The 56,920-nt window shown below is 55.2% G+C and carries 57 protein-coding genes and 2 pseudogenes (2 of these 59 only partly in view); 29 read left to right on the forward strand and 30 right to left on the reverse strand.

Going from position 1 to position 56,920, the window contains the following annotated elements; translation table 11 throughout:
* Window positions 1-122 carry the end of a protein-serine/threonine phosphatase gene (gene pphA / locus CWM52_RS00590; protein ID WP_100682322.1) on the forward strand. 532 nt of this gene lie to the left of the window's left edge, so 122 of the gene's 654 nt are visible here — the last part of the coding sequence; the start codon falls outside the window, past its left edge; the stop codon is at window positions 120-122.
* Here the strand turns inward: pphA and CWM52_RS00595 are convergent.
* From CWM52_RS00595 to yebS, 5 genes are all read right to left on the reverse strand, one after another.
* Window positions 119-310: a YebW family protein gene (locus CWM52_RS00595; RefSeq protein ID WP_100682323.1), complete on the reverse strand. Its 192-nt coding sequence runs from the start codon at window positions 308-310 to the stop codon at window positions 119-121. The genes pphA and CWM52_RS00595 overlap by 4 nt on opposite strands.
* A gap of 92 nt (window positions 311-402) precedes the next feature.
* Window positions 403-642, reverse strand: coding sequence for a YebV family protein (locus tag CWM52_RS00600; RefSeq protein ID WP_100682324.1), 240 nt, complete (start codon window positions 640-642; stop codon window positions 403-405).
* Window positions 643-756: 114 nt separating this feature from the next.
* Window positions 757-2,190, reverse strand: a complete 1,434-nt coding sequence (gene rsmF / locus CWM52_RS00605) for a 16S rRNA (cytosine(1407)-C(5))-methyltransferase RsmF (RefSeq protein WP_100682325.1) — start codon at window positions 2,188-2,190, stop codon at window positions 757-759.
* Window positions 2,191-2,264: 74 nt separating this feature from the next.
* Window positions 2,265-4,898 (reverse strand): PqiB family protein, encoded by a 2,634-nt coding sequence (locus CWM52_RS00610; protein ID WP_100682326.1) that lies wholly within the window; start codon window positions 4,896-4,898, stop codon window positions 2,265-2,267.
* Window positions 4,867-6,150 carry a membrane integrity lipid transport subunit YebS gene (gene yebS / locus CWM52_RS00615; RefSeq protein WP_100682327.1) on the reverse strand — a complete coding sequence of 428 codons (1,284 nt, stop codon included), beginning with the start codon at window positions 6,148-6,150 and terminating at the stop codon, window positions 4,867-4,869. The genes CWM52_RS00610 and yebS overlap by 32 nt, the downstream gene beginning before the upstream one ends.
* Before the next feature lie 132 nt (window positions 6,151-6,282).
* On the opposite strand from yebS, the pseudogene CWM52_RS00620 reads away from it, so the two are divergent.
* From CWM52_RS00620 to htpX, 4 genes and pseudogenes are all read left to right on the forward strand, one after another.
* A pseudogene (locus CWM52_RS00620) lies at window positions 6,283-6,796 on the forward strand (GAF domain-containing protein).
* An 81-nt stretch (window positions 6,797-6,877) separates the two neighbouring features.
* Window positions 6,878-7,552 carry an RNA chaperone ProQ gene (proQ, locus tag CWM52_RS00625; protein WP_004863942.1) on the forward strand — a complete coding sequence of 225 codons (675 nt, stop codon included), beginning with the start codon at window positions 6,878-6,880 and terminating at the stop codon, window positions 7,550-7,552.
* Between the two features lie 19 nt (window positions 7,553-7,571).
* Entirely contained in the window at window positions 7,572-9,620 is a 2,049-nt protein-coding gene (prc, locus tag CWM52_RS00630) for a carboxy terminal-processing peptidase (protein WP_100682329.1), read from the forward strand.
* A 236-nt stretch (window positions 9,621-9,856) separates the two neighbouring features.
* Window positions 9,857-10,738, forward strand: coding sequence for a protease HtpX (gene htpX / locus CWM52_RS00635; RefSeq protein ID WP_004863936.1), 882 nt, complete (start codon window positions 9,857-9,859; stop codon window positions 10,736-10,738).
* A gap of 76 nt (window positions 10,739-10,814) precedes the next feature.
* Here the strand turns inward: htpX and CWM52_RS00640 are convergent, their stop codons facing one another.
* Window positions 10,815-12,188 carry an MFS transporter gene (locus CWM52_RS00640; RefSeq protein WP_100682330.1) on the reverse strand — a complete coding sequence of 458 codons (1,374 nt, stop codon included), beginning with the start codon at window positions 12,186-12,188 and terminating at the stop codon, window positions 10,815-10,817.
* A 177-nt stretch (window positions 12,189-12,365) separates the two neighbouring features.
* Between CWM52_RS00640 and kdgR the strand changes: the two genes are divergently transcribed.
* Window positions 12,366-13,157, forward strand: coding sequence for a DNA-binding transcriptional regulator KdgR (kdgR, locus tag CWM52_RS00645; RefSeq protein WP_100682331.1), 792 nt, complete (start codon window positions 12,366-12,368; stop codon window positions 13,155-13,157).
* A gap of 64 nt (window positions 13,158-13,221) precedes the next feature.
* On the opposite strand, the gene CWM52_RS00650 is transcribed toward kdgR, so the two are convergent.
* A complete protein-coding gene (locus CWM52_RS00650; protein WP_004863927.1) occupies window positions 13,222-13,461 on the reverse strand; it encodes a YobH family protein in 240 nt (79 codons plus the stop codon).
* A gap of 159 nt (window positions 13,462-13,620) precedes the next feature.
* Between CWM52_RS00650 and mgrB the strand changes: the two genes are divergently transcribed.
* From mgrB to rlmA, 6 genes are all read left to right on the forward strand, one after another.
* On the forward strand, window positions 13,621-13,764 hold the full coding sequence (gene mgrB, locus CWM52_RS00655; protein WP_002911375.1) for a PhoP/PhoQ regulator MgrB: 144 nt from the start codon (window positions 13,621-13,623) through the stop codon (window positions 13,762-13,764).
* Between the two features lie 74 nt (window positions 13,765-13,838).
* A complete protein-coding gene (locus tag CWM52_RS00660) occupies window positions 13,839-14,123 on the forward strand; it encodes a YebO family protein (protein ID WP_100682332.1) in 285 nt (94 codons plus the stop codon).
* A gap of 636 nt (window positions 14,124-14,759) precedes the next feature.
* Complete coding sequence (locus tag CWM52_RS00665; RefSeq protein WP_049267871.1) at window positions 14,760-14,876, forward strand: DUF2627 domain-containing protein; 117 nt, start codon at window positions 14,760-14,762, stop codon at window positions 14,874-14,876.
* A 40-nt stretch (window positions 14,877-14,916) separates the two neighbouring features.
* Window positions 14,917-15,126: a transcription antiterminator/RNA stability regulator CspE gene (cspE, locus tag CWM52_RS00670; RefSeq protein ID WP_001062678.1), complete on the forward strand. Its 210-nt coding sequence runs from the start codon at window positions 14,917-14,919 to the stop codon at window positions 15,124-15,126.
* A 191-nt stretch (window positions 15,127-15,317) separates the two neighbouring features.
* On the forward strand, window positions 15,318-17,063 hold the full coding sequence (gene ftsI, locus CWM52_RS00675) for a peptidoglycan glycosyltransferase FtsI (protein ID WP_100682333.1): 1,746 nt from the start codon (window positions 15,318-15,320) through the stop codon (window positions 17,061-17,063).
* Window positions 17,064-17,124: 61 nt separating this feature from the next.
* Window positions 17,125-17,916, forward strand: a complete 792-nt coding sequence (gene rlmA / locus CWM52_RS00680; RefSeq protein ID WP_100682334.1) for a 23S rRNA (guanine(745)-N(1))-methyltransferase — start codon at window positions 17,125-17,127, stop codon at window positions 17,914-17,916.
* Window positions 17,917-17,919: 3 nt separating this feature from the next.
* On the opposite strand, the gene mntP is transcribed toward rlmA, so the two are convergent.
* The 5 genes from mntP to manX all read right to left on the reverse strand — a co-directional run bounded on the left by mntP (window position 17,920) and on the right by manX (window position 22,107).
* Window positions 17,920-18,486, reverse strand: coding sequence for a manganese efflux pump MntP (gene mntP / locus CWM52_RS00685; RefSeq protein WP_100682335.1), 567 nt, complete (start codon window positions 18,484-18,486; stop codon window positions 17,920-17,922).
* 417 nt (window positions 18,487-18,903) lie between these two features.
* Entirely contained in the window at window positions 18,904-19,362 is a 459-nt protein-coding gene (locus CWM52_RS00690) for a DUF986 family protein (RefSeq protein ID WP_100682336.1), read from the reverse strand.
* Between the two features lie 55 nt (window positions 19,363-19,417).
* Entirely contained in the window at window positions 19,418-20,269 is an 852-nt protein-coding gene (locus CWM52_RS00695) for a PTS mannose transporter subunit IID (RefSeq protein WP_004863911.1), read from the reverse strand.
* 12 nt (window positions 20,270-20,281) lie between these two features.
* Window positions 20,282-21,082, reverse strand: a complete 801-nt coding sequence (gene manY, locus CWM52_RS00700) for a PTS mannose transporter subunit IIC (protein WP_100682337.1) — start codon at window positions 21,080-21,082, stop codon at window positions 20,282-20,284.
* A gap of 56 nt (window positions 21,083-21,138) precedes the next feature.
* Entirely contained in the window at window positions 21,139-22,107 is a 969-nt protein-coding gene (manX, locus tag CWM52_RS00705; protein ID WP_100682338.1) for a PTS mannose transporter subunit IIAB, read from the reverse strand.
* Between the two features lie 446 nt (window positions 22,108-22,553).
* Between manX and yoaE the strand changes: the two genes are divergently transcribed.
* Window positions 22,554-24,113, forward strand: a complete 1,560-nt coding sequence (gene yoaE, locus CWM52_RS00710) for a CNNM family cation transport protein YoaE (RefSeq protein ID WP_100682339.1) — start codon at window positions 22,554-22,556, stop codon at window positions 24,111-24,113.
* Between the two features lie 13 nt (window positions 24,114-24,126).
* On the opposite strand, the gene CWM52_RS00715 is transcribed toward yoaE, so the two are convergent.
* From CWM52_RS00715 to pabB, 4 genes are all read right to left on the reverse strand, one after another.
* Window positions 24,127-25,737: an EAL domain-containing protein gene (locus CWM52_RS00715; RefSeq protein ID WP_100682340.1), complete on the reverse strand. Its 1,611-nt coding sequence runs from the start codon at window positions 25,735-25,737 to the stop codon at window positions 24,127-24,129.
* Between the two features lie 122 nt (window positions 25,738-25,859).
* A complete protein-coding gene (gene sdaA / locus CWM52_RS00720; protein WP_100682341.1) occupies window positions 25,860-27,224 on the reverse strand; it encodes an L-serine ammonia-lyase in 1,365 nt (454 codons plus the stop codon).
* Between the two features lie 255 nt (window positions 27,225-27,479).
* Entirely contained in the window at window positions 27,480-28,058 is a 579-nt protein-coding gene (locus CWM52_RS00725) for a CoA pyrophosphatase (protein WP_100682342.1), read from the reverse strand.
* A gap of 3 nt (window positions 28,059-28,061) precedes the next feature.
* Entirely contained in the window at window positions 28,062-29,417 is a 1,356-nt protein-coding gene (gene pabB, locus CWM52_RS00730) for an aminodeoxychorismate synthase component 1 (RefSeq protein ID WP_100682343.1), read from the reverse strand.
* An 88-nt stretch (window positions 29,418-29,505) separates the two neighbouring features.
* On the opposite strand from pabB, the gene CWM52_RS00735 reads away from it, so the two are divergent.
* Complete coding sequence (locus CWM52_RS00735) at window positions 29,506-29,691, forward strand: YoaH family protein (protein ID WP_004863886.1); 186 nt, start codon at window positions 29,506-29,508, stop codon at window positions 29,689-29,691.
* Here CWM52_RS00735 and CWM52_RS00740 read toward each other — a convergent pair whose 3' ends face one another.
* Window positions 29,692-30,036: a RidA family protein gene (locus CWM52_RS00740; protein ID WP_100682344.1), complete on the reverse strand. Its 345-nt coding sequence runs from the start codon at window positions 30,034-30,036 to the stop codon at window positions 29,692-29,694.
* Window positions 30,037-30,167: 131 nt separating this feature from the next.
* On the opposite strand from CWM52_RS00740, the gene CWM52_RS00745 reads away from it, so the two are divergent.
* The 5 genes from CWM52_RS00745 to rnd all read left to right on the forward strand — a co-directional run bounded on the left by CWM52_RS00745 (window position 30,168) and on the right by rnd (window position 36,551).
* Complete coding sequence (locus tag CWM52_RS00745) at window positions 30,168-32,078, forward strand: ATP-dependent DNA helicase (RefSeq protein ID WP_100682345.1); 1,911 nt, start codon at window positions 30,168-30,170, stop codon at window positions 32,076-32,078.
* Between the two features lie 67 nt (window positions 32,079-32,145).
* On the forward strand, window positions 32,146-32,841 hold the full coding sequence (gene tsaB / locus CWM52_RS00750) for a tRNA (adenosine(37)-N6)-threonylcarbamoyltransferase complex dimerization subunit type 1 TsaB (protein ID WP_100682346.1): 696 nt from the start codon (window positions 32,146-32,148) through the stop codon (window positions 32,839-32,841).
* Between the two features lie 38 nt (window positions 32,842-32,879).
* Window positions 32,880-33,461 carry a Slp family lipoprotein gene (locus CWM52_RS00755; RefSeq protein WP_100682347.1) on the forward strand — a complete coding sequence of 194 codons (582 nt, stop codon included), beginning with the start codon at window positions 32,880-32,882 and terminating at the stop codon, window positions 33,459-33,461.
* Window positions 33,462-33,668: 207 nt separating this feature from the next.
* Window positions 33,669-35,354, forward strand: coding sequence for a long-chain-fatty-acid--CoA ligase FadD (gene fadD / locus CWM52_RS00760; RefSeq protein ID WP_100682466.1), 1,686 nt, complete (start codon window positions 33,669-33,671; stop codon window positions 35,352-35,354).
* Between the two features lie 81 nt (window positions 35,355-35,435).
* Entirely contained in the window at window positions 35,436-36,551 is a 1,116-nt protein-coding gene (gene rnd, locus CWM52_RS00765) for a ribonuclease D (RefSeq protein ID WP_165785328.1), read from the forward strand.
* Window positions 36,552-36,633: 82 nt separating this feature from the next.
* On the opposite strand, the gene minE is transcribed toward rnd, so the two are convergent.
* The 3 genes from minE to minC are packed head-to-tail and all read right to left on the reverse strand — an operon-like array spanning window position 36,634 to window position 38,441.
* The gene (minE, locus tag CWM52_RS00770) at window positions 36,634-36,903 is read right to left on the reverse strand and encodes a cell division topological specificity factor MinE (RefSeq protein WP_004103270.1); all 270 of its coding nucleotides are present in this window, start codon (window positions 36,901-36,903) and stop codon (window positions 36,634-36,636) included.
* A 3-nt stretch (window positions 36,904-36,906) separates the two neighbouring features.
* A complete protein-coding gene (minD, locus tag CWM52_RS00775) occupies window positions 36,907-37,719 on the reverse strand; it encodes a septum site-determining protein MinD (protein WP_100682349.1) in 813 nt (270 codons plus the stop codon).
* A 23-nt stretch (window positions 37,720-37,742) separates the two neighbouring features.
* Window positions 37,743-38,441, reverse strand: coding sequence for a septum site-determining protein MinC (gene minC, locus CWM52_RS00780; RefSeq protein WP_100682350.1), 699 nt, complete (start codon window positions 38,439-38,441; stop codon window positions 37,743-37,745).
* Between the two features lie 126 nt (window positions 38,442-38,567).
* Between minC and CWM52_RS00785 the strand changes: the two genes are divergently transcribed.
* From CWM52_RS00785 to CWM52_RS00795, 3 genes are all read left to right on the forward strand, one after another.
* Window positions 38,568-38,849: a YcgL domain-containing protein gene (locus CWM52_RS00785; protein WP_100682351.1), complete on the forward strand. Its 282-nt coding sequence runs from the start codon at window positions 38,568-38,570 to the stop codon at window positions 38,847-38,849.
* A gap of 17 nt (window positions 38,850-38,866) precedes the next feature.
* Window positions 38,867-39,526, forward strand: coding sequence for a fumarylacetoacetate hydrolase family protein (locus CWM52_RS00790; protein ID WP_100682352.1), 660 nt, complete (start codon window positions 38,867-38,869; stop codon window positions 39,524-39,526).
* 94 nt (window positions 39,527-39,620) lie between these two features.
* Complete coding sequence (locus tag CWM52_RS00795; protein WP_100682353.1) at window positions 39,621-40,067, forward strand: YcgN family cysteine cluster protein; 447 nt, start codon at window positions 39,621-39,623, stop codon at window positions 40,065-40,067.
* 866 nt (window positions 40,068-40,933) lie between these two features.
* Here CWM52_RS00795 and CWM52_RS00800 read toward each other — a convergent pair.
* From CWM52_RS00800 to CWM52_RS00820, 5 genes are all read right to left on the reverse strand, one after another.
* Window positions 40,934-41,161 (reverse strand): helix-turn-helix domain-containing protein, encoded by a 228-nt coding sequence (locus tag CWM52_RS00800; protein ID WP_100682354.1) that lies wholly within the window; start codon window positions 41,159-41,161, stop codon window positions 40,934-40,936.
* A 2-nt stretch (window positions 41,162-41,163) separates the two neighbouring features.
* Window positions 41,164-41,532, reverse strand: coding sequence for a hypothetical protein (locus CWM52_RS00805; RefSeq protein ID WP_227521247.1), 369 nt, complete (start codon window positions 41,530-41,532; stop codon window positions 41,164-41,166).
* A gap of 190 nt (window positions 41,533-41,722) precedes the next feature.
* Entirely contained in the window at window positions 41,723-42,070 is a 348-nt protein-coding gene (locus CWM52_RS00810; protein WP_100682356.1) for a hypothetical protein, read from the reverse strand.
* On the reverse strand, window positions 42,057-43,172 hold the full coding sequence (locus tag CWM52_RS00815) for a serine hydrolase domain-containing protein (RefSeq protein WP_100682357.1): 1,116 nt from the start codon (window positions 43,170-43,172) through the stop codon (window positions 42,057-42,059). Before CWM52_RS00815 ends, CWM52_RS00810 begins: the two co-directional genes overlap by 14 nt.
* A gap of 9 nt (window positions 43,173-43,181) precedes the next feature.
* A complete protein-coding gene (locus CWM52_RS00820) occupies window positions 43,182-43,988 on the reverse strand; it encodes a MipA/OmpV family protein (RefSeq protein ID WP_100682358.1) in 807 nt (268 codons plus the stop codon).
* 135 nt (window positions 43,989-44,123) lie between these two features.
* Between CWM52_RS00820 and CWM52_RS00825 the strand changes: the two are divergent.
* The 3 genes and pseudogenes from CWM52_RS00825 to CWM52_RS00830 all read left to right on the forward strand — a co-directional run.
* Window positions 44,124-44,222 (forward strand): annotated as a pseudogene (locus CWM52_RS00825) (SDR family oxidoreductase); the annotation flags it as partial.
* Between the two features lie 51 nt (window positions 44,223-44,273).
* A complete protein-coding gene (locus tag CWM52_RS26235; RefSeq protein WP_165785327.1) occupies window positions 44,274-44,411 on the forward strand; it encodes a hypothetical protein in 138 nt (45 codons plus the stop codon).
* A gap of 577 nt (window positions 44,412-44,988) precedes the next feature.
* Window positions 44,989-46,677 carry a thiamine pyrophosphate-binding protein gene (locus CWM52_RS00830; RefSeq protein ID WP_100682359.1) on the forward strand — a complete coding sequence of 563 codons (1,689 nt, stop codon included), beginning with the start codon at window positions 44,989-44,991 and terminating at the stop codon, window positions 46,675-46,677.
* Between the two features lie 516 nt (window positions 46,678-47,193).
* Here CWM52_RS00830 and CWM52_RS00835 read toward each other — a convergent pair.
* The 4 genes from CWM52_RS00835 to dsbB all read right to left on the reverse strand — a co-directional run bounded on the left by CWM52_RS00835 (window position 47,194) and on the right by dsbB (window position 49,867).
* The gene (locus CWM52_RS00835; RefSeq protein WP_100682360.1) at window positions 47,194-47,697 is read right to left on the reverse strand and encodes a DUF1003 domain-containing protein; all 504 of its coding nucleotides are present in this window, start codon (window positions 47,695-47,697) and stop codon (window positions 47,194-47,196) included.
* A gap of 388 nt (window positions 47,698-48,085) precedes the next feature.
* The gene (locus CWM52_RS00840) at window positions 48,086-48,634 is read right to left on the reverse strand and encodes a hypothetical protein (RefSeq protein ID WP_224742540.1); all 549 of its coding nucleotides are present in this window, start codon (window positions 48,632-48,634) and stop codon (window positions 48,086-48,088) included.
* 243 nt (window positions 48,635-48,877) lie between these two features.
* Window positions 48,878-49,222, reverse strand: a complete 345-nt coding sequence (locus CWM52_RS00845) for a DUF1971 domain-containing protein (protein WP_100682361.1) — start codon at window positions 49,220-49,222, stop codon at window positions 48,878-48,880.
* A gap of 114 nt (window positions 49,223-49,336) precedes the next feature.
* Complete coding sequence (gene dsbB / locus CWM52_RS00850) at window positions 49,337-49,867, reverse strand: disulfide bond formation protein DsbB (RefSeq protein WP_100682362.1); 531 nt, start codon at window positions 49,865-49,867, stop codon at window positions 49,337-49,339.
* 316 nt (window positions 49,868-50,183) lie between these two features.
* Between dsbB and fadR the strand changes: the two genes are divergently transcribed.
* Entirely contained in the window at window positions 50,184-50,903 is a 720-nt protein-coding gene (fadR, locus tag CWM52_RS00855; protein WP_100682363.1) for a fatty acid metabolism transcriptional regulator FadR, read from the forward strand.
* A gap of 55 nt (window positions 50,904-50,958) precedes the next feature.
* Here fadR and CWM52_RS00860 read toward each other — a convergent pair whose 3' ends face one another.
* Window positions 50,959-52,491: a SpoVR family protein gene (locus CWM52_RS00860; RefSeq protein ID WP_100682364.1), complete on the reverse strand. Its 1,533-nt coding sequence runs from the start codon at window positions 52,489-52,491 to the stop codon at window positions 50,959-50,961.
* A gap of 321 nt (window positions 52,492-52,812) precedes the next feature.
* On the opposite strand from CWM52_RS00860, the gene CWM52_RS00865 reads away from it, so the two are divergent.
* The 3 genes from CWM52_RS00865 to CWM52_RS00875 all read left to right on the forward strand — a co-directional run.
* The gene (locus CWM52_RS00865) at window positions 52,813-54,111 is read left to right on the forward strand and encodes a D-amino acid dehydrogenase (protein ID WP_100682365.1); all 1,299 of its coding nucleotides are present in this window, start codon (window positions 52,813-52,815) and stop codon (window positions 54,109-54,111) included.
* Between the two features lie 9 nt (window positions 54,112-54,120).
* Complete coding sequence (dadX, locus tag CWM52_RS00870; protein WP_100682366.1) at window positions 54,121-55,191, forward strand: catabolic alanine racemase DadX; 1,071 nt, start codon at window positions 54,121-54,123, stop codon at window positions 55,189-55,191.
* Between the two features lie 348 nt (window positions 55,192-55,539).
* Window positions 55,540-56,920, forward strand: the 5' portion of a protein-coding gene (locus CWM52_RS00875; protein WP_165785329.1) for an alpha/beta fold hydrolase. 131 nt of this gene lie beyond the right edge of the window; 1,381 of the gene's 1,512 nt are visible here — the first part of the coding sequence; its start codon is at window positions 55,540-55,542; its stop codon lies off the right edge, out of view.

The raw sequence follows: 56,920 nt of genomic DNA on the forward strand, positions 1-56,920 counted from the left end.
ACTTCTGGTTTGGCCACACGCCGTTGAAGCAACGCTATGATAGCGATAATCAACATTATATTGATACGGGGGCGGTATTCGGCGGTACGCTGACTCTGGTACAGCTGCAATCAACGGTTTAAAAATCGCTGTATTCGCGGGCAGGCTGCCAGAAACTATCAATAAAATCCTCAACCGGAAAACAGCCGCCATGGCGTATCCGCTGATCGTCCATCGCGACAAGGCACCGTTGTTCATTATCGTAAACGTCGACGACAATATCTTCGCAACCACCGTCCAGATAACAAATAAACAAAACTAAGGCGAACATCGTGGCCCCATCTTTGGGTTTGTTATCAGTATAGGGTAGCCCATAAACGGCGGGAATAAATAACCCGTCTCAGGCGACGGGTTCTTTTTGAATCAGGCTACGCGCATGACCCAGGCATCGGATTGTTGATCGTAGTGCTTACGGTAGAGGACGGAATGTTGGCCATCAAGAATGGCAGGGACGCTGGTTTCCGCATCCCAGCCATCCAGCTGCATGCAGAGGTCCGGATCGGATTTGCAAGGAATACTTAACGTTCGCTCTCCCTGCTGTTCGCCGTGCAGCTCGGCATCATCTATCTCAAATGCGCCGATTCGAATGTTGGTTTTACGCATAAATTCACCCCGTTGTTGCGCTGATTTGTGGTACGACCAGTCGGGCCGACATTTTTCAGCGTAGACAACGGGGGACAAACCGCCAGTAAAAAAATGCGGTTTTTTTGCACTCTATCACGCCTTACCGGCAAAAAGTTTACCGTCGCGAACCAGCTCTCGCGGATAGCTGTTTTTCAAACGGGAGCCGACTTTTTTCGCCAGCCCCAGGGGCGCCCCCTGGAACGTGACGATGACTTCATCCTGCTGCGGCGGCGTTTGCGGGTAGATGTCGCGGCCGCGATACCACTCTTGCGCTTCATCCGGCGTCAGTTCAAAAGGGGCGTCCGGCGCGGCGAGCGCAATGACCGCTTCGTGCTGCCAGCGATAGCCTTTGTTATGGGTTTCCGCCAGGCGAATGCCAATCCGCGAAAAACGGACCTGGCCTATCAATGATTCCAGCGCTTTCGGGAACAGCCAAATCTCTTTATCACGCTGCCACAGCGTATGACCGTCATCCCAGCGCAGTCCGATGGCGGCGGCAGCGGCGGAAATCGCTGCTGCCTCACGGCTTTTAAGCGCTGAGAAAGGAAATTTTCCGACTTTGTAACCCGGTGCCGGTAGCGCTTCGATCGCCGCGGTTTTCTTGAGGCGGGCAACAAAAAAGCCTTCGCAGTCAAAAATCTGCGGAAAGACGTGGAGAAATCCCTCTGCGGTTAAGGCATCCGTCGCCTGCGGGAACAGCGCGCCGAGCCTTAGCACCTCGACCGCCTGCGGATAGCGTGCCAACAGCCACTGCACGACCTCTTCGTTCTCTTCCCGGTTGAGGGTACAGGTTGAGTACACCAGCGTGCCGCCGGGGCGCAGCGCGTGAAATGCGCTATCGATCAGCTCCCGCTGGGTTTCGGCGATCTGCTGATTACTCTCCGGCGACCAGTTTTTCAACGCATCGGGGTCTTTGCGCACCACCCCTTCGCCGGAGCAGGGCGCATCCAGCAGGATGGCATCAAAGCACTCCGGCAGCGCGGCGCCAAACACCCGGCCATCGAAGTGGGTCAAGGCAACGTTGCTGATGCCGCAGCGGCTGATATTGGCATGCAGCACTTTAACCCGGCTGGCGGAAAACTCATTGGCGAGGATCCCGCCTTCATTTCCCATGCGCGCGGCGATCTGCGTGGTTTTTGAGCCCGGCGCGGCGGCCACATCCATGACCCGCTGCGGCATGTCGCCATCGGCAAACAGCGCGGCAACCGGCAGCATCGAACTGGCTTCCTGAATATAAAACAGGCCGCTGAGATGTTCGGCGGTGCTGCCCAGCGGCAGGGCGTCCTCATCATCGCGTTCGATCCAAAAGCCCTCTTCGCACCACGGGATCGGCGTCAGCTGCCAGCCATAGGGCGCTACCCGCTGCACAAAGTCGGTGACGGAAATTTTCAGCGTATTCACGCGCAGGCTGCGGCGCAACGGGCGCTGACAAGCGGCGATAAACGCCTCGAACGAGAGATGCGTAGGCATCGCGTCACGCATTTGAGCAAGGAATTGGTCAGGAAAATAGACTGCGTTTTGAGCCACGGGTGCGCACCACAAGAAAAAAGGGTGCGCAGTTTATCATAAACGCTCCGGCGGGGGACACCGGAGCGTTTTGCTTACTGTGGCAGGGCTGTGCCCCATTCACGCCACTCTTTTGGTTCGTTTTCCAGCAGCAGGAAGTGTTTGCCATCCTGCGCCTTCGGTGCCAGCGGCGTGCCCGGCGGGGTGGCGAAGGAGATGCCGCCGCGAATGAACTGGTTAAAGGTCCCGGTTTTCACGACGCCGCCAATCAGGCCAAAGTCGAGGTTATAGCCGGAAGAGAGCCAGAAGACCGAATTGTTACGCACCAGATACTGATAGCGTTTGCTGATCCGCAATTTGACCATCACGCGATCCGACATCGAGCCCAGCGTCAGCCCGGTGACCGTACCGACTTCCAGTCCGCGGAACAGTACCGGCGTCCCGATATCCAGCGACCCGGCTTCCGGCACTTCAACCACGATGCTCAGACCGTCAATATAGCGGGAGTCGCTAATGGTCGTTTCCTGAATTTCGAAATCACGGCGTGGCGTGCCGCGACCGGGTTCAACATTGATATAGGGCTGGAAAATGGTATCCAGGTGTTCGACGCCCGCCGCAGAAATCTGTGGGGTGATCACCGAGAAGCGGGTCCCGCCGCGGGTGAAGGTGTCGACGTACTCCGGATAGAGAACCGCTTTCGCCTGAACTTCGTTTTTCGCGGTAATCAAATTCAGGGACTGGATCTGGCCGATATTAATGCCCAGATAGCGAATCGGCATTCCTGCGGAAATTTTACCTGCATCAAAGGCATGCAGCGTAATCTGGCCACCGACCGCCCGCGCGGCGGTTTCGGAAGCGTAGAGAATGCGTTTGTTGCCCATTCGCGCGCCGGCGCTGCTACCGCTGAGATCGTCGAAGCTAATCGCGCCTTTCAGGGCCCGCGACAGCGGTGATGCCTGCACCGTCAGACCATTGCCATCGAGCTGGACTTTGGCGCCCCCCTCGGCCCAGAAGACGCTATTGTTGGTCAACAGATGGCGATATTCCGGCTTGATATGCAGATCGATATCAAAGGCATTGCGGCGGGGTTTAACCGAAATGATCTCGCCGACGGCAAACTTACGGTACAGCACCACCGAGCCTTCCTGCACATCCGGCAGGGTTTCAGCCGTCAGGCTGAGGGTGGTGGTGGGCACTTCGCTGAGGCTGTTTTCTTCCGCCTTCTCCATATTGGCATACAGCGGATAGCTGGCCTGGATGGCCCCTTTCTCGCCAGGGATAATGCGAATACCGCCTTCGACCCACTCGCTGGCGCTGGCGCCCAGCACTTTAATGCCATCAAAACCCACCTTCACATCAAAGCGGCTGTTAACGACAAATTTACTGTCGCCGCGCACCAGGTCGCGATACTCAGGGGTAATGGCCACCTGGAACGTGACGCCTTTAGCGGTCAGCTTGCGCTCCAGAACCTGGCCTACTTTCACACCGTGCAGCACCAGCGGCTGCCCGGCATCAATACCGTAACTCTCCGCCGCCGTGAGCGTGAGGGTAGCCACATCCGGTTCTTCGAGCAGGGATTTATCGGCCGGAAGCACCACAAAGTGATTCCGCGTCTCTCCCTCTCCGGGCACCAGTTCGAAGGTATTCCCGGTCAGCAGGGCGCTGAGACTGGGGTTATCCAGCGAGATTTTCGGCTTTTTCATCTGGATAAGCGTCTTCTCCCTGAGCAGGGTGACAACGCTTGGATCAACCGTCATCTCACCGGTCACTTTACTGCCGGGATTAAGGTTGAGTTTGGTCAGTTGCCCGACTTCCAGCCCCTGATACATGAGCGGAGTGGAGCCAGCTTTCAGGCCTTCGCCGTCAGGCAACTCGAGAGTGACCAGGACCCCGCGCTGGCTGTGAGCCAAATCTTCGTACAGACCAAACTCATCGTTTTGTTGCGCGGCCTGGGAATCGGCAGGAGAGTCAAAGGCAATGGCGCCGTTAACCAGCGCGGACAGGCTTTCGAGCTGGACCTTCGCGCCGCTGAGGCCGACATCGGCCTTAACGCCTGACACATTCCAGAAGCGGCTGCCTTTTTTCACCAGGTTCGTAAAGCGGCGTTCGATCAGCACATCGATAGTGACGCCCTGGTTGTTATCATTGAGCGCAAAATCGTAAACCCGGCCCACCGGAATCTTGCGGAAGTAGACCAGCGAACCGCTGGTGAGCGAACCGAGGTCCGGCGCCTGCAGATGAATCATCAGCTCGCCGTTGTTGATATGGTATTTCGGCTGGGTATCGAGGGCGACGAAATGGTCCTCCGGGTCGCCCTGGCCGGGCATCATACCGATATAGTTGCCGCCAACCAGCGCATCAAGTCCGGATACCCCGGCCAGCGAGGCTTTCGGCGTAACCAGCCAGAACTGGGTATCCTTGCGCAGAGCCTCTTTCATATCGCCTTTCACGCTGGCAGAGACTTCAATTTTGCTCAGATCTTTGCTCAGCGAGATATTCTCGACGGTGCCCACCTCGACCCCCTGGTAGCGGATAGGCGTGCGCCCCGGGACAATCCCGTTGGCCGACTGGAAGTCGATGGTGATGGTCGTTCCGCGATCGTTATAGCTGGTCCAGATCAGCCAGATGGCGATCAACAGGGCTATTACCGGCAGCAGCCAGAATGGCGAGATGCGACGTTTGGTTTTAATTCTGGCTTCAGTCTGTGAAGCGGGCGTTTCCTGACTCATGTGCGTCCCAAAGTAAGCGGCTGTCCAGCCATTCAACAGCAAGGATAGTTAATATTACCGCGGCGCCGAAATATACCGCAGCAGGCCCCATCGTGAAAGCGAGGAGTTGGTCGCGATTAATCAGTGACATGGTTAATGAGATAACAAAAAGATCCAACATGGACCAACGGCCGATCCAGGTAATCAGCCGCAGCAGGATGATGCGGGTACGCAACCCCTGTTCGCACTTGAATTGTATGCTGACTAACAGCGTAAACAACACAATAACTTTGGTAAATGGCACCAGGATACTGGCGATAAACACCACGCCGGCAATCGCCACATTGCTATTGGCCAACGACATGATCCCCGACAGAATCGTGTCATCCTGGCGCGCGCCGTTGACGTAAATAATTGAGATCGGCAGCAGGTTAGCGGGCAGCAGGAAGACCATCGAAGCAATCAGCCCGGCCCAGCTCCGCTGCAGGCTTTGCGGCCGTCGATGGTGGAGCGGCGTATGGCAGCGTCGGCAGCGTCCGCGGGGATCGCGAAAGCCGGTGTAATGGCAGCCGGTGCAAACCTGTAGCGCCGGGTCGGCCCGAAACGCGGGTCGCTGGGGATAAAATCGCTCCCACAACTCTTCGACGTTCATATGAATGATAGTCAGAATGCTCAGCAGGGTGAGCGAGATAAAGGCCACAAGCCCGACGCCCGGTTGCAGGAAGGCGTAATCCTGCACTTTGATAGAGGCCACGCCAATACCGACCAGATAGATATCCAGCATCACCCACTCTTTGAGCTTCTCCAGCATCAGCAGCACCGGGCGTAAATTCATGCCCAGAACGTTTCCCAGCCAGAGATAGGAGATAGAGATGACCAGCAGCGCCGGCGCGCCAATCGCGCAAAACAGCACCATCGCGGCAGTGAGCGGATCGCCCTGACCGGTCATTTGCCAGATCCCCTGAATCACGTTGGCATCGATACGTACGCCGAGCAGATGCAGACGCAACAGCGGCTCGGTCCAGGCGAAGGGCATCAGGAGTATCATGGTAATGGCCATACAGCCCAGCCGCGTCAGAGACCAGTCACGGCCATCGCGCACTTTCGCATTGCAGCGGGGGCACCAGGCGCTTTGATGACGCTTCAGCACCGGCAAACGAAAAAGAACGTCACACTGCGGACAGCGGTGATAATGCGCCTGCGGCAGCGAACTGCTTATCGCATGCACGACCATCTTTTTTGCCGGTGTTATCGGTTGTGTTTTTAGTGGCATTTATTACGTACAGGTATGAATGTATCTCACTATATTAACCCAGGAATGAATTCATCTTGAGCCTGAACGCATTTAATGCTTATTTTATTAGGCAATGCGTATTTTGCAGTAAGACAACTAAGTGACTGGATAATGAACAAAACAGAATTTTACGCGGACTTGAACCGTGATTTTCAGGCATTAATGGCAGGCGAAACCAGTTTTCTGGCCATGATCTCTAATACCAGCGCGCTGTTGTTTGAGCGTCTGAGCGAGGTCAACTGGGCAGGTTTCTATCTGCTTGAAGGGGAGACGCTGGTTTTAGGACCATTCCAGGGCAAACTGGCCTGCGTACGGATTCCGGTCGGGCGGGGCGTTTGCGGCACGGCCGTGGCGCAAAATCGCGTCCAGCGGGTAGATGATGTCCATGCCTTCGCGGGACATATCGCATGTGATGCCGCCAGCAATTCGGAAATCGTCTTTCCGCTGCAGGTTAACAATCAGATTATTGGCGTTCTGGATATCGACAGCACCGCCGCGTCCCGCTTCACCGCTGAGGATGAACAGGGGCTGGCTGAACTGGTCGCGCATCTGGAAAAACTCATTTCTGCGACTGACTATCAAAAAATATTCGCCCACGTCGCAGGATAATCAACGGATAACGTAGCATTTAGCGATGGCGTCATTATAATGACGCCTGTTCATGCCTGCGGCTTGTTGGCTACGTCCGTTGTAATCAGGAAATTTCATGGAAAATCAACCTAAGTTGAATAGCAGTAAAGAAGTTATCGCGTTTCTGGCCGAACGTTTCCCTCAGTGCTTCAGCGCTGAAGGCGAAGCTCGCCCCCTGAAAGTCGGTATTTTTCAGGATCTCGTGGAGCGTGTTGGGGGGGAGATGAATCTCAGCAAAACCCAACTTCGTGCCGCTTTACGTCTTTATACTTCGAGCTGGCGCTATCTGTACGGCGTTAAGCCAGGCGCAGTCCGCGTTGACCTTGACGGCAACCCGTGCGGCGAACTGGAAGAGCAGCATGTTGCTCACGCTCGTCAGCAGCTCGAAGAAGCAAAAGCTCGCGTTCAGGCGCAGCGCGCAAGCCAGCAGGCGAAAAAGCGCGAAGCCGCCGCGGCTGCGGGGCAGCAGGAAGACGGTGCTCGTCGTGAGCGCAAGCCGCGTCCTCAGGTTCGTCGCAAAGAAGGCACCGAACAGCGTAAGCCGCGTCCAGCCGTTGCGAAAGCACCGCGTGAAGAGCGTCATACCCCTGTATCAGATCTGACCGCGTTAAGCGTTGGCCAGGCTCTGAAGGTGAAAGCAGGCAACAACGCCATGGACGCCACCGTTCTGGAAATCACCAAAGATGGCGTTCGTGTACAGCTGACTTCTGGTATGTCAATGATTGTACGCGCAGAACACCTGGTGTTCTGAAACGGAGGCCGGGCCAGGCATGAACAAATTCTTTAAGCTCACCGCGTTTGCGGGCCTGCTGGCAATAGCAGGCCATGCGTTCGCCGTGGACGATATCACTCGAGTTGACCAAATCCCCGTGCTGAAAGAAGAGCCGCAGCACGCGACGGTGAGCGAGCGCGTAACCTCGCGCTTTACCCGTTCTCACTATCGGCAATTTGATCTCGACGACGCCTTCTCGGCAAAAATTTTCGACCGCTATCTGAATCTGCTGGACTACAGCCACAACGTGCTGTTGGCCAGTGATGTTGCTCAGTTCTCGGCGAAGAAGAATCAAATCGGCGATGAGCTGCGTACGGGAAAACTGGACGTTTTTTACGACCTGTATAACCTGGCGCAGAAGCGTCGTTTTGAGCGCTATCAGTATGCATTAAAGGTGCTGGAACGTCCGATGGACTTTACCGGCAACGACAACTTCAACCTTGACCGCAGCAAAGCCCCCTGGCCGAAAGACGAAGCCGAGCTCAACGCGCTGTGGGACGCCAAGGTTAAGTTTGACCAGCTGAGCCTGAAGCTCACTGGCAAAGATGATAAAGAAATTCGCGATACCTTAACGCGTCGCTACAAATTCGCCATTCGTCGTCTGGCGCAGTCCAACAGCGAAGACGTGTTCTCGCTGGCGATGACCGCTTTCGCTCGCGAGATCGACCCGCACACCAACTATCTCTCCCCGCGCAATACCGAACAGTTCAATACCGAAATGAGCCTGTCGCTTGAAGGTATCGGCGCGGTACTGCAAATGGATGACGACTATACGGTCATCAATTCGCTGGTTGCCGGCGGTCCGGCGGCGAAGAGTAAATCGATCGCCGTCGGCGATCGTATTGTCGGCGTCGGCCAGACGGGTAAAGGTATGGTTGACGTCATCGGCTGGCGTCTGGATGACGTTGTCGCGCTGATTAAAGGGCCGAAGGGCAGCAAAGTGCGTCTCGAAATTCTGCCTGCCGGTAAGGGCGCCAAAACCCGTATCGTCACGCTGACCCGAGAGCGCATTCGTCTTGAAGACCGCGCGGTGAAAATGTCGGTGAAAACCGTCGGCAAACAGAAAGTCGGCGTGCTGGATATCCCGGGCTTCTACGTTGGCCTGACGGATGACGTCAAGGTGCAGCTGCAGAAGCTGGAGAAACAAAACGTCAGCAGCATTGTTATCGATCTGCGCGGTAACGGCGGTGGGGCGCTGACCGAAGCCGTTTCGCTTTCTGGCCTGTTTATTCCATCCGGCCCGGTTGTCCAGGTTCGCGACAACAACGGCAAGGTGCGTGAAGACAGCGATACCGATGGCGTGGTGTACTACAAAGGCCCGCTGGTGGTGCTGGTCGATCGTTTCAGCGCCTCGGCGTCTGAAATTTTCGCCGCTGCGATGCAGGATTATGGCCGCGCGCTGATCGTCGGGGAGCCGACCTTCGGTAAAGGGACCGTCCAGCAGTACCGTTCGCTGAACCGTATCTACGATCAGATGCTGCGCCCTGACTGGCCGGCGCTGGGTTCCGTACAGTACACCATCCAGAAATTCTATCGCATCAACGGCGGAAGTACTCAGCGCAAGGGCGTCACGCCGGACATCATGATGCCGACCGGTAGCGAAGAGCGTGAGACCGGCGAGCAGTATGAAGATAACGCGCTGCCGTGGGATAGCGTCAATGCGGCGACCTACGTGAAATCTGGTGATTTACAGCCGTTTAATCCGCAGTTGCTGAAGCTGCACGAGGCGCGGATCGCCAAAGATCCCGAGTTCCAGTACATCATGAAGGACATCGCTCGCTATAACGCAATGAAAGATAAGCGTTATATCGTTTCTCTCAACTACGCTCAGCGTGAAAAAGAGAACGAAGAAGACGATGCGACGCGCCTGGCACGGATTAACGATCGTCTGAAGCGCGAAGGTAAACCGCCGCTGAAGAAACTGGACGATCTGCCGAAGGACTACCAGGAGCCGGATCCGTATCTTGATGAGACGGTCCACATTGCGGTCGACCTCGCGCATCTTGAGAAAGAGATGCCCGCGGTAGAACCGCCGGTCAGCAAATAAGCACCCAACGGGCACAATCATTGTGCCCGTTTTTCTTTCCGTCACCCGCCAGAACGACCTCTCTGATACATACAAAATGTCAACAACTTACGCAGATGTCAGTTCGCTGTGACAAAATGTAAAGTTGTGTTTTTCTCGTGACTTAGCGGGGCCTGATCGTTGAAAATTGGCGTTCTACCCATACGATATGGGTAATCGCATAGTGCGTTTTGTTAAATCGAGGTTAAAAGAAAATTATGATGCGAATCGCGCTTTTCCTGTTGACCAACCTGGCGGTGATGGTGGTATTCGGGCTGGTGTTAAGCCTGACGGGAATTCAGTCAAGCAGCATGACCGGGTTACTGATCATGGCGCTGCTTTTTGGTTTTGGTGGATCGATCGTTTCGCTGATGATGTCGAAATGGATGGCACTGAAATCCGTGGGTGGGGAAGTGATTGAGCAGCCGCGCAATGAAACAGAACGCTGGCTGATGAACACCGTCGCACAGCAGGCGCAGCAGGCGGGTATTGGCATGCCGCAGGTCGCCATCTACCATGCGCCGGATATCAACGCGTTTGCCACCGGCGCCCGCCGCGATGCTTCTCTGGTCGCCGTGAGCACCGGGCTGCTGCAAAACATGAGTCGTGACGAAGCCGAAGCGGTCATCGCCCACGAAATCAGCCACATCGCCAACGGTGACATGGTCACGATGACGCTGATTCAGGGGGTAGTGAACACCTTCGTTATCTTTATCTCGCGTGTTATCGCGCAGATTGCCGCCGGCTTTTTGGGCGGAAACCGGGATGACAGTGAAAGCAGCAATGGCAACCCGCTGATTTACTTTGCCGTAGCGACCGTGCTGGAACTGGTGTTCGGTATTCTGGCCAGCATTATTACCATGTGGTTCTCGCGCTACCGTGAATTTCACGCCGATGCCGGGTCTGCCAGACTGGTTGGGCGTGAGAAAATGATTGCCGCGCTGCAGCGCCTGAAAACCAGCTATGAACCGCAGGAAGCCAGCAGCATGATGGCGTTCTGCATTAACGGTAAGGCGAAGTCAATGAGCGAACTGTTCATGACTCACCCGCCGCTGGATAAGCGTATTGAAGCGCTGCGCAGCGGTGAATACCTGAAGTAACGTGTGGCAGAGTAGATAAAAAATCCGCGACCTTCGGGCAGCGGATTTTTTTATGGCCGCAGCCTGGCGAGAGCGGCTACTGTCCCGGTCGCGGCTGAGTCACGCGAAGCCCACTGACGGCGGCGGCAATCACCGCCAGTCCACCGGCCAGCAGCAGCGCGCTGTGGGTGCCGCTGTTGCCCTGCAGGTTAAGCAGCAGGGCAACCAGCGCCGCGCCGGTACTTTGACCGAGCAGACGCGCGGTCCCCAGCATTCCGCTGGCGCCGCCGCTGCGATGGCCCGGGGCGGAAGAGATGATGGTATGGTTGTTCGGCGACTGGAACAGGCCAAAACCCGCGCCGCACAGCGCCATGCGCCAGATAATATCCAGATCGGAGGGCGACGCGGGCAACAGCGCGAGGCCAAACAGACCGCAGGCCATCACCAGCAGGCCGATGGCCCCCAGTAATCCCGCGTGTACTTTCTCAATCATATAACCCGCCAGCGGCGCCATCACCATAGTAGCCAGAGGCCATGGCGTCAGCAGCAAGCCGGTTTCGACTTCGCTGCGGCCCATCATCGATTGCAGGAAGAAGGGCAGAGAAACCAGCGCCAGCATTTGCGCGCAGAACGAGCAAATGGAGGTGCAGATAGAAAGGGAAAACAGCGGGATGCGCAGCAGGTCAATCGGCAACAGCGGGACCGGCATCTGCAGCTGGCGGCGCACAAAGAAAAAACCGATGACCAGCATCGCGACCACTTCCGCAAGCACGACCCGTCCCGACTGGCCCTGGGCAAAACCGCCGAGAGCGGTGATCAACAGGCCAAACGTCAGCGCATTCATGATGGCGCTGGGGAGATCGAAGCGAGTGATTTTACTCCGGCCAACGTTCGCCGGCAGGTAACGCAGGGCGAGGATAAGCGACACAATCCCGAGTGGGATATTAATAAAAAACAGCCATTGCCAGGAGGCGACCGAGAGAATCGCCGCCGCAATGGTGGGACCGGCGGCTGATGAAACTGCCACCACAAAGGAGTTAATCCCCATGCCGCGCCCCAGAAAACGCTGTGGGAAAATCAGCCGGATCAGCGCCGTATTGACGCTCATCAGCGCGGCGCCGCCAAGGCCCTGCGCGACGCGGGCCAGCGTCAGCATCTGCAGACTATGGGAAAGCGCGCAGGCGAGTGAAGTGAGAGTAAACAGCGCAAGGCCGATTTTATAAATACGTCGATAGCCGAACATATCACCGAGAAAAGAGAGCGGCAGAAGGGCAATGACGATGGCTATCTGGTAGGCGTTGACAATCCAGATTGACGCCGCCGGTGAAGCGTTTAAATCGGTGGCGATAGTCGGCAGGGCCACGTTGGCTATTGCGCCGTCGAGCACCGCCATGGCCAGCCCTAAAACGATGGTCAGCATTGCGCCGTAGCGCTGCGGCAAAGGCAGGCCATCGGAAATATTTTTATCCATGTTGAATATGCTTCTTGATGGTAATTATTCTCTGAGTAATGATTTTAGCATTGATTATTCAGCTGTATGTCGCAGATTTGTAACGAATGAGCAGAAGAACGATTGCGAGGGGCGCGATGCGAATTTATAATAAAAACCGGTTCTGATTTTTATAAAACAGTTACGATGAGGTGATAAATGGCAGTTGCAGATTTGGATAAACAGCCAGATTCTGTCTCTTCGGTATTGAAGGTTTTTGGCATTCTGCAGGCGCTTGGCGAAGAGCGTGAAATTGGCATTACCGAACTGTCCCAGCGCGTCATGATGTCAAAAAGCACCGTTTATCGCTTTTTGCAAACCATGAAATCGCTGGGCTATGTGGCGCAGGAAGGCGAATCTGAGAAATACTCGCTGACGCTCAAGCTGTTCGAACTGGGCGCGCGTGCGCTACAGAATGTCGATCTGGTCCGCAGCGCAGACATCCAGATGCGCGAGCTTTCGCGGCTGACCAAAGAGACGATCCACCTGGGTGCGCTGGATGAAGACAGCATCGTCTATATCCACAAAATCGACTCCATGTACAACCTGCGGATGTACTCACGCATTGGCCGCCGCAACCCGCTGTACAGCACCGCTATTGGTAAGGTGCTGCTGGCGTGGCGCGATCGCGCTGAAGTTGAGCAGATTCTTGAAGGCGTGGAATACAAACGTAGCACCGAGCGGACCATTACCAGTACGCAAGCGCTGCTGGGCGTTCTGGATCAGGTTCGTCAGCAGGGCTACGGCGAAGATAATGAAGAGCAGGAAGAAGGGCTGCGCTGCATCGGCGTACCGGTTTTCGACCGCTTTGGCGTAGTGATTGCGGGCCTGAGCATCTCCTTCCCGACGCTGCGTTTCTCCGAAGAGCGTCTGAGTGAATACGTGGCAATGTTGCACACGGCGGCGCGTAAGATTTCTGAGCAGATGGGGTATAACGACTATCCATTCTGACCGAATGGCGGTCTGGTTGGTTGAGCGACAGCGGAGATGCGTTTCCCGCTGTCGCGTTTATGCATCAACCTTTATCGATAACGGTTTCGCTTTTACGTAAAATCGGGCAGTCGGTAACACCGATAATACCGCTATCAGAATGAACATATTGTGCGGTACTGGTGCCGCGAGCCGTCAGATATTTACACTGAAGCCCCAGCCCCGCAGCGTTCTCATTGCTGCCAATCAGAATGCCATAGCCGCTCAATAATATCCCAATCCATACGATAGCCAGTACGACAATGGAACGAATGATTAATCGCATTGTTGCCTCATAGTTTGCATTATCCCTGAGTTTATTTTGCCAGCTACACGTCTTGAAACAAGTCTATGATTCCTAAACTTGTCTTTCGTATTACAGTTAGCCACGGTTTAAGATGCTCATGTTATCCTGGAACCATCTGATACTGATGCGGAGAATGGAGTGAAAAAATTACGCTGGGTTTTGCTGATAGTCATCATAGCGGGCTGTTTGTTGCTGTGGACTCAGATGCTTAACGTAATGTGCGATCAAGATGTACAGTTTTTCAGCGGCATCTGCACAATCAACAAGTTTATCCCCTGGTAAGACATTTTTCTGACGACCGATTTCCTTCTGCTGCGCGAGTGGTAGAATGTACGCCTTCTCTTTGAGGTGGTGAAATGAGTGAGTTACTGAATCCTGGGTTCTTAAATCTGGCATCGCTGGCACTGTCCGTCGTGCTGCTACTTGTCGGTTTGTTGTTATGGTTTTTTGTTAATCGCGCAAGCTCGCGCACCAACGCGCAGATTGAACTGCTGCAGGCGTTACTGGACCAGCAAAAGCGGCAAAATGCGCTGCTGCGCCGTCTCTGTGAAGCCAATGAGCCTGAGAAAGAAGAGGTTACTAAGACTTCGGCGGGAGAGAAAGACGATGACGACTTTATCCGTCTCGTCGCCGAACGGTAACTGACTGACAGGTGTGCACCGCCTCGGTGTGCACCTGGAACAATGGGGCTCTATAACTTTTTCTTATCCTTTCCGATCGTTTTGTTACACTTCCTCGCGCGCTGAATGTGTCCCCGCTCCCAATTCTGGCTATTGACGCCATTGATTTTTTAGTTATTCAAATTAAATAATAACAATCTGTTTTAATTGTCTGATGAAAAAATATCGTCATGAATGCTTCATGTTTGAATTGTAATATAAATAATATTTATAACGTAATCGTGTGACAATTTTATATCTCTACCTCCGCAGAATTTAAGCGAAATTTCAACTATAGATATGACCTTTTATACGCATCATTATGCACCGGTCCTGACCCTGGCTGCTGAAATGCGTTGGCAGAATAGCCCGTTGCCTGGACGAAGCGAAGTTGTTGAGCTATGGTAAAAAAAGTTGCAACCATAGGGTTGGCGATAGAGTGAATCCTGTGGCAGCGGCAAGGGTAGCCCTCGGCGGTAAAGACGCATAAATGTGCAGGTGATCAAATGATTCCCTTATAATTTGTGCGAAGGATCGAGACACGTTTAAAAATGGCTTGCCATTATTTACGTTGTATGTGATAACACCTTTCGGGTTAAACGAGGTACAGTTCTGTTTATGTGTGGCATTTTCAGTAAAGAAGTCCTGAGTAAACACGTTGTCGTTGAATACCGCTTCTCTGCCGAACCTTATATTAGTGCCTCATGCAGTAACGTGTCAGTTTTATCTATGTAAGCGCCTGTGGGCGAAGAAAACAGTCTAAGGAATTTTGCAAATGGCAAAGATTAAAGGTCAAGTTAAGTGGTTCAACGAGTCTAAAGGTTTTGGTTTCATTACTCCGGCTGATGGCAGCAAAGACGTGTTCGTACACTTCTCCGCTATCCAGGGTAATGGCTTCAAAACTCTGGCTGAAGGCCAGAACGTTGAGTTCGAAATTCAGGACGGCCAGAAAGGTCCGGCTGCAGTTAACGTTACTGCTATCTGATTCAAGACCACTCATCTTGTAAGAAAAGCCTCGCCTTTGCGGGGCTTTTTAGTCTTTATTGCAAAATATGTCCATTTTTCCCCTTCCGTCGCGCTTTGTTGCAAAACAACATCCTTATTCGCATAGTTTCGCATTCTGTTGTGCCGATTTTCTGTTAAATCAGAGGGTTGCAATATAATGCTGGAGCTACGGTGCTAAAGTACAAAAATAAGTCAGTTGCTCATTTCACCCCTCTTCGTTTTGGGCTGTTGTGCGTGGCGATTCTCGGTTGTCTCGGAATACTGTTGGGGCGGGTGGCCTGGCTACAAATAATTTCTCCAGATAACCTTGTCAAACAAGAAGATATGCGCTCGTTGCGCGAAGAACCCATCGATGTGCAGCGTGGAACCATCAGCGATCGTGAGAACCGCCCGCTGGCGGTTAGCGTGCCGGTGAGTGCCATCTGGGCCGACCCGCAAACCATTATGCAAAAGGGCGGCGTCGGCTATGGCCCGCGCTGGCAGGGGATGGCGGAGGCACTGCACCTCAATCTGAGCGATCTGGCCAAACGCGTTGAGAGCCATCCGCATATGCGGTTTATCTATCTGGCCCGCCAGGTTAACCCGGAACAGGCCGAATGGATCGACAAGCTGCACCTGCCGGGGATTAACCTGCGTGATGAGTCGCGCCGCTTTTACCCTGCCGGGCACGTGGCGGCTAACCTGTTGGGATTTACCAATATCGATAACCAGGGCATTGAAGGGATTGAAAAAAGCTTTAATGCTCAGCTCACCGGAAAGCCGGGGCGCCGGCTGGTGCGTAAAGATCGTCATGGTCACGTGATCGAAAATATCACCGAGATGCCGGCAGTGCCTGCGCATAATATTCAACTGAGTATCGACGAGCGCCTGCAGACGGTCACCGAAGATGCGCTGGATAACGCCGTAAACTGGAATAAGGCGGAATCGGGGGCGGCGGTACTGGTTAAGATTGATACCGGCGAGATCATGGCGATGGCCAGCTATCCGGACTTCAATCCCAATAACCGTGACGACGCCAAACTGGATGATTTTCGCAATCGCGCCATCAGCGATACCTTTGAGCCGGGCTCGACGGTCAAACCGCTGGTGGTGATGACGGCGCTACAGCAGGGGATTGTGCAGCCGGACAGCGTAGTGGATACCCACCCCTTTGTGCTTGATGGTCACCGTATTCGCGATGTTGGCTATTATCCCGAACTGTCGTTGACCGGTATTTTGCAAAAATCCAGCGATATCGGCGTGTCGCATCTGTCGCTGGCTATGCCCGTGCAACACCTGATCGATACCTATAAAGCGTTTGGTTTTGGCGACCCGACCGGGCTGGGGCTGACCGGCGAAAGCGCCGGGCTGATGCCGCAACGGCGCTATTGGGGCCAGCTGGACCGCGCGACCTTTTCCTTCGGCTATGGCCTGATGGTGACCCCGCTGCAGCTGGCACACGTTTATGCCACTATCGGCGGTTTCGGTATTGAGCGACCGCTCTCGATTACCCGCATCGATCCGCCGGTCATCGGGACGCAGGTGATGCCGGAAAGCATCGTGCATGAAGTGGAGCATATGATGGAGAGCGTGGCGCTGCCGGGCGGCGGCGGCACCAAGGCGGCGGTGCGCGATTATCGCATTGCGGTGAAAACCGGGACCGCGAAAAAAATCGGTCCCGACGGTAAATATATCGATAAATATGTGGCGTATACCGCAGGCGTGGCGCCCGCCAGCCGTCCGCAATTTGCGCTGGTGGTGGTGATTAACGATCCCAGCAATGGCGCCTATTATGGCGGGGCGGTTTCCGCACCGGTCTTTAGCCAGATCATGGGCGATGTACTGCGGCTGGAAAATGTGCTGCCGGACGGTATGCCGCAAGGCTCGGAAAATCTGATTGTGATGCATAACGGTGATGCCGCGCCGCCGGCGCTGTAACAGTGGTCTGAAAGGGCGAATAGCGCTACACTTTCGCCCTTTCAGCGACACCGGAGTTGTCATGTCATACAGTTGCCCACTTTGCCACGCGCCGCTTTCCCGCCGCGATAATAGCTATATCTGCCCGCAGCGGCACCAGTTCGATCTGGCGAAAGAGGGGTATGTCAATTTACTGCCGGTGCAGTTTAAGCGGTCTCGCGATCCGGGCGATAGCGCGGAGATGATGCAGGCGCGGCGGGCATTTCTCGATGCGGGCCACTATCAGCCTCTGCGTGACGCGATCCGCGACTTTCTCTGCGTCGCCGCGCCTGAGTGTCTGCTCGATATCGGCTGCGGGGAAGGGTATTACACCCACGCGTTTGCCGCCATCGCCGCTCATTGCTGGGGGCTGGATGTCTCAAAGTCGGCTATTCGCGCGGCGGCCAGACGCTATCCGCAGGTCAATTTTTGCGTCGCATCGAGCCAGCGTCTGCCGTTCGAGGATGCCAGCCTTGATGCGGTGGTCCGAATCTACGCCCCTTGTAATGCGCAGGAGCTGGCGCGGGTGGTCAGGCCCGGCGGCTGGGTGATTACCGCCACGCCGGGACCGCGTCATTTGCTGGAGCTGAAAGGGTTGATTTATGACGAGGTGCGTCTGCATGAGCAAAATCATGAACAGATGGCCGGTTTTACATTAAACCAGCAGCAGCTGGCCTATCCGATGCAGCTGACCGGGTCCGAGGCGGAAGCGCTGTTGCAGATGACGCCATTCGCGTGGCGGGCGAAGCCAGCGGTGCGTGAAACGCTGCGCGCGCAGGCGACTTTCCGCTGCCAGACCGATTTTATGATCCACTGCTGGCAGCGTGAGGCCTGAGAATTAGCCGGCGAAATGGCTCCAGAGAATCTGGGCGCCGATACCTATCAGGACAATACCCCCAAGAATTTCGGCCCGTTTGCCCAGCAGCGGGCCGATAAACCGCCCGACCATAATCCCCAGTGTCGACATCACCAGCGTCGCGCAGCCGATAGCCAGCGCGGTGGCGATAATGTTCACCTGCAGGAACGCCAGGCCGACGCCGACGGCCATCGCATCGAGACTGGTGGCGAAGGCAGTGGTGACCAGCAGCCAGAAACCATGGCGACGAGGCGCTTCACTTGCCTCATCTTCGGTTGCGCGAAAACCTTCAATGACCATACGTCCGCCGAGAAAGACCAGCAGCACGAACGCGATCCAGTGATTCCACTCCAGCACGAACTGGCTGGCGAGCATCCCCATTCCCCAGCCGACAAGCGGGGTGAGCGTTTCGATGGCGCCGAAAATTAACCCGGTGCGCAGCGCTTCGGAGAACTTAGGTTTGTGTAAGGTAGCGCCTTTACCGATAGAGGCCGCGAAGGCGTCCATGGACATGCCAAAGGCAAGAAGAATGGTAGCGGAGATGTTCATGATTGCGTCCTGACCGGGGAAAATCCATATGACACATCACCGCCCCCAGTAGATATACGCAGCCCACGAGTCGGGCCTTGCGTATAGCGGTAATGTGTCTATGGTCTCGCCTGATTGAATACCTTCTTCAACCCGTACGTGCCACGTTTTGCAACGAGTATGTTGACACGTACATTTCCTGGCAGGCAGGAAACCGGCTACTCCCCAACGACGGGCGCAACCTTAACATATTTTCAGAATATAAAACAATAACAGGATTTATTTATTTCAATAACCAAATGATAACGATTTTCATTTGGTTTTATGCGTGAATAATTCGTTAATAAATATAAGTGAAGTGCGCAGACGGAATATAGCCACGGCTATATATCCATCTGCCAGAAATCGCTGAAATATAGCGCTGGCTATATTTATAACTCACTGAGTTGAAACGAGAAGTTTGTATATCTTTTCCAGATCGTCGATGTTTCGTACACGAATAAGCAAGCGCCGTTGTTCTAATTGCATCACCAGTACGCCATCTTCCGATAAATTCATTGCTTTAATTCGCTTATATTCAATCCAGATATTGGCGAAGAAAAAACCAGTTGGTTTGAAGATGATTTTCGGCGTCCGGATCCAGAACAGATACCAGCCCATTAACGCCAGCGCAGATAATAACCATGTGGTGATGAGCGCGCCGTGACTGATGACGTTGTTATAAATCAGGATAGCGGTCAGAGCGACGAAGATTATCCCGTCAACGCGACTGCGGCGGAGCAGGGGGATAGCCAGCAGTAGCGGGCCGTGGCGGCGGGGCATAATAAACTGGTCATAAATGGCAAACGCCAGCAGAACAAGAATAAACAGAATCAGCACCAGATCCGTGATTGTCATCTATCCTCCAGTGAAAAAAAAGCCGGGGGCAAGCCCCCGGCGGATAACAGGATTATTACAGGCCCAGCAGGCCGATAGCGTAGCCGACGATACCGATGACGAAGAAGCCGACGATAATCCACAGGGCGTTAACTTTCTTACGCAACAGCCACATACAGGCGAAGGTCAGCAGCAGAGGCACCAGGCCCGGCATCAGCTGGTCAAGGATGGTCTGCACGGTCGTTACGTGAACCTGACCATCTGAACCGGTGATTTTTGACACCACCAGCGGAATGTTCACATGCGTCCACTTGTTAACCAGCGCCCCCATCACAAACAGGCCGAGAATTGACGCCCCCTCGGTCAGTTTCTGCAGGAAGCCGCCGCCCATATCCTTAACGATATCAACACCCTTGCTGTAACCGTATGCTACGCCGTAGTAACGGGTCAGCAGACGGACGGCGTTGAACAGAATAAAGAACAACAGCGGGCCTAACAGGCTGCCGCTCATCGCGATACCGGCACCCAATGCCGCAAATACCGGACGCACGGTACCCCAGAAGATCGGGTCGCCGACGCCAGCCAGCGGCCCCATCAGACCAACTTTGATACCGTTGATGGCACCATCATCGATCTCGGCACCGTTGGCACGCTGTTCTTCCATCGCCAGCGTTACGCCCAGCACGGGCGCTGCGACGTACGGGTGAGTGTTAAAGAACTCCAGGTGACGTTTAATGGCCTGCTTACGCGCATCGTTGTTCTCCGGGTACAGACGACGAATAGCCGGTACCATAGAGAAGCAGAAGCCCAGCGCCTGCATACGTTCGAAGTTCCATGACCCCTGGAACAGGTTAGAACGAATGAACACGCCACGAATATCACTCGGAGTGAGTTTTTTCTCGGTGGTATTTTTAGTCATATCAACCATTTCGCTCACCTGTTAGTCCAGTTCGTTATCGAGATCGTTATTACCAGCAGCCTGCGCTGGCGCACCCGCAACGCGGTTGTATTTCGGGCTCAGCTGGATATAGAGGATAGCCATTACCGCGCCAATCACCCCCAGCGCAACCAGGTTGAAGTTAGTGAATGCCGCGGTGACGAAGCCAAGGTAGAAGAACGGCATCAGGTAGCCTGCGCGCATCATGTTGATGACCATCGCGTAACCGACTACCACGATCATGCCGCCGGCGATGTTCAGACCGCTGGTGACCACTTCAGGAATCGCATTCAGCATGCCCTGAACTTCGCTGGTTCCGACGGAGATAGCCACGATGACGGCCGGGATTGCGATACGCATCGCCTGCAGGAACAGCGAAGAGACGTGGATCCACGAAATCGCCGTCAGGTTGCCATTCTCCGCCGCTTTATCTGCCGCATGCTGGAAGGCTACGGTAATGGTACGAACGATGATGGTCAGAACCTGGCCTGCTGCTGCCAGCGGGATAGCCAGTGCGATACCGGCGCCGATACCCTGATGACCCGCAATAACCAGAACGGTAGAAATGATGGAAGCCAGCGCGGCATCCGGCGCAACCGCCGCACCGATGTTCATCCAGCCCAGAGCGATCATTTCCAGGGTACCACCGATGATGATACCGGTTTTCATATCGCCGAGAACGGCGCCGATCAACGTACACGCGACCAGAGGACGGTGGAACTGAAATTCATCAAGTACCGACTCCATACCCGCAATACACGCGACGATGAACACCAGCACAATCTGAAGAAGGGTAATCTCCATTGTACTTCTCCTGTTGATTAAGTCTTAAGTTGAAAACGGGGGCGCGATCCGCAAGGTTATTTCGCTACCTTGCCAATCAGGTCCATCATTTTCAGTTTCTGGTCGGTGGACACTTTACGCACTTCCAGCTCAATACCGCGGGCATTCAGCTTTTTAAATGCTTCAATATCTTTTTCATCGACCGAAACGGCGTTGTTCACCTGCGTTTTACCCTGACGGAAAGCCATGCCGCCGATATTGACGGTAGTGATTTTTACCCCGCCTTCAACGATACGTTCGACGTCGGTAGGGTTGGTAAACAGCAGCATGACGCGATCGCCTGCGTATTTCGGGTTGTTGTAGACGCGAATCATCTTCGCAACGTCGACAACGTGGGCCGTCACGCCCGGAGGAGCAACCTGAGTCAGTAATGTTTTGCGCACGGTATCTGCCGCCACTTCATCACTCACGACAATAATGCGGGTCACGTTGGTTTCTTTGGTCCAGCGGGTGGCCACCTGACCATGAATAAGACGGTCATCAATACGCGCCAGACCAATAATCATGTAGTCGTCTGGCCCCATGGGTTTTGCCGGAGCTGCCGCTTTGACCGCTGCTTTAACCGGAGCCGGAGCGACTTTTTCCTCCGTCTTCGCTTTCAGCGCCTTCACGCCTTCACGGCCGGTTTCCACCGCCAGAGCCACCAGTTCATCGAAAGAAGGATCGTCGTCGCGCGCCATCAGCGTTTCGACCAGCATCGGAATGTTAACGCCAGCAATCACTTCGTAATGTTCTTTATCGACGACAATGCGGCTGGCGGCATTGAATGGACTACCTCCCCACGTATCGACGAGAAATAACACGCCCTTAGTTGTGTCCAGCTTTGCCAACTGTGCGTTGTACTTCTCAATGAGCGTTTCGGCGTTTTCACCCGGAACGAAATCGATCCAGCCAACGTTTTCCTGCTCGCCCAACAGCATTTCTGCGGTTTTCAGCAGTTGTTCTGCAGCCCAACCATGTGTGCCTATTACAATAGCAATCGTCACTTGCTACCTCCTTTATTATCGTGAATGCATCATCTGTGGTGATACATCCTGAATCACTCTTGCGAACAAAATCGATTCAGTGAGGGTGTAAGATATAAAATAATTACTACCGCGAATTATTTTAGATAGTGAAAAAATAATTAATGTGATGAAGATCCGTTAATCACGCATCTGCGGCTAATAATTTCGCAGCGCAAAAATAGCCTTACTTATTGCAAAGACTGGTAAAGTTTTTTCCAATCTTTCTCCATTTTTTGCTATGTTTAGCTTCCGTTTAATTACTCAGGAGTATAGGGCATAGCCCGCTGTATGGACCCTCATCGACGTCTTTTCACCTTCTGGCATTTTTCTGCCGCCGCTACCTGCTACGCTTTTGTACCCGCAACGATTGTCTCTGCCGTGCGTGACATCGCGATGACTCCGTCTGTCGTTAACTGGAGTAACTCATGGAATTCTTAATGGATCCCTCTATCTGGGTCGGTTTATTGACGCTGGTCGTCCTCGAAATCGTGCTCGGTATCGACAACCTGGTCTTTATCGCCATCCTCGCGGATAAACTGCCGCCGAAACAACGGGACAAAGCCCGTCTGATCGGCCTGTCGCTGGCGCTGTTTATGCGTCTGGGGCTACTGTCGGTCATTTCGTGGATGGTGACCTTAACCAAACCGCTGTTCAGCATTGCGGATCTCTCTTTTTCCGGGCGCGATCTCATCATGCTGCTCGGGGGGATATTCCTGCTGTTTAAAGCGACCACGGAACTGCATGAGCGGCTGGAAAACCGCCAGCACGATGCCGGACAGGGTAAAGGTTATGCCAGTTTCTGGGTGGTGGTATTACAAATCGTCGTACTTGACGCCGTATTCTCGCTGGATGCCGTGATTACTGCGGTCGGGATGGTTAACCATCTGCCGGTGATGATGGCGGCAGTGGTGATTGCGATGGCGGTGATGCTGTTGGCTTCGAAGCCGCTGACCCGTTTTGTGAACCAGCATCCGACGGTCGTGGTGCTCTGTCTGAGCTTCCTGCTGATGATCGGCCTGAGCCTGGTGGCTGAAGGCTTCGGTTTCCATATTCCGAAAGGATATCTGTACGCCGCTATTGGCTTCTCGATAACCATTGAGTTCTTCAACCAGATAGCACGACGTAACTTTATTCGTCACCAGTCGACGCTGCCGTTACGCGCACGCACGGCTGACGCTATTCTGCGCATGATGGGCGGGCGCAAACAGCACGCCGTGAGCCACGATGGCGAGAGCCCGGCGCCGGTTCCGGTCCCGGAAGGAGCATTTGCGGAAGAAGAACGCTATATGATTAACGGCGTCCTGACCCTGGCGCAGCGTTCATTGCGCAGCATTATGACGCCGCGGGGGGAAATCAGCTGGGTGAACGCGGAGCAGAGCGAAGAAGAAATTCGCCGCCAGCTGCTCTCTTCGCCGCACAGCCTGTTCCCGGTGTGCCGGGGCGAGCTGGATGAAATCATCGGTATCGTGCGGGCCAAAGAGATGCTGGTGGCGCTGGAGGCCGGTGAGAACGTCGCGGCATTAGCCTCGGCTGCGCCGGCAATCGTGGTCCCGGAAACGCTGGACCCTATCAATCTGCTGGGTGTGCTACGTCGTGCCCGCGGTAGCTTCGTCATTGTGACCAACGAGTTTGGCGTGGTGCAGGGGCTGGTGACGCCGCTGGATGTCCTCGAAGCTATCGCCGGTGAATTCCCGGATGCCGATGAGACGCCGGAAATCGTTGCCGATGGCGACGGCTGGTTGATTAAAGGATCAGCCGATCTGCACGCTTTACAGCAAGCTGTGGGGCTCGATGACCTCGTCAATGAAGACGAAGAGATTGCCACGGTTGCCGGGCTGGTGATTGCGGTAAACGGTCATATCCCACGTACCGGCGATGTTGTTGAGCGGGCGCCGCTGCAGTTTACCGTTGTGGAAGCGAACGCCTATCGCGTCGATCTGGTACGGGTAGTGAAAACGGTGCCTGACAACCAGGAAGAAGAGTAACCTTCCGGTTTGCTCAGACTGACCGGCCGGTCTCCTCGGGAGATCGGCCGGTTTTATTATCCGTCATCGCCTCGATCTGACGTCGGGCGGCCAGCCACTGCGGGAAGTCTTCAACCGGCATCGGCCTGGCATAGTGAAATCCTTGCAGGATATCAACGCCGTGGTGCCGTAAATATTCGGCCTGCAGCGGGGTCTCCACGCCTTCTGCCACCGTCACAATATTCAGCCGGTGCGCCAGCGCAATAATCATATCCGTTACCGTGGCATTCACGCTGTCGATACCGATAGCGCTGGTAAAGGATTTATCTATTTTCAGCACGTCAGGCCGCAGTTTTTCCAGCCATGAGAGCGAGCTGTTGCCGGTGCCAAAGTCATCGATAGCCAGATACACCCCCCTGAAATGCAGATGTTCCGCCATGTGGTGATCGCCGTCCTGAAGTACGTCCCGCTCGGTGAGTTCGACGACCAGCTGCTGCACCGGGTAGGCGCTGAACCAGAGTTTATGCAGATCGCGCAGCAGTTCGCCATCGGCAAAATGGCGGGCCGCGACATTAATCGAAATATGAAAATGTTTATCATGGGGGAATAACGATAGCTGACGTGCGGTTTCGGCAATGACATAGCGGGTAAGGGGAACGATCAGGTTGTAGCCCTCGGCGATCGGAATGAACACATCCGGCGAGATGTTTCCCCGCCGCGGATTGTTCCAGCGCAGCAAAATCTCGACGCCGGTGCATTTTTCCGAATGCAGGTCTTTCAACGGTTGACACCACAGCGTGAATTCGCGGGCGCTGATGCCGAGGCTGATCTCCCGGGAAAAACTCATCCTGCCCGCGGTAGCCAGCCAGGCGATTCCGGTCATCAGTAAACTCAGGATCAGCGCCAGCGGCAGTTCGCCCGGCAGTTCGTTAAGAGCAAGCGCCGAAGCGCCGGGACCGCTGACGTTGATGGTAAAGGGAAACTGCGTCGAATGTTGACGGTATATCACGGACTCACCGGGAAGCGCCGGGTGATCCACCACCCCGGTCCCGCTGATAAAGCTCTTTGCACCGACGTTCAGCCCAACACCGGTAATCAACGGTGATTTTGCGTTGAGAATTAACTCTCCCAGTAGCTCAATATTGATGATCATCATCACGCCGTCGGCGTTATTGAAAACGGAGGGATACCATTGAATTAAGACCGGAGAGCCGACCAGCAGCGTGTTATCGGTTGAAAAAGTCAGCAGCGCCTGCTGGTTTGGCAGCTCGGGTTGCAGCTTATGAATAGCGACGTTGCGGTCGCCAAAGATGCTGGAGCAGTAGAGAATACTCGATTTAACCAGGACGATTGAACGCACGGTCTGTAGCGAGGCCGCCAGTTTACGCAGCGGCAGACGCACATCCTGGCAAGGTTGCCCCACCAGCTGAAGCAACGAAAGCTGGTGCTCCGCCAACGGGCGTAAGATTTTATCCATCGCCACCACCATTTTATTGGTGGTCATCTGGACACGCTGCTGATTTAAACTACGCTGTGAAATAAATCGGACCACCAGCGTGGTCGTCAACGTCAGGAGCGCAACAATTAAACAAATGACAACCCGCTTACGACGGTATGTCGAAATGACCTTTTGTGCATTTTGCATGCGCGACACCCTGTCGACTCTATGTGATGAGTAGAATAACAACCGCCATTGAGCAAGTGTAGTGGGTGTAAATAAATAACAGCGAAAAATGCGCCCGGAAGGGCGCATTTTATGGGGAGAGTTTAGTCACACTGAACTTTGATCGCCAGACCACCGCGAGAAGTTTCGCGATATTTGGCGTTCATGTCTTTACCGGTCTCATACATGGTCTCAATAACTTTATCGAGAGAGACGCGCGGTTCGCTGGTACGACGCATGGCCATACGCGCGGCGTTGATAGCCTTCACTGAGGCAATGGCGTTGCGTTCGATGCACGGAACCTGAACCTGGCCGGCCACCGGGTCGCAGGTGAGACCCAGGTTATGCTCCATCCCGATTTCCGCCGCGACACAAACCTGTTCCGGGCTGGCGCCAAGCAGTTCGGCAAGACCGGCGGCTGCCATGGAGCAGGCCACGCCCACTTCGCCCTGACAGCCGACTTCCGCGCCAGAAATAGAGGCGTTCATCTTGTACAGGGTACCCACAGCGCCGGACGCCATAAAGTAGCGAATATAAATATCCGGGCTGACCGATTCGATAAAGTGATCGTAGTAGGCGAGCACCGCCGGGACGATGCCGCAGGCGCCGTTTGTCGGGGCCGTCACCACGCGTCCGCCGGCGGCATTCTCTTCATTCACGGCCAGGGCGAACATATTCACCCAGTCAACGACATTCATCGGGTCGTTTGACAGCTTGTCGCTGGCCACCAGCAGTCGACGCAGGGCAGAGGCGCGACGAGGGACTCGCAGCGGGCCGGGCAGCACGCCTTCGGTGTTCATCCCGCGATCGATACAGGCGCGCATGGTCTGCCAGACGTGAGCAAAATAGTCTTCAATCTCTTTTTTGCTGTGTAGCGCCAGCTCGTTTTGCATCACCATACCGGAGAGCGACAGCCCGGTCGCTTTGCAGCAGGCCAGCATCTCCTGCGCCGATTTGAACGGGTAAGGCACGCACAGTTCGTCGGTGCTTTCTTTGCCGAAGTGCTCTTCGTCGACGATAAAACCGCCGCCAATCGAGTAGTACGTTTTGCTGTAGATCTCTTTGTCGCCCGTCCAGGCATGAATCGTCATACCGTTCTCGTGCAGCGGCAGATTGTCGCTACGAAAACGCATGCCGTCGTCCGCCGGGAAATCCACTTCATGCTGCCCTTGCGCCAGCAGCAGACGTCCGCGGGTTTCAACGTCGCGGATAAATGCCGGTATCGCGTCAATGTCGACCGTATCGGGCTGATTGCCCGCCAGTCCCATAATAATGGCGATATCCGTATGGTGGCCTTTGCCGGTTAATGAAAGTGAGCCGTAGACATCGACTGCCACGCGGGTCACTTCATTAAGCAATCCCTTTTCGACCAGGTCATCGACGAACTGTTTACCGGCCTTCATCGGGCCTACAGTATGGGAAGATGAGGGACCAATCCCCACCTTGAACATGTCGAATATACTAATCACGATAATACTCCTGACAGGGTTACCGCAGCGGCGGTAACGATGTGATAACTGCGCATAGTGTAAGAGGGAACCGAACCATCAGCTTAACTATTCACATGAATTAAACTAATGGATAACGGTGAATTTACTAATGCTGAGAGCGCATTCTCATTTTGAGTATATACCCGAAATACGCCGCCCGATGGCCGGGATGGCGACCGGGCTGAAATGAGGGGGCAGCCGGAATTTCAGCCGCCTCAGGCATAATGAAGAAAACTAAGGTTTAGTCCCGATTTGCAGCGCCAGCTCGCGAATAATGCCGGCGGTCATTCCCCAGACAAAATAGTGCTGATACCACGACAGCCAGACGCGATGCGAGTTGCCCCGGCGGTGAATGTCCAGCGGATGATAGCGCCCCAGACGCAGCGCTTCAGCGAGCGGCATCTCGAACACCGCGGCGACCTCATCCTGGCTGGCGTGATAGTGGAGATTTGGCGGAATGATGCCGACCACCGGCGTGACCTGGAAGCCGGTCACGCTGTCTACCGGCGGCAGCACGCCGATAATCTCGACCGCTTCGGGGGGAATGGCGACCTCTTCCTGCGCTTCACGCAGCGCGGCGGCAATCAGCGTGGCATCGGTAGCATCCACGGCGCCGCCGGGGAAGGCAACCTGACCGGCATGCTTGCGCAGCCGCGGCGAGCGTTGGGTCAACAGCAGCCCTGGCTGCGGACGACGAACGATAGGCACCAGCACCGCCGCCTGACGCTGATTCAGCGCATTGCGCGAGGGCTGCGGGCGCAGTAATTGAAAACGGGAAAGAAAGTCGTCCAGCTCAAGGGCGCCATCCGCCATGTTCTAGCTCTCCAGTTGTTGCAAAATTCGATTAACTTTATCAAACGTTTCCTGATATTCGGCCGCCTCTTCGCTGTCCGCCACGATGCCGCCGCCAGCGGAACAGTACAGCTGACCCTGCCAGGCCGTCAGCGTGCGAATAGTAATACTGGTATCCATATTGCCACACAGGCTCAGATAGCCGATACTGCCGCACCACGCATTGCGGCGCTGCGGTTCGAGCTCATCGATTATCTGCATCGCCCGCACTTTGGGCGCGCCAGTAATTGACCCGCCGGGGAAAGCCGCACGCAGCAGGTCGCTTCCGTGCAGATGGTCCGGCAGCCGGGCGGTAATGGTACTCACCAGATGGTGTACCGCCGGGAACGGCTCAACTACAAACAGCTCCGGGACCCGTACGCTACCGGCTTCGGCAACCCGACCGATATCATTGCGCATCAGATCGACAATCATCAAATTCTCCGCCCGATCTTTAGGCGAACGGGCCAGCTTCTGCGCCTGGCGGGCGTCCTGCTGCGGATCGGCCAGACGTGGCAGCGTGCCCTTAATCGGGCGGGTCTGAATCTCGCCCTGGTGAAGCCGGATAAAACGCTCCGGCGAAAGACTGAGTACGGCGCCATCCGGCAGACGAATAAAGGCGCTGAACGGCGCGCGATTGGCGCGGTTCAACTGGCAAAATGCCTGCCACTCATCGCCGCAGTAGCTGGCCTGAAAGCGCTGAGCCAGGTTGACCTGATAGCAGTCGCCGCTGTGCAGCCAGGCCTGAACCTGACGAAATTTTTCGCCATACTGTTCGCGGCTCATATTGGAGCGCCAGGCGGACGTCAGCGCAAACGGGGCGGTTGGCGCGGCACACTGCGCCTGCAGCCACCGCAGGCGGGCGTGCGGATCGCCATAGCTGAGCAGCGACACTTCGCCGCGCTGATGGTCGACAATCAGCGCCCAGTCATAGATACCGACGGCCATATCCGGCAGCGCGATATCCGCGATGGCGTGAGCAGGCAGGGATTCAAAACGGCGTCCCAAATCGTAGCCGAATAACCCCAGCGCGCCGCCGAGGAACGGCAGATGGGGATGGGCCTGCGGCTTTAACCCGCAGCGATCCAGCTGTGTCTGCAACAGCGCCAGCGGGTCGGCCGTGGAACGGCTCTGGGTCTGGCCGTCATCCACCACGGTTGTCTCGCCGTGGGTCAGCAGGGTCATGAGCGGATCGGCGACGATAATGTCAAAACGGTTATGCGGATGGTCAGCAAAACCAGAATGCAGCAGCATTGCCCACGGGGCTGTGCTTAAAGGAGTAAAGTAACGCTCGGCAGCATCCGGGTGCCATGGCAGGGTAATAATAGCGGGGGACAACATCTTCCTCGATCCTAATCGTCACCGTCCTCTGGAAAATCAGGCGGGCGGCATGAAATAATTACGCCACACAATGTAGCAGGAGTGAGTCATGTTTGCAGGTTTACCTTCGCTGAGCCACGAGCAGCAGCAAAAAGCGGTAGAACGTATTCAGGAGCTAATGGCCAACGGGATGAGTAGCGGTGAAGCTATTGCGCTGGTCGCGAGCGAACTGCGCGCCACGCATACCGGTGACCGGATCGTAGCGCGCTTTGAAGATGAAGACGAAGACGAGTAATTACACCGCGGCGATAATTTTAATTTCGACTTTGTATTCAGGCTTCATTAACGCGGCCTGAACGGTGCAGCGTACCGGGGCGTGACCGGCGACTACCCAGGCGTCCCAGGCTTTATTCATGGCGGCAAAATCGCTTTTGTCCGCGAGGAAAATGGTGGCATCAAGAATACGCGACTTGTTGCTACCCTGTTTTTCCAGCACGGCGTCAATCTGCGCCAGGGTGTTCGCGGTTTGCTCACAGGCATCCGCATCCAGGTTGGCCGGTACGCCGGTGTAGTAAAGGGTCTGGTTGTGGATGACGACATCAGACCAGCGGGCTTGCGCATCGATACGCGTAATTGTCATTTTCATTTCCTTCGGTTTTATTCCATCAGACAGCGGCAAGACTGCCATAATGTTCTGCCCACGTCACTACCCGGGCTGGTGAAACGACGCCCTCCCTGACATAATCACTGTCCAAATAACCAGGGGGCATTGTGATCGACGATTTTGCAGCAGATGGCCAGCTGGCCAACGCGATTCCGGGATTTAAACCACGCGAGCCGCAGCGCCAGATGGCGGTGGCGGTGACCCACGCCATAAAAGAGGCGCGGCCGCTGGTGGTGGAAGCCGGGACCGGTACCGGGAAGACATACGCCTACCTGGCGCCGGCGCTGCGCGCCAACAAAAAGGTGATCATCTCAACCGGTTCGAAAGCGTTGCAGGATCAGCTGTACAGCCGCGACCTGCCGACGGTGGCCAAAGCGCTGAATTTCACCGGCAGGCTGGCGCTGCTGAAAGGGCGGTCCAATTACCTGTGCCTTGAGCGTCTTGAACAACAGGCTCTGGCCGGCGGCGATCTGCCGGTGCAAACCCTGAGCGACGTCATTTTGCTGCGATCCTGGTCTAATCAAACCACCGATGGCGATATCAGCACCTGCGTCAGCGTCGCCGAAGACTCTCAGGCCTGGCCGCTGGTGACCAGCACCAATGATAACTGCCTCGGCAGCGACTGCCCGCTGTACAAAGATTGCTTCGTCGTCAAAGCGCGTAAAAAGGCGATGGATGCCGACGTGGTGGTGGTTAACCACCACCTTTTTCTTGCCGATATGGTGGTGAAAGAGAGCGGTTTCGCCGAGCTGATCCCCGAAGCGGAAGTGATGATCTTCGATGAAGCCCATCAGCTGCCGGATATCGCCAGTCAGTATTTTGGCCAGTCGCTCTCCAGTCGTCAGCTGCTGGATCTGGCGAAAGACATCACTATCGCCTACCGCACCGAGCTAAAAGATACCCAGCAGCTGCAAAAATGCGCCGACCGGCTGGCCCAGAGCGCGCAGGATTTCCGCCTGCAGCTCGGCGAGCCCGGCTATCGCGGCAACCTGCGCGATCTGCTGGCGGACAGCAACATTCAGCGGGCGCTGCTGCTGCTCGATGATGCGCTGGAGCTGTGCTATGACGTGGCAAAACTGTCTCTGGGACGCTCGGCGCTGCTGGATGCTGCCTTTGAACGCGCGACGCTCTACCGGGCGCGACTGAAGCGACTGAAAGAGATCAACCAGCCGGGCTTCAGCTACTGGTATGAATGCACTTCCCGCCACTTTACCCTGGCGCTGACGCCGTTGACGGTGGCCGAAAAATTTAAAGAGGTGATGGCGCAGAAGCCGGGGAGCTGGATTTTTACCTCCGCAACGCTGTCGGTCAACGACGATCTTCGGCATTTCACCGCGCGCCTTGGCATCGAAGAGGCGGAATCGCTGCTGCTGCCCAGCCCGTTCGATTACGCGCATCAGACGCTGCTCTGCGTGCCGCGCAACCTTCCGCTGCCGAATCAGCCCGGCGCCGCGCGACATCTGGCCGCGATGCTCAAACCGCTGATTGAAGCTAACGACGGCCGCTGCTTTATGCTGTGCACCTCGCACGCGATGATGCGCGATCTGGCGGAGCAGTTCCGCGCCACCATGACTTTACCGGTTCTGTTACAGGGTGAAACCAGTAAAGGGCAGCTGTTACAGCAGTTCGTCAGCGCCGGTAACGCTCTGCTGGTGGCGACCAGCAGCTTTTGGGAAGGGGTGGATGTGCGCGGCGATGCGCTATCGCTGGTGATTATCGATAAGCTGCCGTTTACCTCACCGGACGATCCGCTGCTGAAAGCGCGAATGGAAGACTGTCGCCTGCGCGGCGGCGATCCGTTTGACGAAGTCCAGCTGCCGGATGCGGTCATTACGCTGAAACAGGGGGTCGGGCGCCTGATCCGCGATATCGACGATCGCGGGGTGCTGGTAATTTGCGACAACCGGCTGGTGATGCGTCCCTATGGCGCCGTGTTCCTCGCCAGTCTGCCGCCAGCGCCGCGAACCCGCGATATCCGCCGGGCGGTGCGTTTCCTCGCCGTGCCGCCAGCGAGGTAATCTGGCGCAAAATGTGGTAAGCTGCGCGCCATTTTGTCAATCTGCTAGAGCGAGAGCGCGACAACTCATGCGAATTTTGGCTATCGATACCGCCACGGAGGCCTGCTCCGCGGCGCTGTGGAATGATGGCACCCTTTGTGCTCATTTCGAAATTTGTCCCCGTGAACATACCCAACGTATTCTGCCGCTGGTGCAGGATGTCCTGAACGAAAGCAATGTCTCACTGAGCGATCTGGATGCGCTGGCCTTCGGCCGCGGACCTGGCAGTTTTACCGGCGTGCGCATTGGCATTGGCATTGCTCAGGGGCTGGCGCTGGGGGCTGAACTGCCGATGATTGGCGTATCGACCCTGGCGACCATGGCACAGGGCGCATGGCGTAAAACCGGCGCAACCCGCGTACTGGCGGCCATCGACGCCCGAATGGGCGAAGTGTACTGGGCTGAATACCAGCGCGATGAGCAGGGCGTCTGGCACGGCGAAGAGAGCGAAGCGGTGCTGAAGCCTGACGCCGTTCGCGAACGTCTGCAACAGCTGGACGGCCGCTGGGCAACGGTCGGGACCGGCTGGCAAGCCTGGCCCGATCTGGCGCAGGAGACTACGCTGGTCTTAACCGACGGCGAGGTGACGCTACCGGCGGCGGAAGACATGCTGCCGCTGGCCTGCTACCTGCTGGCCGCCGGGAAAATCGTAGCCGTAGACCAGGCCGAACCGGTTTATTTGCGTAACGACGTGGCGTGGAAGAAACTTCCTGGCCGGGGATGAATCTCAGTAAACATAAGACTGAGAGAAGGAGTCGCATCATGGCGGGTCAAAACAAAGCAGTACGTTGGTTATTAGCGGGCGCCGTTGCCGTCGCGTTAAGTGGATGTGTGTCGGTGCCGGATGTGATTAAAGGCTCCAGCCCGACGCCGCAGCAAGATTTAGTTCGGGTCATGGCGGCGCCGCAGCTCTATGTTGGCCAGGAAGCTCGCTTCGGCGGTAAAGTCGTCAACATCCAGAATCAACAGGGTAAAACCCGTCTGGAAATCGCCACCGTTACGCTGGACAGCGGCGCGCGGCCTGAGCTGAACGAAGCGTCACGCGGGCGCATCTTCGCCGATGTGAACGGCTTCCTCGACCCGGTTGATTTCCGCGGACAACTGGTGACCGTCGTTGGCCCGATTACCGGCGTCGTGGACGGTAAAGTCGGCAGCACGCCGTACAAATTTATGCTGATGAATGCTACTGGCTATAAACGCTGGAACGTGGTGCAGCAGGTGGTTATGCCGCCGCAGCCTATCGACCCGTGGATGTTCGGCCCGCGCCCCTGGGGTTACGGTTATGGCAGCTGGGGCTGGTACAACCCGGGCCCTGCGGAAGTCAGAAGTGTTGTAACTGAATGATTTTGTAGTTTTGTAAGCTAAAAGAAACAGCGGCTTGTCCGCTGTTTCTTTATTTTTGGACTGATAAGAAAAATAAATAGTGACGCGCTTCGCAACCTGTAAAACGGCTAATTAATAAACTGGTACGCTGAGTTAATATAATGTTAACAGAATGTTTGTTGATCAGGGGCTGTGATGACGACGAATAACTATTTCAGAGGTGATGCAGTGAAAAAGGTTTGGCTAAACCGCTATCCCGCCGATGTTCCGGCGGAGATCAATCCTGACCGCTACCAATCCCTGGTTGAATTATTTGAACATGCCACCACGCGCTATGCTGACCAACCGGCGTTTATCAACATGGGCGAGGTAATGACCTACCGGAAGCTGGAGGAGCGCAGCCGGGCATTCGCCGCTTATCTCCAGCAGGGACTGGGGCTGCAAAAGGGCGATCGCGTCGCGCTGATGATGCCTAACCTGTTGCAATATCCCATCGCACTCTTCGGCATTCTGCGCGCGGGGATGATTGTGGTGAACGTCAATCCGCTGTATACGCCGCGCGAGCTTGAACATCAGCTCAATGACAGCGGGGCGACGGCGATTGTGATCGTCTCCAACTTCGCCCATACCCTGGAGAAAGTGGTCGGGAAAACCCAGGTGAAGCATGTGATCCTGACCCGGATGGGCGATCAGCTCTCAACGGCCAAAGGCACCCTGGTGAACTTCGTGGTGAAGTACATCAAGCGCCTGGTGCCGAAATATCACCTCCCCGATGCTATCTCTTTTCGCAGCGCGCTGCACGCCGGCTACCGTATGCAGTACGTTAAACCCGACATTGTCTGTGAAGATCTGGCTTTCCTGCAGTACACCGGCGGCACCACCGGCGTGGCGAAGGGGGCAATGCTCACCCACCGCAATATGCTGGCTAACCTCGAGCAGGTGAATGCCACCTACGGGCCGCTGCTGCATCGTGGGAAAGAGTTTGTCGTGACGGCGCTGCCGCTGTATCACATTTTTGCGCTGACCATGAACTGCCTGCTGTTCATTGAACTCGGCGGCCAGAACCTGCTGATTACCAACCCGCGTGATATTCCGGGGCTGGTGAAAGAGCTGGCAAAATATCCGTTTACCGCGATGACCGGGGTCAATACGCTATTCAACGCCTTGCTCAACAACAAAGAGTTTCAGCAGCTCGATTTCTCCTCTCTGCATCTTTCCGCTGGCGGCGGTATGCCGGTGCAGCAGGTGGTGGCCGAGCGGTGGGTTAAGCTCACCGGACAGTATCTGCTGGAGGGCTATGGTCTGACGGAGTGCGCTCCGCTGGTCAGCGTTAACCCGCATGATATTGACTATCACAGCGGCAGCATCGGTTTGCCGGTTCCGTCGACCGAAGCGAAGCTGGTGGACGATGATGATAATGACGTGCCGACGGGCATGCCCGGAGAGCTGTGTGTCAAAGGGCCGCAGGTGATGCTGGGCTACTGGCAGCGTCCCGATGCGACCGCAGAGATCATCAAAAACGGCTGGCTGCATACCGGCGATATTGCGGTGATGGATGATGAAGGCTTTTTGCGCATCGTCGATCGCAAAAAAGATATGATTCTGGTCTCCGGGTTTAACGTCTATCCGAACGAAATCGAAGATGTGGTGATGCAGCATTCGGGCGTGCAGGAGGTGGCTGCCGTTGGCGTACCGTCGGGCAGCAGCGGTGAAGCGGTGAAGATTTTCGTCGTCAAGAAAGACGCGTCGCTGACCGAAGAGGCGCTGATCGCCTTCTGCCGCCGCCAGCTGACCGGATACAAAGTACCGAAACTGGTTGAATTCCGTGATGAACTGCCGAAATCCAACGTGGGTAAAATTTTACGGCGAGAACTGCGTGACGAAGCCCGCGCTAAAGTAGACAATAAAGCCTAAGGTATACGAGAGTCGCCAGACGCCGGCTAAGCCGGCGTTTTTTATGGGCGCAAGTTAAGAGAGCATGATTTGAACTATCAGATGATCACCACCGACGATGGTCTTCGCGCCATCTGCGAAGCGGCAAGCACGGCACCCGCGATTGCGCTGGATACAGAATTTGTCCGCACCCGCACCTACTACCCGCAGCTGGGCCTGCTCCAGCTGTTTGACGGTGAGCAGGTTTCGCTGATTGACCCGCTGGAGATAACCGACTGGGCGCCGATGCGTGAGCTGCTGCTGAACAAAGACGTCACCAAGTACCTGCACGCTGGCAGTGAAGATCTGGAAGTATTCCTCAACACCTTCAACCTGATGCCGCAGCCGTTGATTGATACCCAGATTCTGGCCGCTTTTTGCGGGCGCCCGATGTCATGGGGATTTGCGTCGATGGTGGAAGAGTATACCGGCATTGCGCTGGATAAGAGCGAGTCGCGCACCGACTGGCTGGCTCGCCCGCTGACCTCGCGTCAGTGCGACTATGCGGCGGCGGATGTCTGGTATCTGCTGCCGATTGCCAGCAAGCTGATGGCGGAAACCGCGGGCGCGGGCTGGCTGGAGGCCGCACTGGACGAATGTCGTCTGATGCAGCAACGTCGTCAGGAAGTGCAGGACCCGGCGCAGGCGTGGCGTGATATCGGTAACGCCTGGCAGCTGCGCACCCGTCAACTGGGCTGTCTGCAACTGCTGGCGGAGTGGCGTTTACGTAAGGCGCGCGATCGCGATATGGCGGTCAATTTTGTCGTGCGTGAAGAGCATCTGTGGAACGTGGCGCGCTATATGCCGGGGAGTCTCGGTGAACTGGATAGCCTCGGCCTGTCCGGCAGCGAAATTCGCTTCCACGGTAAAACGCTGATAAGTCTGGTGGCGAAAGCCCAGGCGCTGCCTGAAGAGGCGCTGCCGGAGCCGCTGCAAAACCTGATTGATATGCCGGGCTACCGCAAGGTCTTTAAAGAGATTAAAGCGCTGGTGCAGGAAGTGAGTACCGAGAAGGGGCTGAGCGCAGAGCTGCTGGCATCAAGACGGCAGATTAACCAGCTGCTGAACTGGCACTGGCAGCTGAAAAGCGCAAACGGACGACCTGAGCTGATTTCCGGCTGGCGAAGCGACCTGATGGCCGATCGTCTGCAGGCGTTGTTAAGCGAATATCCGCGCTAAGCCGCAGCAAAAAGCCCGGACAGAGCATCCGGGCCGCTATACCCGTCAATCCGACCGCGCAAGGCGGTCGGGCTAATTGGGGTCAGGGTTTCGACTCTTCCGTTTCTGGCAAAGTCACGTTCAGCTCCAGAATCGAAATATCGCCATCCCGTTGTTCCAGCTGAACGCTGACCATTTCCGGGTCGATCTGTACATACTTACAAATCACTTCCAGAATATCTTTGCGTAACTGCGGCAGATAATGCGGTTCAGCGTCGCCGCGACGACGCTCCGCGACGATGATTTGCAGGCGCTCTTTCGCAATGTTGGCCGTGTTCTTTTTCCGCGAGAGAAAAAAGTCGAGTAATGCCATAATTTATCCTCCGAACAGGCGTTTGAGGAAACCTTTCTTCTCTTCTTCAATGAAGCGGAAAGGACGTTCTTCTCCGAGCAGACGTTCTACCGTATCGGCATAAGCCTTACCTGCGTCTGACGCGTCATCCAGGATAACCGGCTCACCCTGGTTTGACGCCCGCAGCACGGACTGATCTTCCGGGATAACGCCGACCAGATTGATGCGCAGGATTTCCAGAACATCTTCCATGCTCAACATGTCGCCTTTGTTCACACGACCAGGGTTGTAGCGCGTCAGCAGCAGGTGTTCTTTGATCGGCTCATCGCCATTTTCCGCGCGGCGGGATTTGGAGGCGAGGATACCGAGGATACGGTCGGAGTCACGAACGGAGGAGACTTCCGGGTTGGTGGTGATGATGGCTTCGTCGGCAAAATAGAGCGCCATCAGCGCACCGGTTTCGATGCCCGCAGGGGAATCGCAGACCACAAAATCGAAGTCCATCTTTTTCAGTTCTTCGAGAACTTTATCGACACCTTCGCGGGTCAGCGCATCTTTATCGCGCGTCTGGGAAGCGGGGAGGATATAGAGATTGTCGGTGCGTTTATCTTTGATTAACGCCTGATTCAGCGTGGCATCACCCTGAATCACGTTGACGAAGTCATAAACCACCCGACGTTCGCAGCCCATAATCAGGTCGAGGTTACGCAGACCGATATCAAAGTCGATAACGACAGTTTTCTTTCCCTTCTGGGCCAAACCGGTAGCGATGGCCGCGCTGGAGGTGGTCTTGCCAACGCCCCCTTTACCCGAAGTCACAACAATAATGCGTGCCATAGAAATTCCTTGTTAAAAAGGGACTAACTCAACGGTTGAATAGTCAAAGCGGTATCACCCAGACGCAGGCGGGCCGCTTTGCCATAAAATTCGGCCGGGATATTATCACTCAGCCAGTATTCCCCTGCGATGGAAACCAGTTCCGCCGTGAGGTGTGAACAAAATATTTGCGCTTCTCTGTCGCCGCCTGCGCCCGCGAGTGCACGTCCCCGCATCATGCCATAAACATGGATGTTACCATCGGCAATAAGTTCCGCACCGGCACTCACATGATTTGTAACAATGAGATCACAGTTTGGTGCATAAATGCGCTGACCGGAACGTACCGGCAGATCAATTAAACGCGTTTTTGTGACCGGATTAACAACTGGCGGCGGCGCAACCGGCTCTGGCGGCGCCTGGCGGGGGATTTTTTCTTTCCCTTCCGTCAGTAAAGGAATCCCGGTACGGTCGATTTCCGTTTTGAGCCGCGGGATTTTACACCCGCTCACGCCCATAATTCGTAAACCGGTGCTGACAATGGCTTCATGCATAGGGTGCCAGTCAACATCGTTTTCGACGTTGCTGATATTCACAACGACCGGAGCATGACGTAAAAAAGCGGGAGCCTGGGCGATCTTGTCTTCTAACGCCTGACGAATAACCTCGGGATTTGCGTCGTGCAAATGAACGACAGATAAGGTGAAGCTACTGCCCTTAAGTTCGATTGGCGTATTTGACATCCTGGCCTTACTCAATTTGCTGTTTATCACCCGCCGAAGTGCGGTGATATTCCGAAGACTAAAAGGCATGTTATAGTCACTCATATATTGAGGCAAGTGACCACGGGTCTAATTCCGAGTAAAACTATGTTTTGTGTGATCTATCGAAGTACTAAACGTGAACAAACCTATTTATATGTCGAAAAAAGGGACGATTTTTCACGCGTTCCTGGCGAACTGATGGCCAGCTTCGGTACGCCGCAGATGACCATGCTTTTACCGCTCGACGGACAGAAGAAGCTTGCTGGTGCCGATCTGGAAAAAGTCAAACAGTCGCTGATTGATCAGGGCTACTATCTTCAACTTCCTCCTCCGACTGAGAATCTACTGAAGAAACACCTGGCGGAACAGGGGAATAAATCTGATTAACCCACCGAGGGAAAATAATGTACCAACATCATAACTGGCAGGGAGCATTACTGGATTACCCGGTAAGTAAAGTCGTTTGCGTGGGCAGCAATTATGCAAACCACATTAAGGAAATGGGCAGTGCAATGCCGGAAGAACCGGTGCTGTTTATTAAACCTGAGACGGCGCTATGCGATATCCGCCAGCCGTTGGTGCTCCCCGAAGGATTGGGTTCGGTGCATCATGAAGTTGAACTGGCGGTGCTGATTGGCGGTACGCTGCGCCAGGCGACGGAAGAACACGTCCTGAAAGCGATCGCCGGTTACGGCGTGGCGCTGGATCTTACCCTGCGCGATCTGCAGGGCAAGATGAAAAAAGCCGGCCAGCCGTGGGAAAAAGCCAAGGGCTTTGATAATTCCTGCCCGGTATCCGGTTTTATCCCGGCGGCGGAATTTCATGGCGACCCGCAAAATACCCCGCTGAGCCTGAAAGTGAACGGCAGCGTTCGCCAGCAGGGAACGACGGCTGATATGATCCATAAAATCGTCCCGCTGATTGCCTATATGTCGCGTTTCTTTACGCTCAAAGCCGGCGATATCATCCTGACCGGCACGCCAGAAGGCGTCGGGCCGCTCGGCAGCGGCGATGAACTGGACGTTGGCTTTAATGGTCTGACGCTCGCCACCCGCGTACTGTAACGACCTTTTGCCGCCTTTACCGGCGGCAAAACTTGCATCAGCGTGCCAGACTGGTTATAAGGTGCACCCTGAATGGCAATGACGGATATCCCCTATGAGCGAACAACCTTTCTGGCAACACAAAACACTCGATGAAATGACCGATGCAGAGTGGGAATCACTGTGCGACGGCTGCGGACAGTGCTGCCTGCATAAGCTGATGGATGAGGATACGGACGAGATCTATTTCACCAATGTCGCCTGTCGTCAGTTAAATATTAAAACCTGCCAGTGCCGTAACTATGAACGACGTTTCGAGTATGAGCCGGACTGCATCAAACTGACGCGCGACAATCTGCCGACGTTCGAATGGTTGCCGCCGACCTGCGCCTATCGTCTGCTGGCGGAAGGGCAGCCTCTGCCGCACTGGCACCCGCTGCTGAGCGGCTCGAAAGCGGCGATGCACGGCGAACGTATCTCCGTGCGCCATATTGCGGTAAAAGAAGAGACGGTGCGCGACTGGCAGGACCATATCCTCAATAAGCCCGACTGGGCGCAGTGAGGCATTAAGATGCACGGGGAAAGTGGTTACTGATTTTTTGCCTGGGACATCGCCGGGGCAAACCGCGTAATTTGCATTGAGCATTGCCATTTGATGACGGTGGTTATCCACCCTCCCTTTGCCGCCAACGTAGTTAACCCTCTGTGCAGATGTGTACCCCCTCGCTGAGGCGATGAAGCAGGGGGGGACTCTCCCCCGACAGGAACGCCCGCCCGTCTTGTAAAGCGCAAGACGCTGCGGTTGCCGCTTTGCCGAACGTCGCTCAACGAGTGGACATTATTTATCAGTACTGCCGCCCCGCACCTGTATCCGGATAGCGTGCTCTGTCCGCGGGCGTCAAATGCCCTATTGAATAGTTATCTCCTTGTACCAGAATGGACTGCCTCCCCCGGCAGGCGCTCCTGTTGTAAGTATCCCGCTGAACCGGACCGTTCACTTTTAGAGATCTTCCAACATACTGATTCTGTCCCGTAGACTCGCTCAGCCAGCGTATTCTGATAACAGTCATCACCATCTGTCATTGAACAGGTTATCCTGTTTTTTCATCTGTGCATTTTGTTTCTGTCGTTTACTGCCTCTTGCACAGCCCTGATATCTCGCCTGTCGGCTATACCCCAGAAACTGGCATGCTACTCTATCGCTACCGGGTCTGTTTACAGGTGATCTCGCCTTTTTCGACCTGTTAACGTCAGCGATTTTAAAGGACAGAGGATAATCACGTTGGGGGCGTTTGAACTCAGTCATCATCACGTTCTCGGCTTTAAGTCAGGAACGTGTCAACGCTATTCAGGACGGGTCATAGATAAAAAAGCCGACAGCAGCGGTGTTGCCGGCTTTTTATTGTCGGCAAAACGCCTGTCTGTGCGTTACTCTCCATCGGGTGTCGCGGGGTCGGGTTCCCAGGAGATAATGTCGCCGGGCTGACACTCCATGGCTTCGCAAATCTTGGCCAGCGTATCGAAACGGATCCCCTTTACTTTGCCGGACTTGAGCAGCGAGAGATTTTGCTCAGTAATACCGATAAAAGCCGCCAGCGATCTGGACGTCATTTTTTTCTCTACCAACAGTTTGTCCAGATGAACCACCACAGCCATAGTCAGATAAACTCCCTGGTTTCTTCTTCCGCTCTGATCCCCGCGAGCATGGCGTGAAACGTCACAAATAACAAGCCGCCGCTGAGCAACAGAATCACATCGCCAATCATCACGGTGACCTGGAAATATTTTTCCGGCGACCAGACGACCAGCGGTATTAAAAAGCGGCACACCGGTAAGACCATGCCAAGGCTTAGCATCATCAACGCAATATTACGCACACAACGCGCCAGCGCCAGGCTGAGGATTTGCCGTTTGCCCACCAGGCGCATCACTTGCATTCCCTGCCAGATAGCGAAAGCGAACAACCCAACGGGAACATACAGAATAATCAATAGCAGTAACGAGTTAAGCGGTGATACGGTAGCCATTGGCTGGCTTTCTGGCTGCATTTCGGCAAATTTAAGCATGCTGGAAATAAAAAACGACTCACCGGAAAAATATAACCACAGGGGGGTAATTAAGGCGAAGATGAAAAAGAGCGGCAATATTCCTGAGATAAACACCAGACTGAGTTTATTTCGTACACCTTTCACTTTGGACCTTCCTGAATTAAGGATTCTATTTTAAAATCAGCATGCTTAAGCATGACATAAGTAGCAGAGAAATGGCAATCTTGCCACCCGCCAGCACACGCGGGCCGCGCCTTAACCAGGGTTCTGGCCATACGCGATAAACGCTTATGGTGATAAATGAAGCCTGAACGGTCCATGTCAACATTCTGAACAGGTAACCGGTCATGGTCAGATGCGTGACTGTCTGCATCATTTCAGCACAATACATGACAATCAAAGCCAGCATGATGTAGTTCAACAGCCGTATTTTGTCATGCGCAACCCATGAGCCGCAAATAAACAGAATGACCGAGACAAAGGTTAATATTGCCCACAACATATCAATCCAGTTCATGATGCGCTTCCATTTTAGCCGACGTCTGCGTTAACAACAGGCGTATGGCCGGACCAATAACGGGCCAGGCCGTATCTGAGAGGATCACCACTGCCGATTGCTGCTGCGGATCGAACGCTATGGCGGAGGTAAAACCAGAGGATTCACCATCGTGCCAGGTGATGTCCCGCCCATGAATACGGGTGGTAAACCAGGCGTAACCCACGCGTGAATCTGCATCGTCAGTGGAAAAGCGTGGCGGCATTGCCGCACTACCGGCGAGGCTGCCCGCCAATAAAGTCTGCGCATAATGCGCCATGTCGACGATGGTCGAGCGCACGCCGGCAGCCGGTGTAAACGCGCGCTGTATCCATGGCGCTTCGGCAAACCCGGACACCGCCCAACCGTGGTGAAACGTGGATGTGTCGGGGGTTAACTCTTCGGCAACAACGGTATTTGCCATTTTCGCCTGCGCAAAAACCCGTGTTTGCAATAGCGTAGTAAAAGGCTGATTTGCTGCTCGCGACAGCGCCAGGCCCAGCAAGGCGTAGCCGGTATTGGAGTAATCAAACCTGGCGGGCGCGGTTAAGCGGGTATGATTCACCATTTCGATAACCGATTTTTCGTCATACTCCCAGAAATTTTCACGGAGGATTATCCGGCTGATTATCCGGATCTTCTGGCGCAGCGATGAGGCCAACGGCGGCAGGCCAGAGCGATGTGATGCCAGTTGCTCAAGAGTTATTTCTCGCGCCGGGCCGCTGATTTCAGGAATAAGTTCGCCGACGCGTGTTTGCGCTGTCGCTTCACCCCGACGAAATGCCTCCATGAGTAAACTGCTGGTCATGGTTTTGGTCAGGCTGGCGATTTCATATTGCTTGTTGTAATCACTGTCCCAGAGTGCGTATTGAACTCCGCTTGGCGTGATTAGCGCGGCGGCGACGCTGCCTCGCGATCCTTTCAATAACGGCGTTAAAAATGACGCCATACTGGCATCTCCCGTCTGGCGAAGAGACGGGGTGCTGAAACCGGGTTGCAGGTAAATACCAGCGGTAATCAGTGAGATAAATACCGTGCCCGCAGCGAGCAACCGCGCGTGGCTGCGAAAGTGACAATTGCTCATGGCGCGGCCTCAGAATGTGTACTGGATCAGTGACGACAAGGTGTACTGCATCCGGCTGTCCACCAGAGGGCTGCTCCCCGCTTTATCGAACAGGTACTGCGCCCGGCTGGTCAATCCCGCCGCCAGGTTTTTATCGAAATGCCACACCAGTTCGGCATACAGACCACCTTGCTGGAAACCTGATGAAGGGGAATAAAATTCAAAATCGGTGCGTTGTGCCTGGTGCGCCGTGACGCCGTAGTGGCGCTGCTGGTAGGCGCTGTTCGCCCAGCTTATATCGCCGCCGACCGAGAGCGCGGCACGCTGCCAGCGCCAGAGCACTGTTTCCACGCCGCTGGTGATGATTATGCTTCTGCCGGGAGATTCGTCGCCATAACGCTGATTTTCAGTGGCGGCTAACAGTCGCAGCCACAACGTCCAGTTTTGTTGTTGGTAGCGCAGGTCTGCTCCAGCCATCACTGCGGCTGACAGGTTGCCCATCCCTTGCAGATCGCGGTTTTTACCGCCGGAAAACGTGTAGTTAAACACCTCTTTTCGCGCTTCATCTTTCGTTAATAGCAAGCTCACGCTGAAGGGCGAGTCCGGCGTCAGTCCCCATATCAGCCCGTCGGTAGACAGACCGAACAACCCCCAGTTTTCGCTATGAAGATTCACGCCCGCTTTCAGCAGTGGTTCCACTGCCGTGTGGTTTGAACCCGAATAAATAGGGCGGGCGCTGACGCCCAGCCCGGCAAAACCGGACAACTCTGCGCTGTGTATCGGCGCACAAATCAGTAATCCTGAGAACAAAACACCCTGTTGCAGACTGCTTTTCATTCGATGCCTCTCCTGGCAAAGGTGGTTGAAGTGGATGCAGGCTAGCCTGGTGTTTATCGTTTTACAATAAGTTTTTATTGTTTTACTTTAATTTCATGACGAGTACAACGTGGTTTGGTCGGGAGACGGGTACAGGAGGAAGCGGCCGCTGTGGCGCTATTTTTGTTATCTGATGATGCGAGTTATGTCACGGGCAGCCAGTACGTGGTTGATGGCGGGTTGCTGCGTTTATAAACGTTTATTTCAATAATGGTGTGGAGGAGTGATGACTTTACGGTTTGAAAATTGTACACGGCGATAGAAAACAGCGATGACGAACTCGCTCGCGGCGTTTGTTTTGAAAACTACCTCTGCGATGGTCGTGATGGTCGTGATGGTCACTGGGATATTGAAATCTGGCAGTCGGTAGAACCCAAAAAATAAAGGAGAGAACGTTTCAAACTCATCATTATCTATCGAAATTCTTTGCAGACTGGCGTTGTCAGCCTCTTGTGTAAGATCTCATAGAAAACTTAAGCGTCTGGAGTGAAGTGGATTGGCGCGCTGATGAACGCAAAGCCAGCGGGGCTACAAGGTCGTGTAGTGGGTACCAAAGTGGCAGGCATGTATGCGTATTCATCAGTGCCCATTGACGCAGCCGCTTAGTGCTAGTCTTACTCCGGCATCGGGCCGCGCCCCAGGCCGGGGAACCATTCCCCCGGCTTTGGGTCCCGGTTCAGACCTGCGCGCCGCCCTACAACACACTCTGGCCGAACGGTTAATACGCTATCTTTTGCAGGCGACGCCTGAAGAGAATTTCGATGCGCGATCCTCGGTGGCATTGTTTTTGTACCCGCAACGTCATAGGGCCATCGCCAGCAAAGGCGGAAAGGACTATTTTAAGGTGGCTACACGGTATTTGAGTTTCGTCTCAACCAGATGCCGCAGAAGGAGCGAAAGGGGCTGTGGTCCACCGTGCTACCGGCACTGGCGAAGAACAACAATCAATGGAGTCAAAGCGATGAGTGTTATCACGACGGCCGCGCTGCAACGTCGACGCGGAGCAGATGTTCTGCTGGAAACCCTATCCAGCGAAGGGGTGGAGTACATTTTTGGCAATCCAGGCACAACTGAATTACCGTTGATTGACGCTCTGTTACGTAATCCGGCACTGAAATATATTCTTGCCCTGCAGGAGGCCAGCGCGGTAGCGATGGCGGATGGCTATGCCCAGGCATCGGGAAAACCGGGGTTCCTCAATTTGCATACGGCAGGGGGGCTGGGGCACGGCATGGGCAACCTGCTTAACGCGAAGGTTTCACAAACGCCGCTGGTGGTGACGGCCGGGCAACAGGATACGCGCCACGCCATCAGCGATCCGCTCTTGTATGACGATCTGCTCAGCATCGCGGCCCCCGCAGTGAAATGGGCGGAGAACGTCTCTAATGCGGCCCAGCTGCCGGTACTGATCCGGCGGGCATTTCACGACGCGAATGCTGCCCCAGGCGGACCGGTATTTCTCGCGCTACCCATGGACATTATGGATGAGCTTTGCGATGTCGCGATTGGCGAACCCTCGCAGATCGATCGACGAGCGACAGGCGGCTCGCTACCGCATCTCGCGAATCTCCTGGCAGGATATCAACCCGGTAAAGTGGCTCTGATTGCCGGTGATGAGATTTACAGCAGTCACGCTTCAGCGGAGACTCAGCAGGTTGCTGAGCTCCTGGGCGCGCACGTTTACGGTTCATCCTGGCCTTCACGCATCCCTTTTCCGACATCACATCCTCTGTGGCGTGGCAATATGCCCACCACGGCGCGCGGCATCGCCGGGATCCTGCAAAACTATCAGGCAATTTTTGCTTTAGGCGGGAAGTCGTTAATTACTATTCTCTACAGTGAAGGCCCGGCCGTGCCAGATAATTGCGCGGTGTACCAACTCTCTGCGGACGTGAACGATCTTGGGCGATCTTATGCGACGCGGCTCTCGGTAGTAGGAGATATCAAGGTATCGCTCAACGCGATGTTGCCGATGCTGGAGAACGCCACGGCCGCGCAGCGCGAACGATATAACGACCTGATTGCGCGAGCGCGGGATGAGAAGCAGTGGGCGCGCGAAGCGCTGGAGAAAGAGGTGCAGGCGAAATTCGGACTACCGACGATCGCTCCGCTGGTGGCCGCTCATGAGGCGGTGCGTGCGATCGGCCCGGATGTGGCGATTGTGGATGAGGCATTATGCGTTTCTTCGCTGGTGCGCCAGTTTCTCTCCAGCGATCAGGCCGGCCAGTACGGTTTTATGCGCGGCGGGGCTTTGGGCTGGGGGATGCCGGCAGCTATTGGTTACTGCCTTGGGCGCGGTCGTCAACCGGTGGTATGCCTGGTTGGCGATGGGGCTGCCATGTACTCACCGCAGGCGATGTGGAGCGCGGCGCACGAAAACCTTCCGGTTACCTTTGTGGTGATGAATAATCAGGAATACAACATTCTGAAAAATTTTATGCGCAGCCAGCAGCACTATACCTCGGCGCAGACCAATACTTTTGTCGCCATGGATATCGCCCAGCCGAAGATAGACTACCAGGCGCTGGCGATCTCCATGGGGTTAACAACACAGTGCATTCGCCGCGCCGCGGATATTGCGCCAGCCATTGAGGCCTCAATCGCCAGCGGAAAACCAGGGTTGATTGAGATTATGGTCAGCACCAGCTAACTCGCCCAGGATTGGGGGGCGGTCAGCAACGACCGCCGTGGTGTGAAGATTTTTTGAAGGAGGTATTACGCGCACCGGGAGTTGCTGACAGCGAGTGGATTGGCCCCTGTTTTTCACCCGCTTATCATTTAACCTATTTACAGGTTCGCCGCCGCAGCTATTCCCGCGGCGGCGGATGCCATTGGTCGTCATGTTCGAAGACCTGCGCATGGTGCTTTAGCGCTGTTAACCTGCTTGCTGGCTTTCCCGTGATATATCAGGCTTCAGCAATAAGGCTCAATAGCGCAGCAACAGCCTGCGGGCCACTTTTAAGGCGGGGACGCGATAAGCTCGTTACAGTCGCCGCTGAACATCCGCATAAGGTCGTCCCGACTAAACCCCGGCGCTTTCCGGTTCTGGCTGACGAATGTCATCCTTACAGGAAGCTTTAAAAAGCGTTGCTAAGGCCAGTATTGTCCAGATACAACCTTGCGGTTCTGGGTTATCACTGTCCGGGCTGCTCGCTGAAGAACCCATTTATTTCTGTTGTCCGTGAAATTCACGCTTCGCAAGCTGCACGGTGAGCGTTTCGATACGCTCGGCCATTTGCCGGGTCAGTTCCGTCAACTGCGTATTTTGTTTCAGTAATTCCAACAGTTGTACTGACTGCTCCTCAGCGAGCATCTGGCGCTTCGTCATGGCGTCATCCAGATCTTCGCGGTGTTGCGCATCCGCCAGCGCATGCGCCTGATCGCGTTCTGCCTGTCGGGTTTGCGCCAACAGGATCAGTGGAGCTGCATAAGCAGCCTGTATACTGAATGCCAGGTTGAGTAAAATAAAGGGATAGGGGTCAAACTTCACGGCGCCTGCAACGTTCAGAACAATCCACACGATCACCGCGATAGTCTGTCCAATCAGAAATGTCGGCGTACCAAAAAAACGCGCGAAGGCTTCTGCTTTCAACGCAAACCATTCATCGCCGAAAGTATGCGTAATCCCTTTTAAGGGGCGATATAAACGAAATTTTTTATCTGTATGCATATCAAAAACTATCCTGTTGGAGGAATTTGCCGGACCGCCAAATTTTTGGCATCAGCGGGAACTGAAGTCCTGTCATACGAGAAGATACGCTAAGTATGTTATACGTTAGCTATAGCGACTGCATATAATACTCGCTTACGGTTGCACGGCTACTCATGGCCTGTCAGGCTGCGGAGAACCTGAGCCTTGCGGCCATGTATTCAAGGTTAACCCCAAACAGTACGCAGAGTTCATCGAGATACCCGATGCCCCGGTCGAGGATGATCCCGTCACGCATAAACTATTGGCAAAGAAAGCTCAGTGAGTTGGTCAGTGGAGAGGCGGTACGCGATAAATACAGGAGCGGACACTGTACCGACGATTGCTTGCAGCAGAGCGGCTGTCGAATTTATCGAAAGCTCCATTGGGCCGTAATGACAAATACTGAGGGTATGATAATACCGACATCCATCCCAAAATAAGACGTAAAATTATACTGGAACCCATGATATATATAGGGAGAAAAACCTATTCCTGTTACTTTCTTAAAGTCATGGTATGAGCCATGATCGCCGCAATCACTGAAAGCGTCAAAGAAAAACTCACCGACATATCCATATATCCCTTTGAAAACCCAGCCGTTATCCCAGCCGACCCAATCTCTTCTTACGCCGGCAGCCAGACATCGGTCATTAAAGCTGTTTTTCATTGTGCCTAAAACAAAGCTATTTTTTGAGTCATCCGAGAATTTTCGCTCAACGGAGATAAAGTTATTTTCAAAATTTTCAGTATACTGCCCGTGATTGTGCGTTAAATGATAAACGTATGAGCCGGTATTTATTGAGTACAGGTTTATTTCATCGGCAGAACAATGCCATGAAACCAAATATAAACTTCCGCACCACAGCCATGTGGAATATCGTTTCCGGATATCCTGTTTGTATCTCACACTATCCATACTCCCTCACCTTGACTAAGGTACTGAAAATTATCTCAGCTTATCCCCGGTTTCCGCTGTATAAATTTTAGCATATTTCGGCATGTCAGGGAGACGCGCTACGGGATAGGGGGTGAGATGATGACTGGTTTAACAGACATCTCAGAGTCATGTACGGGCTGAACCCACCCCGGTAGACATCTCCTGCCCCCACGACGAGGCCTGTTCAATGGCCTCCGGGCTGACGCTACCGGGATGGCTGGCTCAGACTTTTCTGGCGTGAAACAGCCCGTTTTCGCCATCGCTCTCTTCTTCTACCCAGAAGTTGATATTGAACTGCGCGTCATCGCTCATCTCGATGCGATGCCAGTACTGCGGCGGGCTGGTGGCAAACTGACCGGCGTTAATCACCACCTTCACTTCCGGCTCGGTCGCCTGTTCATCAGCAAAGCCATAGTAGATGACCGTTCCTGCCATCACGCACAGCTGGCCGAAGACGCCGGCGGCGGTATTATGGTGGCTGAGCAGGGCGGCGGGGACGTTCTGTTTAGTGAAGAACGGGGTGGAACGTTTAACTCTCCAGTGAGCAGGAATACGCAGGTGAGACATCGTCAGCTCCTTAGCGGATATATAAGATGTATTAAATATGCATCTTTAAGGGCGGTATCGTCAATCAACAGGCAAAAAAAACGCTCCCTGAAGGAGCGTTTTACTCTCACCGACTTAGCGGCCGAAAAGATCGCGTTTTTTAGGTTTGAAAGGCTGAGCAATCAGCACCAGCAGCCCCACGAGCAGATAGGCGGCGAAGATCCCCACCAGCCACTGCGGCATCTCCAGCGTCAGAAACTCCCACTGACGAACGGAGCAGTCACCGCTGGCGACGAACATCTGCGGGATCCACTTATCCAGCGGCAGCCACGTCGGAAAACGGGCGGCGAAATCGCAGGTCTGGAACGGGGAGGGGTGCAGCTGAAGCAAAGTGTGTTCCCATGACAGCTGTAGTCCGCGCAGCGCGCTGTACAGCCAGATAGCCAGCGCCACATAGCGCAGCGGTGTTTTCGGCGCGATGGCCCCGACAATACCGGCGCCCATAACGCCTAATAACGCACAACGTTCATAAATACACATCACACAAGGTTGCAGCAACATCACATGCTGGAACCACAGCGCGACTAATTCAAGGATAAAAGCGGTTAACGCCATCAGGAGCCAGGCTCCGCGTCCCCTTGAGCACTGGTTTAAATATCGCAACATAGTTATTTCCCTGGAACAAGCTAAATCATGGCAGTGTAAACGAAAACCGAACCGACGCCAGCAGCAAGCCGGAAAATATTACGTAAAAGAGTTTTGATTCCGCCACCGCCGCCACGCTCAGCGCATCGAGGAAGGCGGAGGGAAAGCCGCCGCGAGGCAACTGACTTCACCCGGCATTCCCCCCATGGCGGGGGGGTAACGAAAAGTTGAAAATGAAACGGCGATCCCCTTTTAATTACTTCCAGGCGCTATCTGCTCTATAACGGCTCTGGTATGATGAGTGGAATTTGCAACGCTGTGTAATGGAAATCTAATTATGGTCATTAAGGCGCAAAGCCCTGCGGGTTTCGCGGAAGAGTACATCATTGAAAGTATCTGGAATAATCGTTTTCCCCCAGGCACCATCCTTCCCGCCGAACGTGAACTTTCTGAACTGATTGGTGTAACCCGTACTACCTTACGCGAAGTGTTGCAACGTCTGGCTCGCGACGGTTGGTTGACGATTCAGCACGGCAAACCGACGAAGGTGAATAATTTCTGGGAAACGTCCGGGCTGAATATTCTCGAAACCCTGGCGCGTCTTGATCATGACAGCGTTCCGCAACTGATCGATAACCTGCTGTCGGTACGTACCAACATCTCTACTATCTTCATCCGCACTGCGTTCCGCCAGCATCCCGATAAGGCGCTGGACGTGCTGGCCAGCGCGCGGGAAGTCGAAGATCACGCCGACGCGTTCGCCGAGCTGGATTACAACATTTTCCGCGGCCTGGCGTTTGCCTCCGGTAACCCGATTTATGGCCTGATCCTTAACGGAATGAAAGGGCTGTATACCCGCATCGGGCGTCACTATTTCGCCAACCCGGAAGCGCGCAGCCTGGCGCTGGGCTTCTATCATCAGCTGACGAAAGTATGCGAAGAGGGGCTGCACGAGAAGGTTTACGAGATTGTCCGTCGCTACGGTCACGACAGTGGCGAGATCTGGCACCGGATGCAGAAAACCATGCCGGGTGATTTAGTCATCGGTATGCGTTAAGGCGCACGGCTACGATAAAAATGCCCGGCAAGCTGTCGGGCATTTTTTCATCGTTTTACAGCGCGTTCTGGCGCGGCGGGCTGCGCTCCAGCAGTTCGATACTGCCATCGGCATTTTGTTGTTCCAGCAGGATATCAAACCCCCACAGACGATGGACGTGCTTGAGCACTTCCCGACGCCCTTTATCCAGCGGGACGCGATTGTGCGGCACATAGCGCAGCGTCAGTGAGCGGTCGCCGCGTAGATCGACGCTCCACACCTGAATATTCGGCTCGAGGTTGCTGAGATTGTACTGGGCGGACAGCTTCGAGCGGATCTCCCGATACCCCTCCTCGTTATGGATAGCGGAGATCTCCAGGTAGTTATTATGATCGTCATCCAGCACCGTAAAGAAGCGGAAATCGCGCATGACCTTCGGCGACAGGAACTGGCTGATAAAACTCTCATCTTTAAAATCACGCATGGCGAAATGCAGCGTTTCCAGCCAGTCCGAGCCGGCGATATCCGGGAACCAGTAGCGGTCTTCTTCGGTCGGCGACTGGCATATACGCTTAATGTCCTGGAACATGGCGAAGCCGAGGGCGTAGGGGTTAATCCCGCTATACCACTGGCTGTTATAGGGCGGCTGGAACACCACGTTGGTGTGGCTGTGCAGAAACTCCAGCATAAAGCGCTCCGTCACTTTCCCTTCGTCATAAAGATGATTGAGGATCGTATAGTGCCAGAAGGTGGCCCACCCTTCGTTCATCACCTGGGTCTGTTTTTGCGGATAAAAATACTGGCTGACCTTGCGCACGATACGCAGAATTTCGCGCTGCCACGGTTCCAGCAGCGGCGCGTTCTTCTCCATAAAGTACAGCAGGTTCTCCTGCGGCTCTGAAGGGTAGCGGCGGGCCGACTCAATGGTCTTCTCTTCTTCCCGCTTCGGCAGGGTACGCCACAGCATATTCACCTGGCTTTGCAGATACTCTTCCCGGCTCTTCTGCCGCGCTTTCTCCTCCTGCAACGAGATTTTTTGCGGGCGTTTGTAGCGATCGACGCCGTAGTTCATCAGGGCATGACAGGAGTCGAGGAGCTTCTCAACCTCATCAACGCCGTAGCGCTCCTCGCAGTCGGTAATGTATTTCCGGGCGAAAATCAGATAGTCAATGATCGAGCTGGCGTCGGTCCAGCTGCGGAACAGATAGTTGTTTTTGAAAAAAGAGTTATGGCCGTAGCAGGCATGGGCCATGACCAGCGCCTGCATGGTTATTGTGTTTTCCTCCATCAGATAGGCGATGCAGGGATTGGAGTTAATGACAATCTCATAGGCCAGTCCCTGCTGACCGTGCTTATACGCCTGCTCGGTTTCGATAAACTTCTTACCGAACGACCAGTGCGGGTAGTTGATGGGCATGCCGACGCTGGAGTAGGCGTCCATCATCTGCTCGGACGTAATGACTTCGATCTGGTGCGGATAGGTGTCGAGACGGTACAGCTTCGCTACCCGGTCAACCTCGGCAAGGTAGGTTTCCAGCAGTTCAAAAGTCCAGTCGGGTCCATCGCTTAAACGAGTGGTGTCCCTGTTCATGGAATCAATCGTAGCCATTAGCGCGCCCTCGTTGTAGGTGGCTCTCTCTGTACGGAAAGCCTCTTATCAAGCATAGAACAGGGGACGACAAACTGCGCCTCCCGACAATTTCTTTTCTTCGCGATTTCGCAATCTTAAAGGCCTGGTTAATCCATGTTTGCAGAATATTATTCTGAGGAAAAATGAAGCGCAGCACGAGATAGTAAATCTATGGGGTCAGTACTGGTGCGGTTTGCTGTGAGTTAAGTCACCATAAATAAAGCGTATGTTGAATAATATTTTCATCTGAGTTATCAATTTGTAATCAGATGATTGTTCTTTAACTATTACGGAGTCGCTATGCGAGTCGTCATACTGGGAAGTGGGGTAGTTGGGGTTGCAAGTGCATGGTATTTAAGCCAGGCGGGTCACGAAGTGACGGTTATCGATCGTCAACCCGGGGCGGCGGAAGAGACCAGCGCCGCTAACGCCGGGCAGATTTCCCCGGGCTATGCTGCGCCGTGGGCGGCTCCGGGTGTGCCGCTGAAGGCCATCAAATGGATGTTCCAGCGCCACGCGCCGCTGGCTATCGGTCTTGACGGCACCCCGTTCCAGCTGAAATGGATGTGGCAAATGCTGCGCAACTGCGATACCCGCCATTATATGGAGAACAAAGGGCGGATGGTACGTCTGGCGGAATACAGCCGCGACTGCCTGAAAGCGCTGCGCGAAAGCACCGGGATCCAGTATGAAGGCCGCCAGGGCGGCACATTGCAGCTGTTCCGTACCGAAAAACAGTATGAAAACGCCACCCGCGACATCGCCGTGCTGGAAGATGCCGGCGTTCCATACCAGCTTCTGGAAGCGCAGCGTTTGCTGGAAGTGGAGCCCGCGCTGGCCGAGGTCAGCCACAAGCTGACCGGCGGTCTGCGTCTGCCCAATGATGAAACCGGCGATTGCCAGCTGTTTACCACCCGCCTGGCGGCCATGGCGGCGCAGGCGGGCGTCACCTTCCGCTTTAATACGCCGGTGGATGCGCTGCTGTATGAAGGCGAACAGATTGCCGGTGTAAAATGCGGCGCTGAAATCATCAAAGGCGATGCCTATGTGATGGCCTTTGGTTCATACTCAACCGCGATGCTGAAAGGGCTGGTGGACATTCCGGTCTATCCGCTGAAGGGCTATTCGCTGACCATTCCGATTGCCGAGGAAGACGGCGCGCCGGTTTCGACTATTCTTGATGAAACCTACAAAATCGCCATTACCCGCTTTGACCAGCGCATCCGCGTGGGCGGGATGGCGGAAATCGTCGGTTTTAATAAAGAGCTGCTGAAGCCGCGTCGGGAAACGCTGGAGATGGTGGTCCGCGATCTGTTCCCGCGCGGTGGCCACGTCGAGCAGGCAACGTTCTGGACCGGGCTGCGTCCGATGACCCCGGACGGCACGCCGGTGGTGGGCCGTACGGCGTATAAGAATTTGTGGCTGAACACCGGGCACGGCACGCTGGGCTGGACGATGGCCTGCGGTTCCGGGCAGTTGCTCAGCGATTTGATCTCCGGCCGTACACCGGCCATCCCGTATGATGATCTGGCCGTCGCGCGCTATAGCCCCGGTTTTACGCCGGCACGTCCTCAGCATCTGCACGGCGTTCATAACTAAGGAGTCTTCATGTCCCGTCCTGTATTGGCCAGCATTGATTTGCCGGCCTTGCGGCATAATTTGCAGATTGTCCGGCGTGCGGCTCCCGCCTCGCGCCTGTGGGCGGTGGTGAAAGCCAACGCCTATGGTCATGGCCTGTCGCGCGTCTGGAGCGCGCTGAGCGGCGCAGATGGCTTCGCGATGCTCAACCTTGAAGAGGCGATTCTGCTGCGCGAGCACGGCTGGAAAGGTCCGATTCTGATGCTCGAGGGGTTCTTCCACGCCGACGAGCTGGCGCTATTTGATAAATACCGCCTGACCACCAGCGTGCACAGCAACTGGCAGATTAAGGCGCTGCAGCAGGCGAAGCTCCACGCGCCGCTGGATATCTACGTCAAGGTCAACAGCGGGATGAATCGACTCGGCTTTATGCCGGATCGCCTCCATACCGTCTGGCAGCAGCTGCGGGCGCTGAATAACGTCAGCACCATGACGCTGATGTCGCATTTTGCCGATGCGGAAAATCCGCAGGGTATTATTGAGCCGATGCGCCGCATCGAGCAGGCGGCGGAAGGGCTCGATTGCCCGCGTTCGCTGGCGAACTCGGCGGCGACACTGTGGCATCCTGAAGCCCATTTCGACTGGGTGAGACCGGGTATTGTGCTGTATGGCGCATCGCCTTCCGGGCAATGGCAGGATGTCGCCAACAGCGGCCTCAAGCCGGTAATGACGCTCAGCAGCGAAATCATCGCCGTGCAGAATCTGCAGGCGGGCGAGGTGGTTGGCTACGGAGGGCGGTATCGGACGTCCGGCGAGCAGCGTATTGGGATTGTGGCCTGCGGTTACGCCGACGGCTATCCGCGCGTGGCGCCGGACGGTACGCCGGTGCTGGTGGACGGCGTTCGGACCCACACGGTGGGCCGGGTTTCAATGGATATGCTGGCGGTCGATCTAACGCCTTGCCCGCAGGCCGGGATCGGCGCGCCGGTCGAGCTGTGGGGCAAGGAGATCAAAATTGATGATGTCGCCAGCGCCTGCGGCACCGTCGGCTATGAATTAATGTGCGCGCTGGCGCCGCGCGTTCCAGTCGTGACAGGGTAACTTCCGTAAGCGGCGTCATTGGCCGGGCTTATCAGCCAGGATTTCCGGCAGCGGCCGGAATTCTGGCTTTCCGCTAACCCCCCTCAAGCAACACCCCGTCAGCCGGATGTCGGCAGCGCGGGTCCGCTTCGCACCCTCATATCGCGCACGTCGGCTCGACCATCGACGATCTCTTCGCAATCGCGCCTGCTCCTTGATTCGATTCCGTTGCCTGCTACGATCTGCTTAACGCCGACGGTAACATCAGCGACTGACGAGGTCTGGAAACAACCTCCATCACATGACTACAATGCCCCAGCGAGCCAACGGTCGTCATGTACAGAAAACAAAACGGACAGCGATATGCCAATGATGAGTTTTACCCGCCCTCTGATTAAAGCCGGTTCAAAAGTGGCCTCGCTGGTGAAAAAAATAGCGATTGCTCTGCTTATCGTGGTGACCGTTTTTATGGCCGGGCGTATTTACGAAACACAGCGTGGGCCCGCCCTGCATCCGTGGCATACCTGGGCTGCTGATGAAATGTCGGCGACGGAGATTGACCACGCGACCTTCGCTGGCTATCTGGCGCGAGAAGAGACGATTTTTCGCCAGATGAGAAGTCAGCTGACCAATACGCTTCAGGATGATGAAAAAACGCCGCTTAATCGTTTTTATGCCCAAAGCCAGGTCTATCCGCAACAGTTTCAGCCCGACTGGAATCGCTCCTTTGTGCTGTTGCCCGCGGGGACGCCGCGCGGCGCCGCGGTGTTGCTTCATGGCTTGACGGACTCGCCGTACAGCGTGCACTATCTGGCAAAAGCCTACCAGCAGCAGGGGTTCGTTGCCGTGGTGCCGAGGCTGCCGGGGCACGGTACTGCGCCGGGTTCGCTCACCGCCGTTGACTGGCAGCAGTGGATGGCGGCAACGCGACTGGCGGTACGCGAAGCCACCCGACTGGCCGGGGCGAACGTCCCGCTGCATGTTATCGGCTATTCCAACGGCGGCGCGCTGGCGCTGAAATATGCGCTCGACGCGCTGGATGATAACGCCTTGTCTCAGCCGCAGCAGATAGTCCTGCTGTCGCCGATGATCGGGGTGACCGCATTTGCCCGCTTTGCCGGGCTGACGGGGCTACCGGCGGTGTTTCCCGCTTTTGCGCGCGCGGCATGGCTTAACGTGGCGCCTGAGTTTAATCCTTATAAATACAATTCATTTCCGGTGAAGGCGGCCCGACAGTCGTGGCTGTTAACCCAGGCGCTGCAGGCGAAAATTGTCGAGGACTCCCGCAGCCAGCGGCTTGCTGCGCTGGCCCCGGTGCTGACTTTTCAGTCGGTGATGGACTCCACCGTCAGCACCAGGGCGGTGGTGGAGTCGCTGTATCGCTATTTGCCGGAAAACGGCAGCGAACTGGTGGTTTTCGATATCAACCAGGCGGCGAATCTGCGCGCGTTGTTTCGACCCGCGGTCTACTCTGCGCTCAACACGCTATTGCCGCCAGCGCCGCGCCGCTATCGCACAACGGTGATTACCAATGCCTCGTCCACGACGTACGATACCGTCGCGCGAACCACGCCAGCGGGCGCGCAAGAGGAGCAAGTGACGCGGCTGAACATCGCGTGGCCGCAGGATATGTATTCGCTGTCGCACGTCGCGGTACCTTTTCCGATGAGCGATTCTCTGTACGGTCGCGAGCCGACGGAGAAGAACCTTTACGGCATCAGTATCGGTACCATTTCGCTGCGCGGAGAGA

It is taken from the genome of Raoultella sp. T31 (genome assembly GCF_002806725.1).
Lineage (GTDB): Bacteria > Pseudomonadota > Gammaproteobacteria > Enterobacterales > Enterobacteriaceae > Klebsiella > Klebsiella electrica.

Bases quoted from the DNA above. Each gene is read 5' to 3' on its own strand.
- CWM52_RS00595 (WP_100682323.1), bottom strand. From the start codon at position 310: ATGTTCGCCTTAGTTTTGTTTATTTGTTATCTGGACGGTGGTTGCGAA.
- CWM52_RS00600 (WP_100682324.1), bottom strand. From the start codon at position 642: ATGCGTAAAACCAACATTCGAATCGGCGCATTTGAGATAGATGATGCC.
- CWM52_RS00610 (WP_100682326.1), bottom strand. From the start codon at position 4,898: ATGAGTCAGGAAACGCCCGCTTCACAGACTGAAGCCAGAATTAAAACC.
- yebS (WP_100682327.1), bottom strand. From the start codon at position 6,150: ATGCCACTAAAAACACAACCGATAACACCGGCAAAAAAGATGGTCGTG.
- proQ (WP_004863942.1), top strand. From the start codon at position 6,878: ATGGAAAATCAACCTAAGTTGAATAGCAGTAAAGAAGTTATCGCGTTT.
- prc (WP_100682329.1), top strand. From the start codon at position 7,572: ATGAACAAATTCTTTAAGCTCACCGCGTTTGCGGGCCTGCTGGCAATA.
- htpX (WP_004863936.1), top strand. From the start codon at position 9,857: ATGATGCGAATCGCGCTTTTCCTGTTGACCAACCTGGCGGTGATGGTG.
- CWM52_RS00640 (WP_100682330.1), bottom strand. From the start codon at position 12,188: ATGGATAAAAATATTTCCGATGGCCTGCCTTTGCCGCAGCGCTACGGC.
- kdgR (WP_100682331.1), top strand. From the start codon at position 12,366: ATGGCAGTTGCAGATTTGGATAAACAGCCAGATTCTGTCTCTTCGGTA.
- CWM52_RS00650 (WP_004863927.1), bottom strand. From the start codon at position 13,461: ATGCGATTAATCATTCGTTCCATTGTCGTACTGGCTATCGTATGGATT.
- CWM52_RS00660 (WP_100682332.1), top strand. From the start codon at position 13,839: ATGAGTGAGTTACTGAATCCTGGGTTCTTAAATCTGGCATCGCTGGCA.
- CWM52_RS00665 (WP_049267871.1), top strand. From the start codon at position 14,760: ATGTGTGGCATTTTCAGTAAAGAAGTCCTGAGTAAACACGTTGTCGTT.
- cspE (WP_001062678.1), top strand. From the start codon at position 14,917: ATGGCAAAGATTAAAGGTCAAGTTAAGTGGTTCAACGAGTCTAAAGGT.
- rlmA (WP_100682334.1), top strand. From the start codon at position 17,125: ATGTCATACAGTTGCCCACTTTGCCACGCGCCGCTTTCCCGCCGCGAT.
- mntP (WP_100682335.1), bottom strand. From the start codon at position 18,486: ATGAACATCTCCGCTACCATTCTTCTTGCCTTTGGCATGTCCATGGAC.
- CWM52_RS00690 (WP_100682336.1), bottom strand. From the start codon at position 19,362: ATGACAATCACGGATCTGGTGCTGATTCTGTTTATTCTTGTTCTGCTG.
- CWM52_RS00695 (WP_004863911.1), bottom strand. From the start codon at position 20,269: ATGGTTGATATGACTAAAAATACCACCGAGAAAAAACTCACTCCGAGT.
- manY (WP_100682337.1), bottom strand. From the start codon at position 21,082: ATGGAGATTACCCTTCTTCAGATTGTGCTGGTGTTCATCGTCGCGTGT.
- yoaE (WP_100682339.1), top strand. From the start codon at position 22,554: ATGGAATTCTTAATGGATCCCTCTATCTGGGTCGGTTTATTGACGCTG.
- CWM52_RS00715 (WP_100682340.1), bottom strand. From the start codon at position 25,737: ATGCAAAATGCACAAAAGGTCATTTCGACATACCGTCGTAAGCGGGTT.
- CWM52_RS00725 (WP_100682342.1), bottom strand. From the start codon at position 28,058: ATGGCGGATGGCGCCCTTGAGCTGGACGACTTTCTTTCCCGTTTTCAA.
- pabB (WP_100682343.1), bottom strand. From the start codon at position 29,417: ATGTTGTCCCCCGCTATTATTACCCTGCCATGGCACCCGGATGCTGCC.
- CWM52_RS00735 (WP_004863886.1), top strand. From the start codon at position 29,506: ATGTTTGCAGGTTTACCTTCGCTGAGCCACGAGCAGCAGCAAAAAGCG.
- CWM52_RS00740 (WP_100682344.1), bottom strand. From the start codon at position 30,036: ATGACAATTACGCGTATCGATGCGCAAGCCCGCTGGTCTGATGTCGTC.
- tsaB (WP_100682346.1), top strand. From the start codon at position 32,146: ATGCGAATTTTGGCTATCGATACCGCCACGGAGGCCTGCTCCGCGGCG.
- CWM52_RS00755 (WP_100682347.1), top strand. From the start codon at position 32,880: ATGGCGGGTCAAAACAAAGCAGTACGTTGGTTATTAGCGGGCGCCGTT.
- rnd (WP_165785328.1), top strand. From the start codon at position 35,436: ATGATCACCACCGACGATGGTCTTCGCGCCATCTGCGAAGCGGCAAGC.
- minE (WP_004103270.1), bottom strand. From the start codon at position 36,903: ATGGCATTACTCGACTTTTTTCTCTCGCGGAAAAAGAACACGGCCAAC.
- minD (WP_100682349.1), bottom strand. From the start codon at position 37,719: ATGGCACGCATTATTGTTGTGACTTCGGGTAAAGGGGGCGTTGGCAAG.
- minC (WP_100682350.1), bottom strand. From the start codon at position 38,441: ATGTCAAATACGCCAATCGAACTTAAGGGCAGTAGCTTCACCTTATCT.
- CWM52_RS00785 (WP_100682351.1), top strand. From the start codon at position 38,568: ATGTTTTGTGTGATCTATCGAAGTACTAAACGTGAACAAACCTATTTA.
- CWM52_RS00790 (WP_100682352.1), top strand. From the start codon at position 38,867: ATGTACCAACATCATAACTGGCAGGGAGCATTACTGGATTACCCGGTA.
- CWM52_RS00795 (WP_100682353.1), top strand. From the start codon at position 39,621: ATGAGCGAACAACCTTTCTGGCAACACAAAACACTCGATGAAATGACC.
- CWM52_RS00800 (WP_100682354.1), bottom strand. From the start codon at position 41,161: ATGGCTGTGGTGGTTCATCTGGACAAACTGTTGGTAGAGAAAAAAATG.
- CWM52_RS00805 (WP_227521247.1), bottom strand. From the start codon at position 41,532: ATGGCTACCGTATCACCGCTTAACTCGTTACTGCTATTGATTATTCTG.
- CWM52_RS00810 (WP_100682356.1), bottom strand. From the start codon at position 42,070: ATGAACTGGATTGATATGTTGTGGGCAATATTAACCTTTGTCTCGGTC.
- CWM52_RS00815 (WP_100682357.1), bottom strand. From the start codon at position 43,172: ATGAGCAATTGTCACTTTCGCAGCCACGCGCGGTTGCTCGCTGCGGGC.
- CWM52_RS00820 (WP_100682358.1), bottom strand. From the start codon at position 43,988: ATGAAAAGCAGTCTGCAACAGGGTGTTTTGTTCTCAGGATTACTGATT.
- CWM52_RS00830 (WP_100682359.1), top strand. From the start codon at position 44,989: ATGAGTGTTATCACGACGGCCGCGCTGCAACGTCGACGCGGAGCAGAT.
- CWM52_RS00835 (WP_100682360.1), bottom strand. From the start codon at position 47,697: ATGCATACAGATAAAAAATTTCGTTTATATCGCCCCTTAAAAGGGATT.
- CWM52_RS00840 (WP_224742540.1), bottom strand. From the start codon at position 48,634: ATGGATAGTGTGAGATACAAACAGGATATCCGGAAACGATATTCCACA.
- CWM52_RS00845 (WP_100682361.1), bottom strand. From the start codon at position 49,222: ATGTCTCACCTGCGTATTCCTGCTCACTGGAGAGTTAAACGTTCCACC.
- dsbB (WP_100682362.1), bottom strand. From the start codon at position 49,867: ATGTTGCGATATTTAAACCAGTGCTCAAGGGGACGCGGAGCCTGGCTC.
- fadR (WP_100682363.1), top strand. From the start codon at position 50,184: ATGGTCATTAAGGCGCAAAGCCCTGCGGGTTTCGCGGAAGAGTACATC.
- CWM52_RS00860 (WP_100682364.1), bottom strand. From the start codon at position 52,491: ATGGCTACGATTGATTCCATGAACAGGGACACCACTCGTTTAAGCGAT.
- CWM52_RS00865 (WP_100682365.1), top strand. From the start codon at position 52,813: ATGCGAGTCGTCATACTGGGAAGTGGGGTAGTTGGGGTTGCAAGTGCA.
- dadX (WP_100682366.1), top strand. From the start codon at position 54,121: ATGTCCCGTCCTGTATTGGCCAGCATTGATTTGCCGGCCTTGCGGCAT.